The 57,671-nt window shown below is 53.5% G+C and carries 49 protein-coding genes and 7 tRNA genes (2 of these 56 only partly in view); 19 read left to right on the top strand and 37 right to left on the bottom strand.

Going from position 1 to position 57,671, the window contains the following annotated elements; translation table 11 throughout:
• From ABVS15_RS07585 to ABVS15_RS07575, 3 genes are all read right to left on the bottom strand, one after another.
• A protein-coding gene (locus tag ABVS15_RS07585; RefSeq protein ID WP_369283132.1) for a YfcC family protein crosses the window boundary here: on the bottom strand, positions 1 to 989 show its 5' portion. The gene continues 397 nt to the left of window position 1, outside the view; the window shows 989 of its 1,386 coding nt (coding positions 1-989); it begins with the start codon at positions 987 to 989; the stop codon falls past the left edge of the window.
• A gap of 29 nt (positions 990 to 1,018) precedes the next feature.
• Positions 1,019 to 2,209, bottom strand: a complete 1,191-nt coding sequence (locus ABVS15_RS07580) for an amidohydrolase (RefSeq protein WP_369283131.1) — start codon at positions 2,207 to 2,209, stop codon at positions 1,019 to 1,021.
• Between the two features lie 315 nt (positions 2,210 to 2,524).
• Positions 2,525 to 3,073 carry an ECF transporter S component gene (locus ABVS15_RS07575; protein ID WP_369283130.1) on the bottom strand — a complete coding sequence of 183 codons (549 nt, stop codon included), beginning with the start codon at positions 3,071 to 3,073 and terminating at the stop codon, positions 2,525 to 2,527.
• A gap of 108 nt (positions 3,074 to 3,181) precedes the next feature.
• On the opposite strand from ABVS15_RS07575, the gene ABVS15_RS07570 reads away from it, so the two are divergent.
• Entirely contained in the window at positions 3,182 to 4,594 is a 1,413-nt protein-coding gene (locus tag ABVS15_RS07570) for a PLP-dependent aminotransferase family protein (RefSeq protein ID WP_369283129.1), read from the top strand.
• A gap of 233 nt (positions 4,595 to 4,827) precedes the next feature.
• Here ABVS15_RS07570 and ABVS15_RS07565 read toward each other — a convergent pair whose 3' ends face one another.
• The 7 genes from ABVS15_RS07565 to ABVS15_RS07535 form a co-directional block, all read right to left on the bottom strand.
• On the bottom strand, positions 4,828 to 6,084 hold the full coding sequence (locus tag ABVS15_RS07565; protein ID WP_369283128.1) for an acetyl-CoA C-acetyltransferase: 1,257 nt from the start codon (positions 6,082 to 6,084) through the stop codon (positions 4,828 to 4,830).
• 316 nt (positions 6,085 to 6,400) lie between these two features.
• A complete protein-coding gene (locus ABVS15_RS07560; RefSeq protein ID WP_369283127.1) occupies positions 6,401 to 7,375 on the bottom strand; it encodes a peptidyl-prolyl cis-trans isomerase in 975 nt (324 codons plus the stop codon).
• A gap of 39 nt (positions 7,376 to 7,414) precedes the next feature.
• Positions 7,415 to 8,092 carry a signal peptidase I gene (gene lepB / locus ABVS15_RS07555; protein WP_369283126.1) on the bottom strand — a complete coding sequence of 226 codons (678 nt, stop codon included), beginning with the start codon at positions 8,090 to 8,092 and terminating at the stop codon, positions 7,415 to 7,417.
• Positions 8,085 to 11,615: a transcription-repair coupling factor gene (mfd, locus tag ABVS15_RS07550; protein WP_369283125.1), complete on the bottom strand. Its 3,531-nt coding sequence runs from the start codon at positions 11,613 to 11,615 to the stop codon at positions 8,085 to 8,087. The genes lepB and mfd overlap by 8 nt, the downstream gene beginning before the upstream one ends.
• A 54-nt stretch (positions 11,616 to 11,669) precedes the next feature.
• Complete coding sequence (pth, locus tag ABVS15_RS07545; RefSeq protein WP_369283124.1) at positions 11,670 to 12,269, bottom strand: aminoacyl-tRNA hydrolase; 600 nt, start codon at positions 12,267 to 12,269, stop codon at positions 11,670 to 11,672.
• A 164-nt stretch (positions 12,270 to 12,433) separates the two neighbouring features.
• Positions 12,434 to 13,393, bottom strand: coding sequence for a ribose-phosphate pyrophosphokinase (locus ABVS15_RS07540; protein ID WP_369283123.1), 960 nt, complete (start codon positions 13,391 to 13,393; stop codon positions 12,434 to 12,436).
• Between the two features lie 61 nt (positions 13,394 to 13,454).
• A complete protein-coding gene (locus ABVS15_RS07535; protein WP_369283122.1) occupies positions 13,455 to 14,570 on the bottom strand; it encodes a glucosamine-1-phosphate N-acetyltransferase in 1,116 nt (371 codons plus the stop codon).
• Between the two features lie 355 nt (positions 14,571 to 14,925).
• Here ABVS15_RS07535 and ABVS15_RS07530 point away from each other — a divergent pair, with 355 nt between their 5' ends.
• The 5 genes from ABVS15_RS07530 to ABVS15_RS07510 all read left to right on the top strand — a co-directional run bounded on the left by ABVS15_RS07530 (position 14,926) and on the right by ABVS15_RS07510 (position 20,082).
• Positions 14,926 to 15,411, top strand: a complete 486-nt coding sequence (locus ABVS15_RS07530) for a tRNA (cytidine(34)-2'-O)-methyltransferase (protein WP_369283121.1) — start codon at positions 14,926 to 14,928, stop codon at positions 15,409 to 15,411.
• 116 nt (positions 15,412 to 15,527) lie between these two features.
• On the top strand, positions 15,528 to 16,721 hold the full coding sequence (pgk, locus tag ABVS15_RS07525; protein ID WP_369283120.1) for a phosphoglycerate kinase: 1,194 nt from the start codon (positions 15,528 to 15,530) through the stop codon (positions 16,719 to 16,721).
• 126 nt (positions 16,722 to 16,847) lie between these two features.
• On the top strand, positions 16,848 to 17,621 hold the full coding sequence (gene tpiA, locus ABVS15_RS07520; protein ID WP_369283119.1) for a triose-phosphate isomerase: 774 nt from the start codon (positions 16,848 to 16,850) through the stop codon (positions 17,619 to 17,621).
• A 111-nt stretch (positions 17,622 to 17,732) separates the two neighbouring features.
• Positions 17,733 to 19,250 carry a 2,3-bisphosphoglycerate-independent phosphoglycerate mutase gene (gene gpmI, locus ABVS15_RS07515; protein ID WP_369283118.1) on the top strand — a complete coding sequence of 506 codons (1,518 nt, stop codon included), beginning with the start codon at positions 17,733 to 17,735 and terminating at the stop codon, positions 19,248 to 19,250.
• Positions 19,251 to 19,356: 106 nt separating this feature from the next.
• Complete coding sequence (locus ABVS15_RS07510; RefSeq protein ID WP_369283117.1) at positions 19,357 to 20,082, top strand: peptidoglycan DD-metalloendopeptidase family protein; 726 nt, start codon at positions 19,357 to 19,359, stop codon at positions 20,080 to 20,082.
• 38 nt (positions 20,083 to 20,120) lie between these two features.
• On the opposite strand, the gene ABVS15_RS07505 is transcribed toward ABVS15_RS07510, so the two are convergent.
• The 3 genes from ABVS15_RS07505 to ABVS15_RS07495 all read right to left on the bottom strand — a co-directional run bounded on the left by ABVS15_RS07505 (position 20,121) and on the right by ABVS15_RS07495 (position 23,170).
• Entirely contained in the window at positions 20,121 to 21,500 is a 1,380-nt protein-coding gene (locus ABVS15_RS07505) for an MATE family efflux transporter (RefSeq protein ID WP_369283116.1), read from the bottom strand.
• Between the two features lie 200 nt (positions 21,501 to 21,700).
• Positions 21,701 to 22,825, bottom strand: a complete 1,125-nt coding sequence (prfB, locus tag ABVS15_RS07500) for a peptide chain release factor 2 (RefSeq protein ID WP_369283115.1) — start codon at positions 22,823 to 22,825, stop codon at positions 21,701 to 21,703.
• 126 nt (positions 22,826 to 22,951) lie between these two features.
• Positions 22,952 to 23,170: a helix-turn-helix domain-containing protein gene (locus ABVS15_RS07495; protein ID WP_369283114.1), complete on the bottom strand. Its 219-nt coding sequence runs from the start codon at positions 23,168 to 23,170 to the stop codon at positions 22,952 to 22,954.
• Between the two features lie 94 nt (positions 23,171 to 23,264).
• On the opposite strand from ABVS15_RS07495, the gene ABVS15_RS07490 reads away from it, so the two are divergent.
• Positions 23,265 to 23,438 carry a hypothetical protein gene (locus tag ABVS15_RS07490; RefSeq protein WP_369283113.1) on the top strand — a complete coding sequence of 58 codons (174 nt, stop codon included), beginning with the start codon at positions 23,265 to 23,267 and terminating at the stop codon, positions 23,436 to 23,438.
• Between the two features lie 61 nt (positions 23,439 to 23,499).
• Here ABVS15_RS07490 and ABVS15_RS07485 read toward each other — a convergent pair whose 3' ends face one another.
• The 3 genes from ABVS15_RS07485 to ABVS15_RS07475 form a co-directional block, all read right to left on the bottom strand.
• Positions 23,500 to 24,708, bottom strand: coding sequence for an MFS transporter (locus tag ABVS15_RS07485; protein ID WP_369283112.1), 1,209 nt, complete (start codon positions 24,706 to 24,708; stop codon positions 23,500 to 23,502).
• Positions 24,709 to 24,921: 213 nt separating this feature from the next.
• Positions 24,922 to 25,012, bottom strand: a tRNA-Ser gene (locus tag ABVS15_RS07480).
• Between the two features lie 185 nt (positions 25,013 to 25,197).
• Entirely contained in the window at positions 25,198 to 25,377 is a 180-nt protein-coding gene (locus ABVS15_RS07475; RefSeq protein WP_294857139.1) for a hypothetical protein, read from the bottom strand.
• A gap of 136 nt (positions 25,378 to 25,513) precedes the next feature.
• On the opposite strand from ABVS15_RS07475, the gene ABVS15_RS07470 reads away from it, so the two are divergent.
• Positions 25,514 to 26,644, top strand: a complete 1,131-nt coding sequence (locus ABVS15_RS07470) for a GNAT family N-acetyltransferase (protein WP_369283111.1) — start codon at positions 25,514 to 25,516, stop codon at positions 26,642 to 26,644.
• 109 nt (positions 26,645 to 26,753) lie between these two features.
• A complete protein-coding gene (locus ABVS15_RS07465) occupies positions 26,754 to 27,707 on the top strand; it encodes a calcium/sodium antiporter (protein WP_369283110.1) in 954 nt (317 codons plus the stop codon).
• Between the two features lie 124 nt (positions 27,708 to 27,831).
• Here ABVS15_RS07465 and ABVS15_RS07460 read toward each other — a convergent pair whose 3' ends face one another.
• Positions 27,832 to 28,257 (bottom strand): hypothetical protein, encoded by a 426-nt coding sequence (locus ABVS15_RS07460; RefSeq protein WP_369283109.1) that lies wholly within the window; start codon positions 28,255 to 28,257, stop codon positions 27,832 to 27,834.
• 203 nt (positions 28,258 to 28,460) lie between these two features.
• Between ABVS15_RS07460 and ABVS15_RS07455 the strand changes: the two genes are divergently transcribed.
• The 4 genes from ABVS15_RS07455 to uvrC all read left to right on the top strand — a co-directional run bounded on the left by ABVS15_RS07455 (position 28,461) and on the right by uvrC (position 32,092).
• Positions 28,461 to 28,856 carry a Fur family transcriptional regulator gene (locus ABVS15_RS07455; RefSeq protein WP_369283108.1) on the top strand — a complete coding sequence of 132 codons (396 nt, stop codon included), beginning with the start codon at positions 28,461 to 28,463 and terminating at the stop codon, positions 28,854 to 28,856.
• Between the two features lie 163 nt (positions 28,857 to 29,019).
• Complete coding sequence (gene rbr / locus ABVS15_RS07450) at positions 29,020 to 29,553, top strand: rubrerythrin (protein ID WP_369283107.1); 534 nt, start codon at positions 29,020 to 29,022, stop codon at positions 29,551 to 29,553.
• Positions 29,554 to 29,856: 303 nt separating this feature from the next.
• Positions 29,857 to 30,120: an HPr family phosphocarrier protein gene (locus ABVS15_RS07445; protein ID WP_293009669.1), complete on the top strand. Its 264-nt coding sequence runs from the start codon at positions 29,857 to 29,859 to the stop codon at positions 30,118 to 30,120.
• A 121-nt stretch (positions 30,121 to 30,241) separates the two neighbouring features.
• Positions 30,242 to 32,092 (top strand): excinuclease ABC subunit UvrC, encoded by a 1,851-nt coding sequence (gene uvrC, locus ABVS15_RS07440; protein WP_369283106.1) that lies wholly within the window; start codon positions 30,242 to 30,244, stop codon positions 32,090 to 32,092.
• A gap of 124 nt (positions 32,093 to 32,216) precedes the next feature.
• On the opposite strand, the gene ABVS15_RS07435 is transcribed toward uvrC, so the two are convergent.
• From ABVS15_RS07435 to ABVS15_RS07395, 9 genes are all read right to left on the bottom strand, one after another.
• Complete coding sequence (locus ABVS15_RS07435; protein WP_369283105.1) at positions 32,217 to 32,747, bottom strand: hypothetical protein; 531 nt, start codon at positions 32,745 to 32,747, stop codon at positions 32,217 to 32,219.
• Entirely contained in the window at positions 32,747 to 34,654 is a 1,908-nt protein-coding gene (locus ABVS15_RS07430; protein ID WP_369283104.1) for an LTA synthase family protein, read from the bottom strand. The genes ABVS15_RS07435 and ABVS15_RS07430 overlap by 1 nt, the downstream gene beginning before the upstream one ends.
• Positions 34,655 to 34,792: 138 nt before the next feature.
• The gene (locus ABVS15_RS07425; RefSeq protein ID WP_369283103.1) at positions 34,793 to 35,506 is read right to left on the bottom strand and encodes a transcriptional regulator; all 714 of its coding nucleotides are present in this window, start codon (positions 35,504 to 35,506) and stop codon (positions 34,793 to 34,795) included.
• Entirely contained in the window at positions 35,496 to 37,052 is a 1,557-nt protein-coding gene (locus ABVS15_RS07420) for a DUF1538 domain-containing protein (RefSeq protein ID WP_369283102.1), read from the bottom strand. Before ABVS15_RS07420 ends, ABVS15_RS07425 begins: the two co-directional genes overlap by 11 nt.
• A gap of 519 nt (positions 37,053 to 37,571) precedes the next feature.
• A tRNA-Lys gene (locus ABVS15_RS07415) sits at positions 37,572 to 37,647 on the bottom strand.
• A gap of 11 nt (positions 37,648 to 37,658) precedes the next feature.
• A tRNA-Gln gene (locus ABVS15_RS07410) sits at positions 37,659 to 37,733 on the bottom strand.
• Positions 37,734 to 37,788: 55 nt separating this feature from the next.
• A tRNA-His gene (locus tag ABVS15_RS07405) sits at positions 37,789 to 37,864 on the bottom strand.
• A 51-nt stretch (positions 37,865 to 37,915) separates the two neighbouring features.
• Positions 37,916 to 37,992: transfer RNA gene (locus tag ABVS15_RS07400), tRNA-Arg, on the bottom strand.
• Between the two features lie 6 nt (positions 37,993 to 37,998).
• Positions 37,999 to 38,073, bottom strand: a tRNA-Gly gene (locus ABVS15_RS07395).
• Positions 38,074 to 38,493: 420 nt separating this feature from the next.
• Between ABVS15_RS07395 and ABVS15_RS07390 the strand changes: the two genes are divergently transcribed.
• Together ABVS15_RS07390 and ABVS15_RS07385 are read left to right on the top strand one after the other, a co-directional pair.
• Positions 38,494 to 38,584 (top strand) — tRNA-Ser (locus ABVS15_RS07390).
• 128 nt (positions 38,585 to 38,712) lie between these two features.
• Positions 38,713 to 39,075, top strand: a complete 363-nt coding sequence (locus ABVS15_RS07385) for a VOC family protein (protein WP_369283101.1) — start codon at positions 38,713 to 38,715, stop codon at positions 39,073 to 39,075.
• A 135-nt stretch (positions 39,076 to 39,210) separates the two neighbouring features.
• Here ABVS15_RS07385 and ABVS15_RS07380 read toward each other — a convergent pair whose 3' ends face one another.
• Complete coding sequence (locus tag ABVS15_RS07380; RefSeq protein ID WP_369283100.1) at positions 39,211 to 40,428, bottom strand: tyrosine-type recombinase/integrase; 1,218 nt, start codon at positions 40,426 to 40,428, stop codon at positions 39,211 to 39,213.
• Between the two features lie 53 nt (positions 40,429 to 40,481).
• Positions 40,482 to 40,643, bottom strand: coding sequence for a helix-turn-helix domain-containing protein (locus tag ABVS15_RS07375; protein ID WP_369283265.1), 162 nt, complete (start codon positions 40,641 to 40,643; stop codon positions 40,482 to 40,484).
• Between the two features lie 660 nt (positions 40,644 to 41,303).
• Between ABVS15_RS07375 and ABVS15_RS07370 the strand changes: the two genes are divergently transcribed.
• The 4 genes from ABVS15_RS07370 to ABVS15_RS07355 all read left to right on the top strand — a co-directional run bounded on the left by ABVS15_RS07370 (position 41,304) and on the right by ABVS15_RS07355 (position 43,986).
• Entirely contained in the window at positions 41,304 to 41,771 is a 468-nt protein-coding gene (locus tag ABVS15_RS07370; protein WP_369283099.1) for a GNAT family N-acetyltransferase, read from the top strand.
• A gap of 51 nt (positions 41,772 to 41,822) precedes the next feature.
• Entirely contained in the window at positions 41,823 to 42,428 is a 606-nt protein-coding gene (locus ABVS15_RS07365; RefSeq protein ID WP_369283098.1) for a class I SAM-dependent methyltransferase, read from the top strand.
• Positions 42,429 to 42,453: 25 nt separating this feature from the next.
• The gene (locus tag ABVS15_RS07360) at positions 42,454 to 43,014 is read left to right on the top strand and encodes a YdeI family protein (RefSeq protein ID WP_369283097.1); all 561 of its coding nucleotides are present in this window, start codon (positions 42,454 to 42,456) and stop codon (positions 43,012 to 43,014) included.
• 96 nt (positions 43,015 to 43,110) lie between these two features.
• Positions 43,111 to 43,986: an effector binding domain-containing protein gene (locus ABVS15_RS07355; RefSeq protein WP_369283096.1), complete on the top strand. Its 876-nt coding sequence runs from the start codon at positions 43,111 to 43,113 to the stop codon at positions 43,984 to 43,986.
• A 79-nt stretch (positions 43,987 to 44,065) separates the two neighbouring features.
• Here the strand turns inward: ABVS15_RS07355 and ABVS15_RS07350 are convergent, their stop codons facing one another.
• The 9 genes from ABVS15_RS07350 to ABVS15_RS07310 form a co-directional block, all read right to left on the bottom strand.
• Positions 44,066 to 44,194, bottom strand: a complete 129-nt coding sequence (locus ABVS15_RS07350) for a DNA-3-methyladenine glycosylase I (protein ID WP_369283095.1) — start codon at positions 44,192 to 44,194, stop codon at positions 44,066 to 44,068.
• A gap of 218 nt (positions 44,195 to 44,412) precedes the next feature.
• Complete coding sequence (locus tag ABVS15_RS07345) at positions 44,413 to 45,105, bottom strand: DNA/RNA nuclease SfsA (protein WP_369283094.1); 693 nt, start codon at positions 45,103 to 45,105, stop codon at positions 44,413 to 44,415.
• Positions 45,106 to 45,126: 21 nt separating this feature from the next.
• On the bottom strand, positions 45,127 to 49,845 hold the full coding sequence (locus tag ABVS15_RS07340; protein ID WP_369283093.1) for an FtsK/SpoIIIE domain-containing protein: 4,719 nt from the start codon (positions 49,843 to 49,845) through the stop codon (positions 45,127 to 45,129).
• Entirely contained in the window at positions 49,845 to 51,326 is a 1,482-nt protein-coding gene (locus ABVS15_RS07335) for a hypothetical protein (RefSeq protein ID WP_369283092.1), read from the bottom strand. The genes ABVS15_RS07340 and ABVS15_RS07335 overlap by 1 nt, the downstream gene beginning before the upstream one ends.
• 1 nt (position 51,327) lies before the next feature.
• Positions 51,328 to 54,918: a Druantia anti-phage system protein DruA gene (locus ABVS15_RS07330; protein WP_369283091.1), complete on the bottom strand. Its 3,591-nt coding sequence runs from the start codon at positions 54,916 to 54,918 to the stop codon at positions 51,328 to 51,330.
• Positions 54,919 to 55,082: 164 nt separating this feature from the next.
• Positions 55,083 to 55,283, bottom strand: coding sequence for a DNA-binding protein (locus ABVS15_RS07325; protein WP_369283090.1), 201 nt, complete (start codon positions 55,281 to 55,283; stop codon positions 55,083 to 55,085).
• 908 nt (positions 55,284 to 56,191) lie between these two features.
• The gene (locus ABVS15_RS07320) at positions 56,192 to 56,506 is read right to left on the bottom strand and encodes a hypothetical protein (protein ID WP_369283089.1); all 315 of its coding nucleotides are present in this window, start codon (positions 56,504 to 56,506) and stop codon (positions 56,192 to 56,194) included.
• Positions 56,507 to 56,657: 151 nt separating this feature from the next.
• A complete protein-coding gene (locus ABVS15_RS07315) occupies positions 56,658 to 57,482 on the bottom strand; it encodes a hypothetical protein (RefSeq protein WP_369283088.1) in 825 nt (274 codons plus the stop codon).
• A 170-nt stretch (positions 57,483 to 57,652) separates the two neighbouring features.
• Positions 57,653 to 57,671 carry the end of a tyrosine-type recombinase/integrase gene (locus tag ABVS15_RS07310; protein WP_369283087.1) on the bottom strand. It continues 320 nt past the right edge of the window, so 19 of the gene's 339 nt are visible here — the last part of the coding sequence; its start codon lies off the right edge, out of view — the gene reads right to left on this strand; the stop codon is at positions 57,653 to 57,655.

The following is a 57,671-nucleotide window of genomic DNA, read 5'->3' as shown; positions in this document are numbered from 1 at the left end:
ACTATCAGAATGCCCCGGGCAAGGCCGATCATCATGCAGGCCATGGCAATGTCCGTAAAGCTCTTGGCAATCAGGTCGGCAATTTTGTTGGGGGACCAGCCCATAATGGCGGCACTAATGAGGCCCATCAGCAAAAACACGGCGGCCAGCTCTTCAAAATACCAGCCGTAGTCCTTTGTGCCGATGACAATGACCACAATGCCCCCAAGCAGCACCAGCAGAACCAGCTTTTCCCGCAGGCCGAAGGCGTGGCTCTCTATGTTTTTATCTGCCTGAATGCCGCCGGATACGCCGTACATCAGGCTTTTGGTGGGATCCGCCTGAATCTTCATTGCATAGCGCACCGTGTAGACCGAGGCAACCACAATCATGGAAAGGTGGCAGAAAATGCGGAAGCCCCAGCCGGACATCACCTGCAAGCCCGCGATGCTTTGGGCCATGCCTACGGTAAAGGGATTCATAAACGCGCCGGAGTAGCCCAGCCCCGTACCCAACCCCACAATGGCAAGGCCCACGATGGCGTCGTATCCCATAGCCAAAGCAATGCCCACGAAGATGGGGATAAAGGGGAACATCTCCTCAAACACGCCGATGGTGGAGGAGGCAAAGCCGATCAGGGTGATAAAAATGGGAATGATCAGCGCCCGCAGCTTGCCTTTCAGAATCCGCAGCAGTCCCGCCACCAGTCCGTTGAACGTGCCGGTTGAAATAATCAGGCCGATGGAGGCATAGGCAATGAACACAAAAAACAGCACGCCGCCCGCGTCAATAAAGCCGTTGTACACGCAGCGCAGCATCTGAAACGGCCCCACCGGAGAGCTTTCCACCGCGTGATAGGTTCCGGCGAGGATTAGCCTGCCGTCCCGCTCAAATTCCCCCGCGGGAAGAATCCATGTAAGAATGGTGCAGATGGCAATAATGCTCATCAGCAGTACGTAGATGTGGGGCATTTCCAGCCGCCGCTTCTTTTTTACCAGTGTTTCTCCCATAAGTTAATTCTCCTTCTCCCAAATCATGTTCAGCCCTTTTCCTTCAGCGCCCGCTGAAAGTCGCTGCGCACGGCGGCGCGAAATGCTTCGTCGTTTAAGACCCGCAGGGCAAGCCCAGCCAGCGTACAGGCGCCCCGCTCCATGGCCCGGTGGGCGGCGGGCAGGAGCGTTGCGTCCCGCAGCTTCTCCGTATGGAGGGCGAGAGCCTCGTCGGTAATGGAAATCAGGGGCTGGATAGAGGGACAGCGATAGCTGACGTTGCCAAGGTCCGATGACCCGGAGGCGGGGAGAATCTCTCCCACGGTTTCCCCGTTCTCCGCAAGCAAACGGGCCGTTTCTTTTTCAAGGGCGTCCACCCGCACCATGTCGTCAAAGTCCAGCAGGCCGGGGTTAAAGGTGACGGTGCAGTCCATCGCCATGGCCGCGCCCTCGGCGCAGCGGCGGACAATGCGGTCCATCTCGGCCAGCTTGCCGCGGGAGTCCGTGCGGAACTCCAGTCGAATCTTTGCGTAGCCGGGGATGGTGTTGGGAAAGCTGCCGCCCTCCAGCAAAACGGCGTTAAACCGCACGTCCCGGGTGAAGCTCTCCCGCCGGGCGTCCACCAAGTCCAGAAATTTCCGTGCCGCCGCCAGAGCGCTGGCTCCCGCCCAGGGGCCTGCCACCGCATGGGCCTCCCGCCCGTAAAACTCCGCCACATAGCACCGCAGGCTTAAAACGTCCATGTCGGCACAGGATGCGCCGCCGCTGAAGCTGTGCATCATCACCGCCAGGTCCAGATCGTCGAACACTCCGTCCGACGCCATGGGAATTTTCGCCCCGTTTTCCTCCTCCGCCGGGGTGCCAATGACCTGCACCGTGCCGGAAAAACGGTCCTTCAGCCGCATCATGGCAAGTCCCGCCAGCACGGAAAGGGGACCATGGAGATTATGACCGCAGCCGTGGCCGATGACTGGAAGAGCGTCATACTCCGCCAAAAAAGCTACTTTCGGGCCCTCGCCGTTTTTCAGCGTGGCGCGATAGGCTGTGCCATATCCCAACTTTTCCTGGAAAAAGGGATACTCCACCTCAAAGCCCGCCTGCTCCAGCAACTTCGCCATGGCTGCGCTGGACTGCTCCTCATGGTAGGGGAGCTCCGCGTAGTCAAAAAGCTGCCGGACAAGCTGCCGCGCGTCTTCTGCGTCTGCCCGGACTGCCGCCTGAATTTCCGATGGCTGCACCATGGTCAATTTCCTCCCCGTAAAATAATGTGTGTGATATTGTGAATGCATCTAAGTAATAATGCGATAACACTTTAACTAGATAATAAGATAACACATAAAATTAAAGGCTGCAAGAGCATCCTCCAAATAATATGAACAAAAAATTAATATATTAAGAGAATCGCACTGTACACTGCTCCGAAAGTAAAGACGCGGGACGGATTTATCCGTCCCGCGTTCCGATTTCAATTAGCCGCCGTCTGTGCCGCTGATATAAATACTGTTCGCCCCGCCGTACCTGTGGCCTTGCCTAAGCGACGGTTTGACGGGGCATGCTCAAAGATTTGAAAATCTGCTTCGCACAAAGCCGCTTTTCCGCAGCGCCGCCGCCAGAAAAACGGAGACAGCCACGCCAAAGCCCGCCTGCACCAGATTGCCGGGAATTCCCGCCACGGCGCCAGCCCAACTATGCAGCAGCAGCGCGTCAAACAGCCAGTAGCCCACCACCATAGGGGCTTCCCCCAAAAAAGCGGCGAAAACCATGCCGCCGGGGCGGTCCTTCAAAAAGCGATACAAAAATCCGGCGGTCAGGGCCACCACGGCCTTAATCACCAGCGTGGCAGGGACATAGACCATGTAGCCGGACAGCGCGTCCGCCATGGCGGAGCCGATGCCCCCCGCCAGTGCGCCCGCCCATGGTCCCAGCAAAAAAGCTCCCAGCAGAACCACTGTGTCTCCCAGATTCAGATAGCCCCCTGTGGGGGAGGGGATGCGGATGACCATGGTGGCGGCGCAGGTCAGCGCCGCCAGCAGTGCGGCAATGACAATGCTCCGGACCCGTCTGTCCGCTGCGGAAAAATGCTCTGTTCCAAACCCATTTTCCATGTTCTATGACTCCCTCCGGCATCAATTGAGCTGATTATAGCTGGTATATGGTATGATTAAAATACCCAAATTTTAAAATTTCGATAAGTTCAGATGGAGGGCAAATCAATGCTGACCTATCCTATGGAGGACCGGGGTGGGCTGACGCTGTATGAATATCTCTACCGCCGCATCCGGGAGGATATCCTTTCGGGCGCGCTGATCGTTGGGGAAAAGCTTCCCTCCAAGCGGGCGCTGGCGGAGCATCTGGGCGTGTCGGTCATCACGGTGGAGGGGGCGTACCAGCAACTTGAAGCGGAGGGCTATGTCCGCGCGCAGCCACGCAGCGGTTTTTTTGTGGAGCAGGTGGAGCGGAGTACCGTGCGGGATACGCTTCCAACGCAGCCGTTCCCAAAGGAAGTGCCGAGGCCGGACACGCCGCCAGAGCCGGAATGGAAGCTGGACCTGAAGACGAACCGGGTGGACGCGGCCCGATTTCCGCTGGCGGCGTGGGCACGACTGACGCGTCAGGTGCTGGCGGAGGAGGGGCCAGCCCTTCTCTCGCCTCTGCCCAATCAGGGGCTATTGGCTTTGCGGCAAGCAATCTGCGCCGACCTGCGGGACTATCGGGGCCTGCATGCCGCGCCGGAGCAAATTGTAGTGGGCGCCGGAGCGGAATATCTTTACATGCTGCTGGCCCAGCTCCTGGGGCGGGACGCGGTGCTGGCGGTGGAGGACCCGGGCTATCCGAAAATCCGGCAGGTATATGAAAACAGCGGCGTGCGCTGTGTCCCGCTGGCGCTGGACAGCGAGGGGATGGACCCCGCCGCCCTGTGGGCCTCCGGGGCGCGGGCGGCACACCTGTCCCCGGCGCACCAGTATCCCACCGGGCTGGTGACACCCATCCGGCGGCGGCAGGAACTGCTGCGCTGGGCGGAGGAGCGGGACGGCGTGATGATTGAGGACGACTATGACAGCGAGCTGCGCTTTACCGGGCGGCCCATTCCGCCGCTGCAAAGCATTGACGGCGGGGGCCGGGTGGCGTACCTCAACACCTTTTCCCAGACCATTGCCCCGTCCATGAGGATGGGCTTCGTGGTGCTTCCGCCAAGACTTTTGGAGCAGTACCGCAAAAAGCTAGGATTTTACGCCTGCACCGTTCCCGCCACAGAGCAATTTGTTCTGGCCCGGTTTCTGGAGCAGGGGTACTACGAACGGCATCTGGCCCGGATGCGGACGGAGTACCGCTCCCGCCGCGCCGCGGTGCTGGAAGCGTTTCGCCGCAGCCCCTTTGCCAGTCGGGTCCATATTGCGGAGCAGGGGGCGGGGCTTCATTTTCTTCTGCGGCTGGATACGGACCGAAGCGACCAAGAGCTGGACGCAAGGGCGCGGGCCATGGGTGTGCGGCTGGGCTTTTTGTCGGAATATACCCGCCGGAGAACGGCGGAGTTTGACCACACACTGGTGGTGAATTACGCGGGGCTGGAACGGGCGCATCTGCCGCAGGCCATGGCGCTTCTGGCGGAGATTTTTGCTGAATGACGCTGCGGGCGCCGCTGCGGGGGAGGGCTGGGCCAGTCCCGGCCCGCATACAAAGGGAGTATCCACGATGCGGTTCCTGCGCTTGCTCCCGGAAGACCCGCTAAAGCAAAGCGAGGGCTTGCCCTGTAAAAATAGTTGTGCAGGCGAAAACTTGAGGGGCGGGATAAAAACAAAAATCAGGGCTGCGGCGATTCGCCGCAGCCCTGATTGATGTAAAGCCTTAGGTTAGAAAATCAGCACTTCTCGAAGATGGTGGCAACGCCCATGCCGCCGCCGATGCACAGGGTGGCAAGACCCTTCTTCGCATCGTCCCGCTTCTTCATCTCGTGGAGCAGGGTGACGATGATCCGCGCGCCGGAGGCGCCCACGGGGTGGCCCAGAGAGATGGCGCCGCCGTTGACGTTGACCTTGCTCATGTCAAACTTCAGCTCGCGGGCCACAGCGATGGACTGGGCGGCGAAAGCCTCGTTGGCCTCGACCAGATCGATGTCCTCGATGGAAACACCGGCCTTTTCCATGGCCTGACGGGAGGCGGGAACAGGGCCCACGCCCATGATCTTGGGATCCACGCCGCCCTGGCCCCAGCCGATGAGCTTGGCCATGGGCTTCAGGCCGTATTTCTTCACGGCCTCGCCGGAGGCCAGCACGATGGCGGCTGCGCCGTCGTTGATGCCGGAGGCGGAAGCGGCGGTGACGCGGGGCGTGCCCTTGTCGTCGGTTTCCTGCGCGCCGGTGAGCTCAAAGGTATGTACTACCTGAGGATTGGGGGACTCAGGACCCACGGGGAATGCGCCCTTCATCTTGGCCACGCTCTCCATGGTGGTGCCGGCGCGGGGGAATTCGTCCTTCTTGAAGTCAACAAAGTCCTTCTTGACCTTCACGGGGACGGCGACAATCTCGTCGTCAAACTTGCCGGCGGTTTGAGCGGCCTCGCACTTCTGCTGAGAGGAGACGGCGAACTCGTCCTGCTCCTTGCGGGTGATGCCCCACACGTCGCAGATGTTCTCGGCGGTGGTGCCCATGTGGTAGTTATTGTATGCGTCCCACAGGCCGTCCTTAATCATGGAGTCCACCAGCTTCTTGTCGCCCATGCGGGCGCCCCAGCGGGCGTCGGGAGCAACGTAGGGAGCGGCGGACATGTTCTCCGTGCCGCCGCAGACGACGACGTCGGAGTCGCCGGCCAAAATGGAGCGCGCACCCTCGATGACGGACTTCATGCCGGAGCCGCAGACCATGCCCACGGTGTAGGCGGGAACGGCATAGGGAATGCCGGACTTGACAGCCACCTGACGGGCAACGTTCTGGCCGAGGCCGGAGGTCAGGATGCAGCCGAACATAACCTCGTCCACCTGCTCGGGCTTCACGCCCGCGCGGGTCAGGGCTTCCTTAACCACGATGGCTCCAAGGTCGGCGGCGGGAATGCCCTTCAGGGCTCCGCCAAAAGAACCGATGGCTGTACGGCAGCAATTCACGACATAAAGTTCTTTCATGATGTTCCTCCATTTTTCAAATAAATTCTTGCGCGGCAAAAGCCGCTTTGGACATTGGGAAATTCCCCGGAAACGCGGCGGCGGAGGGGCGTGACGGATGGCCCTGACATCTCCGTCAGAACCCTTCCGAAAGGCCCGCTCCTAACTGCTGTTAACTTTATTATAGAGAAGTTTTGCCTGTCCGTCAATGGGAAAAGCGGTACTTTGAAAATATTTGTTAAACTTTTGACAAAATCTCTTCCATTTTCGTCACCTTGACGAAAATGGAAGAGATTTCAAAAAAATATTCTGTTTTATTCGCCTGGAAATCCGGTGTTCAGCCCTTAGCGGTCCTTGCTGCGCTGAGATTCTTATAAAACGAAGCGGCAGTAAAGTCCCCATATTCTTTTGCCGGGACTACCTGTGCGCCTGACGCCAGAGACTGGATATGCGCGTCGAACCAAAGACCCGCCGCCGCATCCATATCCGTGGGCAAGAGCCGCAGCAGATATACACCGCCCTCCGTCTCCACCGGGTTGCTCCAGCGGCCCTGCTCCAGCCCCGCCAGCGCCTGTTCGGCGGCCGCAGGCAGCGTTCCGTCGCCCGTGGCGGCGGTGACGGTGGTGTAAACTCCGTCTTTCAGCGCAGCCGGGTCCTTCTCGGGGTCCTGCTCCAGATCGGACAGGGCGGCGGCGGCCAAATCCGCGTTGGGGAATACCAACACATCGGCAGTGTAGACCCCGGCGGACGCGGCGAAGTCGCTGGCGGCTCCGTCGGCGGGGGACAGCTCGCTTCCTCCCGCCAAAGACAGGGCCCGGAGCTGCTCGTATAGGTAATAGTCGGCGGTCAGAAGCTGCGCGCCCGCGCGGTCAAGGCCCATTTGCGTCAGAATGTCCAGATATGCGTCCTCTCCGCCGTATTCGGCGGCCTGTGCCGCCCAGTCCGAATCCATCGCGGACAGATTTTCCGCCGTCAGCACACAGCCGTTGGCTTCCGCCAGGGCCTCCACCGTGTCGTAAAACACCGTGGCGTCCAGCGCCTGCCGCTTTACATAGTCATCCAAAGTCTGCCCGCCCGCGTCGGCGGACCAGTCCGGCTCGCCGCCCGCCTGCTCCGCCAGATAATCGCAGTCGGCGGTCAGCCAGTAGAAATACCGCGCAGCCGGGACCTCCCGGCCGTCCACGGTCAAAAGCACCGCCTCCGGCGCAATGCCGGAGGCCTCGTAATAAAGGCCCGCCGGTTCCTCCGTCTTTTTGCCGCAGCCGCTCAGCAGTGTCATCACCGCAAGCAGGGCCGCAAACGCCCGTTTCATATGCCTGCTCCTTCCTCCCGGCGGAGCAGGCGGGCGCACTTAGCCCACCCGGCGCACGCCGAGCCACGTATTGCCCGGCCACAGGGAGACGACGGCCAGCGCCCGGGCGCGAATATTGGATGCGGGAACAAAGGGGTCCTGCCAGAAGCGGCTGTCCAGAGAGTCGTCCCGGTGGTCGCCCAGCAGGAAAACGCAGCCCTCCGGCACGGTGAAGCGTTCGGCTTCCCCGTGGGAATAGGTAATCCCCTGCACGGGAAGATAGCGCTCCTCCAGCTCTGTGCCGTTAATCAGGACATTGCCGTCATAAAAGGAGACGGTTTCCCCCGGCAGGCCCACCACCCGCTTTACCAGCGTCTGGCCCAGCTCGTCGCTGTCAAAAAGAACAATGTCCCCCCGCTCCGGCACTGGGTCCCCCACGGCGTAGCTCAAATGCCAGCTCAGAAACACGGAGTGAGTGGGCAGGGTGGTTTCCATGGACCCGCTGGTGACAAAGCCCAAAAGAAAAATTCCCCGGAACAGCGCCAGCATCACAAATACGGTGATGAACAAGTATCCATAGTTGCGCAGAAATCTGCCAAAGGGAGTCCTGCCGCGCTCGTTGACGGGCTTCGTCCGCTTTTTCGCCTTTTCGGGCTTTTCCGTCATAGCGGGCTTTTCTGCCGCTTCGGGCTTTTTCGCCTTTTCAGGCAGCTCCTTCCGGTCCTTTTCCTCAGACATGGCCGTTCTCCTTTTCTTTCGTATCCTCCGCCGCAAGGCGCAGGTCTTCCACCAGTGCGGACGCTGTTTCCAGCACGTCCGCGCCGGGGCGTAATTGCAGGGTCAGCATGGGGATGTCCCCGGCACTAAGGGTCAGCAGCCGCCGGTATTTCGGCAGGGCGCACACCGCAGCCAGTGCCTCCGGATGGAATACCCCCAGCTCCAGCCGCAGCCGTTCGCCCTTCTGGCTCAAATCGGTGACTCCGGCAGTTTGCGCCGCCGCCCGCAGAAGTGCCACGTCCAGCAGTGCCAGCACGGGCTTTGGCGGGTCGCCGTAGCGGTCCATCAGTTCGTCTAAAAGCTCGCCGGAATCCTCCGGCGTGCGGATGGCGGCGATGCGGCGGTACAAATCCATCCGCTGCTCCGCCGAGGGGACATACCGCTCCGGCAGGTGGGCGTTCACCGTCAAATCGGCGGAGCACTCCGCCGCACGGACGGGCTGCACGCCCTGTTCCTCCAGCACCGCCTCCTCCAAAAGCTTGAGATACATGTCGTAACCAACGCTCATCATGTACCCGGACTGCTCCGGCCCCAACAGGTTGCCCGCGCCCCGGATTTCCAAATCCCGCATGGCGATTTTAAAACCGGAGCCGAACTCCACGTATTCCCGGATGGCGCCAAGGCGCTTTTCCGCCGTCTCCTGCAAAATTTTGCCCTGGCGGTAGGTGAGGTATGCATAGGCCCGCCGGGTACTGCGGCCAATGCGTCCGCGAAGCTGGTGGAGCTGGGCAAGTCCCATCCGGTCCGCGTCCTCAATCACCAGTGTATTCACGTTTGAGATATCAATGCCTGTTTCGATGATGGTGGTGCACACCAGCACGTCCGCCTCGCCGTCCACCATCTGGCGCATCACGTCGGACAGCTCCCGCTCGGACATTTTTCCGTGTCCCACGACAATGCGCGCCTCCGGCCCCAAAAGCTTTTGCAGCCGCCCGGCGGTGGTGGAAATGGAGTCCACCCGGTTGTGGAGGTAATAGACCTGCCCGCCCCGGCTCAGCTCCCGGCGAATAGCGTCCGCCACGATTTGCCAGTCGTGCTCCAGCACGTAGGTCTGCACCGGCTGGCGGTCAGCCGGCGGCTCTTCAATGGTGCTCATGTCTCTCAGGCCCGACAGGGCCATGTTCAGTGTCCGTGGAATGGGCGTGGCGGAGAGGGTGAGAGTGTCCACCTGCTGGGCAAGCTCCCGCAGCCGCTCTTTATGGGTCACGCCAAAGCGCTGCTCCTCGTCGATGACCAGAAGACCGAGATTCTTAAACTGCATGGACTTTTGTAGGAGCTTATGAGTGCCGATCAAAACGTCCACGCCGCCGGTGCGGGCGGCCTCCAAAATCCGTTTTTGCTCCTTGGGCGAGGTAAACCGGGACAATACCTCCACGCTGACGGGAAAGCCTGCAAAGCGGCTCATGGCAGTGGCATAGTGCTGCTGGGCCAAAATGGTGGTGGGCACCAGAATCGCTGCCTGCTTTCCGTCCAGCACGCATTTCATCACGCCCCGCAAGGCTACCTCCGTCTTGCCATAGCCCACGTCGCCGCACAGCAGCCGCTCCATGGGCCGGGGCCGCTCCATGTCCACCTTGATTTCCTCGATGGCCCGAAGCTGGTCGTCCGTCTCCGGGTAGGGGAATGCGTCCTCAAATTCCTGCTGCCACGGGGAATCGGGCGAAAAGGCAAAGCCGGGCTGCTTTTGCCGCGCGGCGTACAGGGCGATGAGGCCCTTGGCAAGATCCTTTGCCGCCGCTTTGGCTTTGGATTTGGACCGGGCCCACTCTGTTCCGCCCAACTTGTTCAGCCGGGCGTGTCCGTCGTCCTCGCCGCCGCCGATGTACTTGCTGACCTGATCCAGCGCCGTCACCGGCACGTACAGGCAGTCTCCGGCCGCATAATCGATTTTAATATAGTCTTTTTCCACACCGTCCACCGGCATCCTCCGGATGCCGGAGAACCGGCCTACGCCGTGCTGGGCGTGGACGACCAGATCACCGGGGGAGAGGTCGGTGAAGGACTGAAGCTTCTGCCGTCCGGAGTCCTGCTTCAGCTTCCGCCGCTTTTGGGCGGCGGGGGACAGTTGGCCCTCCGTCAGCACCGCAAGGCGGAGCTGGGGCCACTCGCTGCCCGCGCTCAAAGTTCCGGCGGCCAGCCGCACCTCGCCGGGGGCGGGCATGGCGGCATTGCGCAGGTCCAGCGTGGCGGGAATGTCTCGGTCCTCCAGCAGCCGCAGCAAATTTTTCGCCCGGGCCTCGCCGCCGCAGAGAATCAGAACGCCGTACTCCGCAGCACGATAGTGATTCAAGTCCTCGGCGGCGGTTTCAAGGCTTCCGCCGTAAGAGGGAAGCTGCTTGGTGGTGAGGTTGATCAGTGCTTTGGGCGGAATAGGATAGCGGGAAGTGGGCAGCGCCGTTTCCATCACACAGGGAAACTCCGAAAGGCGGGAAAACAGCTCCTCGGCGGTCATGGTAAGGCGGGAAAACGTCCCTGCCAGAACCCCCGCCTCCATCAGGGCCTCCGTGTCCTGCTTCGCCTGCAAAACAAAGCCCTTCACCCGTTCCTCCACCCGGGCCGTCTCGCTCAGAAAAATCACCGAGTCCGGGGGGAGGTAGTCCAGCCCCCAGGCGGGTTCGGGGTATACGGCGGCAAGATACCGGTCGGCGCCGCTTAAAGAGACCCCGTCCCGCAGCCGGGCCGCGTCTGCCCGCAAAGACGACGCGGCGGGGGAGGATGGGTCCTTTTTTTCCAGCTTTTCCGCCTCCTTTTCAAGAGAGACGGCAAGACCGGGGATTCCGCCGCTTGCCTGATGGGGAAGTACCTCGGCGGCGGGAAGCAGCAGGGCAGACTTTACATTTTTCACCCGCCTCTGACTTGCGGGGTCGAACAGACCCATGGAGTCAATCTCATCGTCAAACAGCTCACAGCGCACCGGCTGGTCCATCAGAGGGGAGAACACATCCAGAATCCCGCCCCGGACGGCAAATTGCCCCACGCCCTCCACCTGCTCGCAGCGGACGTAGCCGGCGGCGGTCAGCTCTTCGGAAAGCTTGTTTAAATCCACGCGTCCGCCGACTTTCAAGGTCCGCGTGGCGGAGGACAGCAGTTTTTTGGGCTGGGTCCGGGCCATCAGCGCGTCCACCGTGGCAATGCAGACGGAAACGTGCCCGCGGGTCAGGGCGTACAGCGCGGCCAGACGGTTCTGCTCCCACGCGCGGGAAGCCACCGCCCCCGCCCGGAACTGCCACTCCCGCCCAAGCAGAATCACCGGCTCCGCCCCCGTTATGGCGCGCAAATCCCCCGCCAGCCGACGGACCTCCTGCTCATCCCCGCACAAAAAGACGGCGGGGCGGTCCATGGGCGCGGCAATCGCCGCGCCCACAAGGGCGCGGTGCGCGTTTTGGAGGCCGGAGACGGCCACGGGGCTTCTGCCGCCTTCAAGGCTGGCCAAAGCCTCCCGCAGTTCCGGAAGCTCATTCAGTTTTTTCAGGAGATGTTCCATACACGTTCCTTTTTCACGCGCCTGCGGCGCAAATCCGGGCTTGCACCCGGAGTCTCAGTTATAGAGATTCATGGCCTTCTGGCAGTCCCCCTGCCCGATGATGCACTCCGCCGCGCCGATGGCCCGGTCGAATACCTCCACCAGAGCTTTCCGCTCGCCCTGGGAGGGAACGCCGATCACCCAGTCGATCATGTCCCGCTCGCCCGGCGCCCCGCCGGGGTCGCCCACGCCGATTTTTACCCGGGGAAACTGCTCGGTGCCCAGATGGGCAATGATGCTTTTGATGCCGTTATGGCCTCCCGCGGAGCCGGAGGGACGCACCCGCAGTTTTCCCACGGGCAAAGACACGTCGTCGTAAATCACCAGCACCCGCTCGGGGGGGATTTTATAAAACCGGGCGGCCTCGCCCACGGCCTCTCCGGAGAGGTTCATAAAGGTCTGGGGCTTCATCACCAGAACCCGCGCCCCGCCGAAGTGCAGGATATTGTATGCGGACTTAAACTTCACCTTGTTCAGCTTGACGCCCTGCTTTTCCGCCAGCAGGTCCACGGTGAGAAAGCCCATATTGTGCCGGGTCTTGGCGTATTTTTCGCCGGGATTTCCAAGACCGGCCAAAATCCACTCCGCCCCGGAGGACTTGTTTCCAAACAACATGGCTTCATTTCCCTTTGTATTAGAATTTATCCCGCTCGGGGTCGTCCATCCATCTTTTGCTGCCCCGAAAAGGAAAGCCAAGAGTGTTTTACGGCGGCTTCAATACACACAAGGCGGGAAGAACCTCTCCCCGCCCTGTGGATTCAGTTTCGCCGCGGCTCTTCTCAGCGGAACAGCTTGGAGATGGAGACTTCCTGATAGATGCGCTCGATGGCCTCTGCAAACAGGGGCGCCACGGGGAGATACTTGATCCGCTCGGACTTTCCTGCGTCGATGGGTGCGATGGTGTCCAGCAGGGCCACCTCGGAAATGACGCTGTGATTGATGCGCTCGATGGCGGGGCCGGAGAGAACACCGTGGGTGGCGCAGGCGCACACGCTCTTCGCGCCGCCCACATCCATCAGTGCCTGTGCGGCGTTGCACAAAGACCCGCCGGTATCCACCATATCGTCGTAAATGATGCAGTCCATGCCCCGCACGTCGCCGATGACGTTCATCACTTCGCAGCTGTTGGCCTTCTGGCGGCGCTTATCCACAATCGCCAGATTCATATGCAGCTTCTGGGCAAAGGCCCGGGCACGGGCCACGCTGCCAACGTCGGGAGACACCACCATCATGTTCTCGCAGTTTGCGCCGAACTTCTTGGCGTAGTAATCCACGAAAATGGGGTTGCCTGCCAGATTGTCCACGGGGATGTCGAAAAAGCCCTGAATCTGAGAGGCGTGCAGGTCCATGGTCAGCACGCGGTCCGCGCCCGCGGCGGTGAGCATGTTGGCCACCAGCTTTGCGGTGATGGGGTCCCGAGCCTTGGCCTTGCGGTCCTGCCGGGCATAGCCGTAATAGGGCATCACGGCGGTGATGCGTCCGGCGGAGGCGCGCTTGAGCGCGTCGATCATAATGAGCAGCTCCATGAGATTGCTGTTGACAGGGGAAGAGGTGGACTGGACCACGAACACGTCGCTGCCCCGGACCGTCTCATACAGGGAGACAAAAATCTCGCCGTCGGAGAAGGTGCCCACCTCCGACTCGCCCAGTTTGGTCCCCATGAATTTGCAAATATCCGCCGCAAGCTGAGGATTGGAGTTGCCGCAGAATACCTTGACGTCCTTGCCGTGAGAAATCATAACAACGCCCTCTTTCTTATGTAGTAAGTATATTGTAAAAAAATTATACCCGATTATACGCTTATTTACCGTTCATTTTCCGCCGCCGGGCAGCCCAGCCGTTTTTGTTCTCCTGCTGCACCCGGGCAACGGCCAGCGCGTCGTCCGGCACGTCCTTGGTGATGGTGGCGCCCGCCGCGATGTAGCTGCCCTTTCCGACCCGCACCGGAGCCACCAGATTGGTGTTGCAGCCGATAAAGGAATCGTCTTCGATGGCGCAGCGGTATTTGTGGAACCCGTCGTAATTGGTGGTGACGGTGCCGCAGCCGAAGTTGACCCGCTGGCCCACGTCGCTGTCGCCCACGTAGGTGAGATGGGAGATTTTCGTCCCGTTCCCGATGACGGAATTTTTGACCTCCACAAAGTCGCCCACCTTTACGCCGTCTCCGATGGCGGAGCCGGGGCGGACGTAGGCAAAGGGGCCCACATGGGTTCCGCTGCCAACGGAGGATTCAAAAATCTGAGAGGCGTTGATCTCCGTTCCGTCCCCCACGGCGCAGTCACGCACCACGGAGTTGGGCCCGATGATGCAGTCCCGGCCGATGACGGTGTTCCCCCCCAGAATGGTTCCGGGCAGGAGGAAACTCCCCCGGCCGATCTCCACCCGGGGGTCGATATACACGGCGGTGGGATCCAGCATCCTCACACCGCCTGCAAGGTGCCGCCCCACGACTTCGTTCCGCAGGTGCGGCTCCACGTTTTGAATGTCCTCGTCAGAGTTGAGGGCAATCCAGCCCTTCTCGCTGTCCACATTTTGCAGGAAAATGGTGGCGGCGGATTTCCAGCCCTCCGCCAGAGCGGAGCCTTCGGCGGAATAGACGTATCCCTCGCCCACCCGGAGTGCCGGAATTACCGGCCGGGGGACCACGATCACCCGCTCTGCGCCGGACACAAAGTCCAGCAGGGGCGGGTGTGCGTCCGACAGCTCCACGTCCGCCTCCGGCGGAAAGCAGGCCCGGGCCTTTTCGGCATTCTCCGCCCCGCAGACAACAAAAAACCGCTCTACGCCGTCTTCTTTCAGCTTGCGGGCCACCCACGTCAGGATGGGGCAAAACAGAATGTCTTTCAGCATCAGCGGTTCTCTCTGCGCCGGGTCCGGGGAAGCCGTCAGGAAAATAACTGCGCGTTTTTGATCCATCGGTATCCTCTCCCTGAGAAAAATCCGGCGGCGCAGGCGCCCCGCCGGTCACCGCGGCCTCCGCCGCAGGATTGGTTGCAAAGACATTATAGCAAAGATTTAAGGAAAATCCAGTGTTTGTAGGTAAATTGTTTCAGAAAATTCTGGTTCTCTTTCGGCAAAACAACCATTTTGCAAAAAATATGTTGAAATTTCACAGTTTTTCAAAGCGCCGGACTATGACTTCGGCATTTCGCAGAATTTCTCATGGGATTGCAGTGGTTTTCTCTAAAAAATCGGTTTTTTCCCATAAAGAGGTTGAATTTGCGCGGGTTATGGATTACAATTGACCCGTTCATGCAAATGGAGGGATTCGATGCTCAATGTGGTTCTGGTAGAACCTGAGATTCCGCAGAATTGCGGAAATGTGGCCCGCACCTGCGCCGCAACCGGCGCACGGCTCCACCTGATTCGACCGCTGGGATTTGACATCTCGGACAAGGCCGTGAAGCGGGCGGGGCTGGATTACTGGCATCTGGTGGAGGTTTTTGACTACGAAAATCTGGACGATTTTTTTCTCCGCAATCCTGACGCGAGGGATATTTGGCTCACCACCACAAAAGCGCCCCGCTCCTATGTCGAGGCGGAGTTTCACGACGGCTGCTGGCTGTTTTTCGGGAAAGAGACAGCGGGCCTGCCGGAGGCGTTTCGCAGGAAGTATTACGAGCGCTGTATCCGTCTTCCCATGCGGGAGGAGGCCCGAAGCCTGAATTTGAGCAATACCGTGGCGGTATGCGTGTATGAGGCGCTGCGCCAAACCGGCTTTTCCGGCCTTGCCGGAGAGGGGGAGATGGCGCGGTGACGCTGTTTTGGCTCGTTTGCCCGTGTAAGGGCGGCAGACCTGCGCTGCCTGCGGGCACTGGTGCGGCCTTGCGCCCCGCCGGTTGGACGGGCCGACATTGAGAGGGAGGATGCTTTATGAACTACAATAAGAAAACCGTCAGAGACGTGGATGTGGGAGGCAAGAGGATTTTGCTCCGGTGCGATTTCAACGTGCCGCTGGACAAGGCCACCGGCGCCATCACCAGCGACAAGCGTATCACGGCGGCGCTGCCCACCATTCAATATCTCCTTGAAAACGGCGCGGCGGTTATCGCCTGCTCTCACATGGGAAAGCCCAAGGGAGAGCGGAAAATGGAACTGAGCCTGGCCCCCGTTGCAAAGCGGCTGGGAGAGCTTTTGGGTAGGGAAGTGATGTTTGCCGCAGACACCGTGGGCCCCGACGCGAAGGCGAAAGCCGAAGCGCTGAAGCCCGGCGAGGTGCTGTTGCTGGAAAACACCCGGTTTGAGCCGGGAGAGACGAAAAACGACCCTGAGCTTGCAAAGGAACTGGCCTCCATGGCGGAGCTGTATGTGTCCGACGCGTTTGGCTCTGTCCATCGGGCTCACGCATCCACCGTGGGCGTGGCCGAGTTTCTCCCCGCCGTGTCCGGCTTTTTGGTGGCCCGGGAGCTTGAGGTGATGGGCAAGGCGCTGGACGACCCCAAGCGGCCCTTTGTGGCGGTTTTGGGCGGAGCCAAGGTTTCGGATAAAATTAACGTCATCGGAAATCTTTTGACCAAGGCCGACACTGTGATTATCGGCGGCGGGATGGCCTATACCTTTATTAAAGCGCAGGGAGGCTCGATCGGAACATCCCTTCTGGAAGAAGATAAGCAGGCGCTGGCGCTTGAGACACTGGCCGCCGCTCAGGAAAAGGGCGTGAAGCTTCTTCTGCCTGTGGATACGCTGGCAGCGAAGGGATTTTCCGCCGACGCGCAGCCCGTCGCTATGGATGTCGCCGCCATTCCCGAGGATATGATGGGCCTTGATATCGGCCCAAAGACCGTGGAGCTGTTCTGCGGTGCACTGAAGGGTGCGGGCACCGTCGTGTGGAACGGCCCCATGGGCGTGTTTGAGTTTGACGCGTTTGCCGGCGGCACCCGGGCCATGGCGCGGGCAATCGCGGAGAGCGGCGCGGTAAGCATCGTGGGCGGCGGAGACAGCGCCGCAGCGGTGGAGCAGATGGGCTATGCCGACAGAATTACACATATCTCCACGGGAGGCGGGGCCTCTCTGGAATTTTTAGAGGGCAGAGAGCTGCCCGGCGTGGCCTGCCTGCAAGACAGATAAATGTCTGGCCCGCCTTGCCCGGCTTGGGTTCCTCCGGTCCCCCGTCAGCGTTGAAGCTGCCTTTCCCCGCCGGGCGTTTCCCATGCATGTGGAATTACCGAAACATACAGAAAAGGAAGTATCGCTATGAATCGTCGCTACCGTAAAACCGTAATCGCCGGCAACTGGAAAATGAATATGACCGCCACTGAGACGAAGAAGTTTGCCGAGGAAATGAAGAAAATTATGCCCAGAGCCAAGTGGTGCGACACGCTGATTTGCGTCCCCGCCTGCAACATTTCGGCGGCTTTGCGGGCTTTTAAGGACCTGCGGATTTCCGTGGGTTCGGAAAATGTCTACTTTGAGGAAAAAGGTGCCTATACCGGGGAAATTTCCGCCGGTATGCTGCGGGATCTGGGTGTGAAATACGTAATTGTGGGCCACAGTGAGCGGCGGGAGCGGTTCGGCGAGACGGATGCGGGCGTGAATAAAAAGGTCCACGCCGTGCTTGCCGAGGGCATGAGCCCCATTATCTGCGTGGGCGAAAGTCTGGAGCAGCGGGAGATGGGCGTGACGGGCGAGTGGGTGACGCTTCAGGTGAAAAGCGCACTGCACGGCGTTCCCGCCGACAAGCTGCGCCGGTGCATCGTGGCCTACGAGCCCATCTGGGCCATCGGCACCGGAAAGACCGCCACGGCGGAGCAGGCGGGCGAGGTGTGCGGCAATATCCGCGCCACCATCCGCGCGATGTACGGGGCGCGGGTTGCCCGGTCTGTCACCATTCAGTACGGCGGGTCCATGACGCCCCAGAACGCGGCGGAGCTGCTGGCCCAGCCGGACATCGACGGCGGGCTGATCGGCGGAGCCTCCCTGAAGCCGGAGCAGTTTGTGGAGATTGTCAACGCAGCCAATCAGGATTGAGCCGCGCTGCGCATTTCTCTACCGGAATTTTTCGGCGGGGAAGCGGAACGCGTCCCCCTGTGGCCGGGCCGGGGTCCGGAACGATCGGCTGAATCAGAAAGAGGTACTTTTATGAATAAAACTCCCACAACGCTGATTATTATGGATGGCTACGGCCTGTCCGACAGTCAGCGGGGAAACGCGGTGCGGGCGGCAAAAACGCCCTGCCTCGATCAGTTTTTTAAGGAATTTCCCCATACCACCCTCTCCGCCTCCGGGCTGGACGTGGGCCTGCCTGCCGGGCAGATGGGCAACAGCGAGGTGGGCCACACCAATATCGGCGGCGGCCGGGTGGTGTTTCAGGACCTGCCCCGGCTGAACAACGCCGTGGCCGACGGCTCGTTTTTTGAAAATTCCGTCTATCTTCATGCCATGAATGCCTGCGTCGAAAAGGGCACGGCACTGCACCTGATGGGCCTTTTGTCCGACGGCGGCGTGCATTCCCACATCGACCATCTCTTTGCCCTTATGAAACTGGCGAAGGATCAGGGCCTTACAAAAGTCTATATCCACGCGTTTTTGGACGGACGGGATACCTCCCCCCAGTCGGGCGCGGAGTTCGTGGCCCGGACCGTGGAAAAGTGCCGCCAGCTTGGCGTTGGAAAAATTGCCACCGTTATGGGCCGCTACTATGCGATGGACCGGGACAAACGCTGGGACCGGGTGGAGCAGGCGTATGACGCCATGGTATACGGCGAGGGTGTGGAAACCAATCCCGACGCCGTGGCCGCGGTGCGGGAGTCCTATGAAAAGGGCGTGACCGACGAATTTGTGGAGCCGGTGGTCTGCGACGAGGCGGGCACCGTGGGCGACAACGATAGTGTGATTTTCTTCAATTACCGACCCGACCGGGCGCGGGAGCTGACCCGTGCGCTGGTGGACCCCGCGTTTGACGGCTTCACCCATCAGTATTTCCCCGTCACCTTTGTGTGCACCACGGAGTATGACGCCTCCATGCCCAACGTAGAGGTGGCGTTTCCCCGACTGAGCGTGCGAAACGGGCTGGGGGAGTATCTCAGCACACTGGGGATGACCCAGCTTCGCATTGCCGAGACGGAGAAATACGCCCATGTGACCTTCTTTTTCAACGGCGGAACCGAAACAGTGTTTCCCGGCGAGGATCGGGTGCTGGTGGCCTCTCCCAAGGTGGCAACCTATGATCTCCAGCCGGAGATGAGCGCCGCGGAGGTCTGTGAGAAGTGCGTGGAGCGCATCGAGTCCGGGGCGTACGACGTGATTGTTCTGAACTTTGCCAACTGCGACATGGTGGGCCACACCGGCATGCTCGATGCGGCGGTGAAGGCCGTGGAGGTCGTGGACGAATGCGTGGGCAAGGTGGTGAACGCCACGCTGAAAATGGGCGGCATCGCCATGATTACCGCCGACCACGGCAACGCCGAGGAGCTGGAGCAGCCGGACGGCAGCCCCTTCACGGCCCACACTACCAACCCCGTGCCCTTTATCCTCTGCGGCGCAGGCAGCGAGCTGCGCCGGGGCGGGAAACTGGCGGACATTGCCCCCACGATTCTGGATGTGATGGGCCTTGCCTGTCCCCAAGAGATGACAGGCGAGACGCTGATCATAAAATAAAGCAAAAAACACCGGGGTGCAAAAATTTTTGCGTCCCGGTGTTTGTGTATAGTTTTTCCTTTCCTTGGACATACTGCGGGTAAACCAATGGAAAGGACGGTTTTCTATGAACAAATCCAATATGCCGAAAACGGTGCTGGGCGGAGCAGGCTTCTACATAGTCCTGCTCTTGAGCCTGGCGATTGTGGGAGCTTCGGGCTATGCCATTTTGTTCCACGGCGGCAACACAGCGAGGACGGACCCCGACGCGTCCACTGCCGCGCCGGACGCAGACCTCTTTGACGATCTGGACCCCAACGGGCCGTCGTTGGAGATTCTGGAGCCGGAGACGCTGAAAGTGCCGGACCAGGGCGTTCCGGTACAGGCGCCTGTGCAGATGCCCTCGGTGGAGGTGGACGACACCCCGGTGAAGCCCACGGCCCCCAGTCTCATCGTCTGGCCTCTGCGGGGTGCGGTGGTGTCGGTCTTCAGTATGGACGCGCTGCGCTATGACGAAACCATGGGCGACTGGCGGACCCACGCGGGCGTGGATCTGGCTGCCGAGGTGGGGACGCAGGTGATGGCTGCCAGTGCTGGAAAGGTAACCTCCGTAGAGGACAATCCCCTGATGGGGACCACCGTGGTGATCGAGCACGACGGAGGCTACGTGACCACCTACGCCAATTTGCAGGCTGTTCCCACTGTCAAGGCCGGAGATTCGGTTTCCGCCGGGCAGATTATCGGCGCGGTGGGTTCCACCGCCATTGCCGAAGCCGCACTGCCCTCCCATTTGCACTTTGCGGTGGAGAAGAACGGAGACGCGGTGGACCCACAGGTGTTTTTAAAGGACTGAAAAAAAGGCGCGCCGATCAGGCGCGCCTTTTTCATGCGTTATATCGGCTTGTCCGGAAGAGAAGTAATGTGCTTGTGATAGGTCCAGCGGAAAAATGTGAGGGACAGAATAAAAGCGGCGATCTCTGCGATGGGGAAGGCCCACCAGATCAGACCCAGCTCTCCCTGAAGGCTCAGCAGCCACGCTGCCGGCAGCAGCAGGATGAGCTGGCGGGTGAGGGAAACGAGCATGCTGAGAAAGCTGTTGCCCAGAGCCTGGAACATTCCGCTGCAAGCAATACCCACGGCAGCCATGGGAAAGGTAAGGCTGATAATCCGCAGTGCGGGCGCGCCGATTGTCAGCATTTCCTCCGACGCGTCGAACAGGCCCAGCAGCTGCCCCGGAAACAGCCAGAACAGCAGCGTTCCCACCGCCATGATGCATGCCGCCGTGGTAAGGCTTATCTTAAACGTCCGCAGGATGCGGTGCTTGTTCTGCGCGCCGTAGTTATAGGCCACAATGGGAATCATGCCGTTGTTCAGGCCAAACACCGGCATAAAGATAAAGCTCTGGAGTTTGAAATACGCGCCGAACACCGAGGCGGCGGTGGTGGTAAAGGGAATCAGGATCCGATTCATTCCGTAGACCATAACGGAGCCGATGGCCTGCATAATGATGGAGGGCACGCCGATGAGATAAATGTCCCGAATCAAATCCCCGCTGGGGCGAAAGCCCTTAAACCGCAGAGGAACCTCCGGGTTTTTCGTCAGGCAGAAAAAGAGGGACAGCGCCATGCCGCACAATTGGCCGAACACCGTGGCCACGGCGGCACCTGTCACGCCCATTCGGGGCGCGCCCAGCAGGCCAAAAATCAGAATGGGGTCCAGAATGATGTTGATGATGGCTCCCAGCCCCTGGGTGAACATGGTGTAAAGCGTCCGGCCTGTGGATTGGAGCAAGCGCTCAAAGGTAATGCCGAAAAACAGGCCGAAAGAGCCGCAGGCGCAGATGGTAAGATAGGAAATTCCGCCGGTGACAATTTCCTCCACATTGGTCTGGGACCGGAAAAAGGGTGCGGAACCGAAAGCCCCGATAAAAATGAACAGAAGGGAACTGACAGCCGCGAGGAAAACGCCGTTCAGCGCCACCTTTTGCACCCGTTTTAAATCTCCCGCGCCCAGCGCCCGGCTCAACAGCGCGTTGATACCCACGGCGGTGCCGGTGGACACGGCGATCATCAAAATCTGAATGGGGAAGGCCAGAGACACGGCGGTAAAAGCGTTCTCCGACACACGGGCCACGAAAAAGGCGTCCACCACGTTATACAGCGCCTGTACCAGCATGGATACCATCATAGGCAGGGACATATTGAATACCAGTTTGCCGACGGGCATAACGCCCATTTTGTTTTCGGCGGGTTTGTGCATATTTTCTTCCATTGAGTACTCTCTTTCTCCATATTGACAAAGCCGCCCCCAAGGGCGGGGGATGGCGGCGCATCGGTGCGGCGGATCGCCGCCCTACGAAAAACGGCGCGGCCATCAGCCGCGCCGCAAATTGCGCAAATGCATTTAATTTAAGCGTTGGCGGAATCCGGTGAGTGCACGGGAGGCAATGCCCCCGGCGCAGATTCGCGCTCTTATTTTTTCAGCTCACCGGTGGCGGATGCGGTCAGATAGGCGTTGATAAACCCATCGATGTCGCCGTCCATCACCGCGTTGATGTTGCTGGTTTCATAGGCCGTGCGGGTATCCTTGGCCATGGTGTATGGCATAAAGACATAGGAGCGGATCTGGCTGCCCCACTCAATTTTCATCTGCACGCCCTTGATGTCCGAAATCTTCTCCGCATGCTGCTGAGCTTTCAGTTCCAAAAGCTTTGCCCGCATCATTTTCATGCAGTTTTCTTTGTTTTGGAACTGGCTGCGCTCCGTCTGGCAGGAGACGACAACGCCGGTGGGCAGGTGAATCAGGCGCACGGCGGAGGAGGTTTTGTTGATGTGCTGTCCGCCGGCGCCGGAGGCGCGGTAGACCTGCATCTCAATGTCCTCGGGCCGGATTTCCACCTCCGCGTCGTCCGGAAGGTCGGGCATGACCTCCAGTGCGGCGAAAGAGGTCTGCCGACGGGCGTTTGCATCAAAGGGAGAAACCCGCACCAAACGATGCACCCCGTGCTCACTCTTCAAAAAGCCGTAGGCATTTTCGCCCTCGATGGAAATGGTGGCGGATTTAATGCCCGCCTCCTCGCCGTCCTCAAAGTCCAGAATCTGATATTTAAAGTCGTGGCGCTCCGCCCAGCGGGTATACATCCGGTAGAGCATCTCGGTCCAGTCCTGTGCCTCGGTGCCGCCAGCCCCGGCATGGAAGGACAAAATGGCGCTGCAACTGTCATATTCGCCGGAGAGGAGGGTGGAGAGCCGCTGCTCGGAAATTTCCTCCTCCAGTTTGGCAAAGCCTGTCTTCAGCTCCTCCAGAAGGGAGGCGTCGTCCTCCTCCTGTCCCATTTCGCACAGGGTTTTCAAATCCTCCAGCTCACCGACCATTTTCTCATACCGGCCCAGCTTGCTCTGCAAGCGCTTGAGCTGCTGCTGCACCTTCTGCGAGCGCTCCAAATCGTTCCAAAACTCTGGTTCGCCGGTCTGGGCCTCCAGACTGTCGGCTTCCCGTCTGGCGGAATCGATATCCAGCGCAGCGCCCAGCTTTTCAAGCTCAGGACCAAGAGCACTCAGCCGCTGCTTATATTCGTCATATTCGATCAAAGCCATGATTGATTCTCCATTTCGCGTATTTCATCAGCCAAAACATTATATAGGAGTTTTCCCCGTTTGTAAAGGAAAACAGCGGCAGAACCGTCACAATTCCGCCGCCGCTGCCCTTATGTTACTGTGTTGCTATCGTGTGTCTTTTTTGTTGGAGGTCCGCCCCAGAATGTAATCAACGCTTACATCGTAAAAATCCGCCAGAGAGCACAGGACATGAGGGGGTACCATTCTCTGTCCGCTCTCATAATAGGCATAAGTACGCTGGGGAATATTAATAGCCTTGCCCACGCTTTCCTGTGTCAGGTCTGCGTCCTCGCGCAGACTTCGTATTCGTTCGTATCGCTCCATGTTAATCACCATGTCCAGTATAGCTAAGAACAATTTGTTCTATTGATTTTTTGAATATTTTGTTCTAAACTATATAAAGCTGGGAGGTGTGTTTATGGCGGATTACAAAGAAATGTATCTAAAGCTGTTCCGGGCCTCGGAAGAGGCCGTCAATCGTCTGATTGCCGCGCAGCAGGAATGTGAAGAGCTGTACCTCAGCCAAGACGAACGGGAAGGGACGATGGAGCCCCTGACACCGGGAAAAGCGATAAGCGCGGAGGCGGAGTAATCCGCATCCGCGCCCTGCCGCTTGCGCAAAATCGGCGAGCCGGTATAAAAATCGGCCGTGCTTATTTCCCCACCTCAATCAAGGACCGCGCTCCCAGAAGCGCAAGCCCGCTGATAAAAATTGCCGCGCCGGAGAATATCAACAGCCATTCGATTTTCACCATGTCGCCCAAAGGGCCGAACACGGCCATGCCCAGCGGCATCGCAACCCCGCTGAACATCGTCATCACGCTGAACACCCGGCCCATTTTGTCCGGGTCGATGCTGCTTTGCAGCAGGGTCATGCTGGGCGAGCTGTACAGGGGTACTGCCGCGCCGCACAAAAGCATGACGCCGAGGTACACCCAAAAATTCGGAATTAAGCCCAAAAGAACGCTGGTAAGCCCAAACAGCACGCAGGCGAGAATCATCGTATGGGCCTTGTTTTTAAAGCCGCCCCACGCGGAAATTACCACGCCGCCCAAAATTGCGCCCGCCGAAAACACAAGCTCGATGGCGGTGAGCCGCCACACGTCGTCTCCAAAGGTGCGGGCCGCCTGAAGGGGCGTAAGCAGGGCAGAGGGAGACACAAAAAAAGAAAAAAACGCGCCGTAGGCAATGATCAGCTTCAGCCAGACCTGGGAGTTGATATACCGCAGGCCCTCCTGCAATTCATGCAGATAGGCCTTGATGCCGCGCTGAATCTCTCCCGTACGGGGAACGCCGGACACGTTGACAAACAGAAACACGATGGCGATGCCGGCGGCCGCGGTGATTACATCGATAAAGAAAATATACCCGATGGGCATCAGCGACAGCAGCGCGCCCGCCGCCATGGGCGAGACAAACATGTTCAGCGACTGAATAGAGCTTTGGATTCCGTTGAACCGCTGCAAGCTTTCCAAGGGTACCATTTGGGGAATCATGGCGGAGACGGCGGGCTGCTGAATCCCCTGCCCGAGGGACCGGGCGGCTACCACGATAAGCATAAGCCAGATGCTTCTGTGGCCGGAAAGGTATGCCAGCGCCAGCCCCAGCGTAATCAGGGCGATGCATCCATCGGAAATGACAATCAGATATTTGCGGTTGTACCTGTCCGCCCAAACACCCGCAAAGGGAGAAATCAGCGTCATCGGCAGCAGCGCCGCGCAGGTGAACAGCGTCATGATTACGCCGGATTTCGTCTCCAGCGTAATCTGCCAGGTGATGGCGTGCTGCACCAGCATGGAGCCGAACATGGACACGAACTGTCCTGCCATATAGAGTGTTACATTGCGCTTCCAGCCGGTCATGCAGAGACCTCCTCTTTGTTAATGGGGGAATTTTGGCCGGTCATTGTTCATGGTACAGGATTTTTCGGCTGACAACGCACTGAAAGTATGTTTTTGCAATTTCTGTGTTTTGGAAATGCCCGTCTGTAAGCGGACGGGGCCGGGCTTCATCCGAAGAAGCTGCAATGAATACAGCAAACCCCCTGAAAGTATTGGCTTTCAGGGGGTTTTTTGTGGCGGAGAAGGAGGGATTCGAACCCTCGAAACCCGTTAAGGTTTACATGATTTCCAATCATGCGCCCTCGACCAACTAGGCGACTTCTCCATAGCTGCTCGGAAAAACTGAGCGATATGCAGTTACTGTCGTGGGACAGCTTTATCATTATACCAAAACATGTCGGAATGTCAAGAAAAAAGTTTTGCGTATTTAGCGCGGCCTGAAACGGGAAACCCCTCTCTCCCAATTCGGACGCGGGGGAAGGGCGGGAGCCTTGGCTCCCGCCCCTTTTGTCAGCGCATGGTGGAAACCAGATGATCCACAGTGTGGTCCACGGCGACGCCCAGCTTTTGAATGCCTTTACCCACCTGAGTTTTCATGGTCCGCTTTCCGTGGGGCATCATCATTCCAACCAAGGCGCCCGCAGCCATTCCGGCGCCCATGCCGAACCAAAACCCGGCATTGTTCCTCATATTTCGTCACTCCTTTTGCGGTCTGAACCTAGTATGGCGCGTGGAGCGCGTCTTATGCCGGAAATTGATTTGCCAAATAGCACCGGTTTCGATATAATGAAAAAGAAATAATAATTGAAAAAAGAGAGGACTTGAAATGACTGTTTTATATTTGATCCGCCATGCCGAGGCGGAGGGAAATCTTTATCGCATCGCGCAGGGCCAGTGCGACAGCATCATTACCGACCGGGGCTATCAGCAGATTGCCGCGCTGGCGGAACGGTTTCGTGATGAAAAAATTGACGCCGTGTATTCCAGCGACCTGACCCGCACCCGCATCACCGCCGGGGCTATCGCCAATACGAAAGGCCTGCCGATTCAAACGCGGCGGGACCTGCGGGAAATCTGCGTGGGTGAGTGGGAGGAGAAGACCTGGGGTGAAATCGGCATTGAGGCCGCGGAGCAGCTGGCGCTGTTTACCTCCCGGCCTGACTTGTGGCAGGTGGAGGGCGGCGAGAGTATGGCCGCCGTCCGGGATCGGATGCTGGCCGCGCTCCGGGACATCGGCGAGAAGAATCCCGGCAAAACCGTGGCGGTTTTTTCCCACGGCTGCGCCATTCGCCTGACGTTGGGAGAGATAGAGGGCTGCGGACTGGATGAGATTGGGAAAACATCTCACGGCGATAACACCGCCGTTTCAAAAATTGAATATGAAAACGGGAAATTCCGCCTGCTTTACCGGGATGACAACAGCCACGTAAAGGCGCTGTCCACCTTTGCAAAGCAGCACTGGTGGAAGCACCCCAACGGCGTGGAGCCGGGGCTGTATTTCCGCGCGGTGGAGCTGCCCGGGCAGGCTGCGCTGCTGACAGACTGCGTGGAAAAGGGCTGGACAACGGCGGGAGAAACCCGGGAATTCAGCCCGGACGTGCTTTTGCGGGAGGCGGCAGAGCGGCCCACCATCGGCGCCTATATGCAAGGCGCGCCCGCCGGGATTCTGCAATTGAATCCTGAAAAGGAGGCGGAGGAGAAGGCTGGTTGGATTTCCCTTTACTGCATGGCGGAAGGCTGCCGGTCCAGAGGGCTTGGGATTCAGCTTTTGGGGCAGGCCGTTTTGCGTTACCGGGCCATGGGGCGCGAAAAGCTGCGGCTTTCCCTGCGCCGGGGAAACGAGGCCGCTTTGCGCTTTTTCACGCAGTATGGATTTTCTCCCGTGGACCCGGCGGCGGAGCCGCTGGTGCTGGAAAAAGACATCCGCTCCCGGGAGTGGACGCCGGAGCGAGTTTGACAGCGGAGTGTATCCTTCGCAAAATTAAGGATGGTATTTCGGAAGGAAACCGCATATCCTGATAGACAAGACTCCGCGCCGACGCGGGGCGGGAAGGGACGGGCGCGCCGTGAATCTATTTGTCATTGTATTGCTGTTCTCAGTGGGACTTTTACTGATTGTCAAGGGCGGAGACTGGTTTTTGGATGGGGCTGTGTGGATTGCGGAAACTTCGGGTATTCCTCACTTTATTGTGGGCGCCACCGTGGTATCCGTCGCCACCACGCTGCCGGAGCTGACGGTGTCCGTCACCGGCGTGCTGCGGGGGGAAATTGATCTGGCGGTGGGCAATGCCGTGGGCTCTGTCACGGCCAATCTGGGGTTGATTTTGGGCATCTCCGTACTGTGCATCCCCTCGGCCGTGGGCCGGCAATTCGCACCCAAGGCAATTTTGATGATCTGCGGGGCAGCATTGCTGACCATTTTGTGCCGAAACGGGAGCCTGACGCTGCTTTCCGCACTGCTGCTGTGTATAGTTTTTGCCCTGTACCTTTGGAGCAATCTCCGCGACGCAGGACGGGGAATGGCGGCGGAGCGGAAAAGTCGGGCACACCGGGGCCGCGTCTCCCGGCGAAAAATGCTTTCAAAGCTTGGAATGTTTTTTCTGGGCCTTGCAGGGATTATCGGCGGCTCCCGCCTGCTGATTGATTACGGCAGCGAGCTGGCCCTCCGGCTGGGCGTGCCCGCCGGAGTGATCGGCGTGACGCTGGTGGCGGTGGGCACATCTTTGCCCGAGCTTGTGACTGCCCTTACCGCCATTGCGAAAAAAGAGACGGCGATGTCCATTGGAAACATTGTGGGAGCCAACGTAATTGATTTGACGCTGGTGCTACCGGTGTGCACCGCGGTATCCGGTGGAAGTCTTGCCATCGGGTCCCAGACCACTGCGCTGGATTTGCCCGTGTGTCTTGGGGTGTGCGCGCTTGCCATGCTGCCGCCCCTTGCCGTCGGGCGGTTTTACCGATGGCAGGGCTTTTTGCTGCTGGGGATGTACGCCGCATATCTTGCGGTTTTGATGACGTGAGGACGCGCCGGGAAATTTTAACAAAATTTCCCGGCGCACTTTCAATTCTGTGTGTTCCAGCGCTGCCGCGCACTCTGTCCCACCGGGGGCGAAGTATTTGCCGCGGAGCGATGCGCCGGGAGTGTTAGCGGAACGCCGCGCCGGGGGTTACGGAGTTTTCGCCGTCCAGCAGAAAGCCGTCCCGGTCATGCACGCGGGCGTTGCGAAGCATCTGCCCGTAGGTGGTGCTGCGAATCACGCCGCTGTCGGTTCTGTTTCCGTTGTTTACAACCGCGGATTCAGGCGCGCCTACGCCGTCGTTTTCAAGGCCCAGCATCTTGTCATCCGCAGCGCCGGCGGCGGTGCCGCTGGCGCCGTTTTCAATGCGCCGCTGGTCTTTATTTTTTACCACGGCGGTTCCGGAGGCGGAGCCCGCGCCGGAGCCGGCGTTGTTGTCAGTGACGGATTGGTTGGGAGTGCTGTTGGCGGGCGTGTTGTTTTTGTCAGTGCCGCAGGCCGTCAAACTCATGGCCATCAGAGCAGTGAGCAAAAGCGCAAATGTCCTTTTCAAGTCGTTTCCTCCTTTGTGTGGACTTTTTTACATTGCGATACCCTGTGTTAGTATGGCAGGTTCACAGCGAAACAACCATGGCAGTTTTTTGCAAAATAAGGTGAAGAAAGTAACAATTTTTTAAAAACCGCTTGCATTCTTCCAAGACGCATATTATCATATAACTAGAAATCATTACTGAATAGATTTTGAAAGGAGGCCCCATGCAGCCGCAGCGATATTCGCTCCAAAGGGAGAAAATTTACGCGGTCGTGCGGGAGAGCGTGGAGCATCCCACGGCAGAGATGGTGTTTGCCTGGCTGAAACCGGAGATTCCCAGACTGAGCCTGGGCACCGTTTATCGCAATCTTCACCGGATGGCGGAGGAAGGACGGCTGCAGGAGCTGCCCGGCCCCATCGTCCGATTTGACGGGGACACGACGCCTCACGCGCATTTTACCTGCCTTACCTGCGGGAGGGTGAGCGACGCGATCGGGTCCTACGACCCCGGACTGGACGCAGCAGCGTGCAAAAAGGGCTTTCGGGCCATACGCCACACGCTCATGTTTTACGGGACCTGTCCCCAATGTGCAAAAGTTGGTAAAAAAGATGATTGCTGATCGCCGCCGGAGAAATCCGGCATGACCTTTGCCCGCAGGCGCCCCGGGCGCACCCATTCGCCCGGCGGAATGTTTGCAGAGACGTAAAAATCCAAGTCAGCCACGGTGTCGGCGCAGAGCGCGCCGCCGCCTGAGATAGAATGTTTGAAAGGGGAATGTTATCATGGAACTGAAGGGAAGCAAGACGGAAGCCAATCTGTGGACTGCGTTTGCGGGGGAGAGCCAGGCCCGCAACAAGTACGACTACTATGCGGGCAAAGCGCGCAAGGAGGGCTTTGAGCAGATCGCGGCCATCTTCGAGGAGACAGCCCTGAACGAGAAGGAGCACGCCAAGCTGTGGTTCAAGGCGCTGGACGGCATCGGCTCCACCGATGAAAATCTGGTGGCCGCCGCCGCGGGCGAGAACTACGAGTGGACGAACATGTATGCCGAGATGGCCCGCACCGCCGAGGAAGAGGGATTTTTGGCGCTGGCCGCCCAGTTTGAGGGCGTGGCCAAAATCGAAAAGACCCACGAGGAGCGCTATCTGAAGCTGCTGGACAACCTGAAAAACGGAGAGGTTTTCAAAAAGGGCGAGAAGGTCATGTGGTTCTGCCGCAACTGCGGCCACGTGGAGATCGCGGAGAACGCGCCCCAGGTGTGCCCCGTGTGCAACCATCCCCGGAGCTATTTCCAGGTCAAGGCTCTTAACTATTGATTTTACATTTGCCTGCCGGGGTCACCGCGAAAGCGGCGGCCCCGGTTTCCCTGTCCGGCGGACAGAAAAAGCCATGAAAATCCGCCGTTTTTTGGAAAAAGCAAATTGCGCACAAGGGAAGCCGGGGAGTATCCTGATAAGTTTGTGTAAAGAGACAAAAACTGCGTCAATTCACCCCCTCTATTTTTGAAATGTTTGTATAAAACCCTGTTGACGTTTTTGTAAAAAACGGATATGATATAAGGACAAAATGACATGGTATGCGGAGTTTTAATACGGCGATTGGGAAAAGGAGTGCTGCATATGTATACACAGGAGATCACGGTCAACAACGAGGTGGGTCTTCACGCGCGGCCCGCGACGTTCTTTATCCAAAAGGCAAATGAGTTCAAAAGCGGAATCTGGGTGGAGAAGGAAGACCGCCGGGTAAACGCAAAGAGCCTTCTGGGCGTGCTGTCCCTGGGCATCGTCATGGGGACCAAAATTACGCTGATTGCCGACGGAAGCGACGAGAAGGAAGCCGTCGCCGCTCTGGCGGAGCTGATCGAAAACAACTTTGGCGAATAACTCTTTCACCCGCGCTTAAAATCTCCCCGGAGAGAAAAGAGAAAAAGAGGCGGCCGCGCCTCTTTCACCCCGCGGTAACGCGGGGTTTTCTTTTTTATGCGGGAATGAGAGGAGGGAGTACATGACAAAAGATGAGCTGAGAGAAAAGGCCGGGAACCTGCCTCTGAAGCCCGGCGTCTATCTGATGATGGACAAAACCGGTAAGGTTATTTACGTGGGCAAGGCGAAAAAACTGAAAAACCGCGTCAGCCAATATTTTCAGGACAGCGCGTCCCACACGGCGAAGACCCGCAAAATGGTGTCTGAGGTGGACCGGTTTGACACCATCTTTGTCTCCAGCGAGTGGGAAGCACTGGTGCTGGAAAACTCCCTCATCAAGCGGCACATGCCGCAGTACAACATTTTACTGAAGGACGACAAGGGCTATCCCTTTGTGCGGCTGTCCAAGGAGACGTATCCCCGGTTTTCCATGGTCCACCGCTACGCAGCCGACGCGGCGCGGTATTTCGGCCCCTTCGGCGGCAGATTTGAGACGCGCCAGGCGCTGGACGCGGTGTGTGCCGCGCTGAAGCTGCCCACCTGCCGCCGAAAATTTCCACAGGATATCGGCGTGGGGCGGCCGTGTTTGAACTATCACATGGGCCGGTGCGACGGGTGGTGCCGCCCGGGTTTGTCGGAGAAGGACTATCAAAGCCGCATGGCCCAGGCGGCGGCGCTGCTGGAGGGAAAGTCCAAACAGCTTTTGCGGGAGATGACCGAGGAAATGGAAGCGGAAGCGGAAGCCCTCCGCTTCGAGCGGGCCGCCGTCCTCCGGGACCGGATCAATGCCATCGGCGCGCTGGCAAAAAAGCAGACGGTCATCGCGGGCCTTTGCGCCGACACGGATATATGGGGCATTTACAAGGGAGCCAAGTGCTGCTACGCCATCCTCCACATGGAGGATGGAAACCTGGCGGGCCGGGAGACGGAGCTGTTTACCGCCCCGGTGGACGAGGACGAGGGGGAGATGCTCTCCGCCCTTGCCGCCCAGTATTACCTGCCCCGGTCGCTGCTTCCCCACGAAATTCTGCTCCCTGCGGACGCTGGGAACTGTGAAGAGCTGTCCGAAGCGCTGTCCCGCCGGGCGGGCCGTAAGGTCTGGGTCCATGTTCCTCAACGGGGGGAAAAGGCGGGCCTTTTGGAAATGGCCCGGCGAAATGCAGCCGAGGAGGCCGAGCGCGCCACCACCCGGGAAGAGCGCAGCAGTCAGGTGCTGGCCTTGTTTACGAAAATGACAGGCCTGCCCCGTCCGCCGCAGCGAATGGAGTCCTACGACATCTCCAACACCAGCTCCAGCGAAATTGTGGCCTCCATGGTGGTTTATGGCGGGGACAGGCCGCTGAAAAGTGCCTACCGCCGATTCCAGATCAAGGACGTGTCCGGACATCCGGATGATTATGCCTCCATGCGGGAGGTGCTGCGCCGCAGGCTTCAGCGGGCTGCCGACGGGGACGAAAAGTTCCTGCCCCTCCCGGATGTGTTTTTGATTGACGGCGGCGAGGTACACGCCAAAACCGCGCTGGAGGTGACCCGGACCTTTGGTCTGGATATCCCCATCTTCGGCATGGTGAAGGACGATCGCCACCGTACCCGGGCGCTGGTGACGCCCGAGGGACTGGAGATCGGCATTCAGGCAAATCAGGCGGTGTTTTCCCTTATTGGACAGATTCAGGAGGAGACGCACCGCTTTGCCATCACTTATAACCGGGAGAGCCACCGGAAAAATGCGCTGCGCTCCGCGCTGGACGAGATTCCCGGCGTGGGTCCCAAGCGGCGGGAAACCCTGAGAAAGCATTTCGGAACTGTCAAGGCCATTCGAGCCGCCACGGAAGAAGAGCTTGCCACCGTGGTAGGGCCTGCCGCGGCGGCAGGGGCGTACCGTCATCTTCATGAAAAGGATACTTCTGCTGACAAAGAAGAACCGGCAAAATAGGGAGACTGACACGGGATAATTGTTGAAAAGGGGAGCTGCCCCGCCATACGGGATATGAAAGGACCTCCAAGCGCCCAAAGGGTGCTTGGAGGTCCTTCAAGTACTATGGGGAAAAGCAGACGATTCAATGCCTGAAAAACAACCTGCGCAGGCGGTATTGCCACAGCAGTGTCATTTGCCCCAGTACCCGGTCCCAAAGGAGAAACGTCAGGTTTGCGCCCAGCAAAAACACCGCAGAAAGGGGCTTTATGCAGCCCGCAAGCTCCTCATTCAGCACATCCAGCCCCACTGCCCGCAGCAGAAAATACAACACAGCCACGGCGGCGTTGAACACCGCCAGCTTGCACAGCAACCGCACAAGGCGGAGCCGCAGCCGGTCCAGCACGGGCCGCAAAACCGGATAGTATCCCAGAAGGAGATAGACCAGAGAGGGCTCCTTGCTTGGCGTCAGCAGCAGGGCCAGCACCGCCGTCACGGCGTAGACGCTCAGCGCCGGCCGGGGCCCGCGCTCGGAAAGCACCGGCAGCAGGGCCAGCATTCCCAGAAGCGGCGCGCAGTACGTGGCGCCGGGAATGATTCCGCCCAGAAGCAGCAGCACGGTCCCAAGGGCCGCGGTTACACCGCACAGGGCGATTTCGTGAATTTGCCGCCCCATCAGCTTATGTCCTTGTATTTGAGCTTGTAATAGCTCCAGCAGCGCCACTTGGAGAGCAGCTCCTGCCCGTTTTGATCCAGCGTGTCCAGAGTGGTTACGCTTCCGTCAGGCAGAACTGCGGTCCCCTTCTGAATCACGGGATATTCCCGGCGCAGCTCGCTCATAAACCGGAACCAGGGAGTTTCTGCGGCATGACCCGTCAGCTCCAGCACCGTCGCGCCCAGAAAGGAGGCGCTGATGGTCCCATCCGTCGGAAGGTCCAGAGCGGCGACGGTCGCGTCCCAATCTAAAGCTTGCGCGGCCGCGTCGTTGGCCCAGATGACATAGGGCGTCTCATAGGACTTTAAAAAGCCCGCCGACCCGTTCTCCTCCGGAGTGAGATTCATGCCAAGCTCCTTATAGGCAAGCTGGTTGTCTCCCAGATAGGGCAGGTGGTCGCCCCAGAAGACCAGCACCACCGGTTCTTCACTGGCGGTAAAATACTCCGTCAGGCGGCCCAGCATGGCATCTGCGTCCCGGGCACCCTCGATATAGACGGAAAGAAGCATCCGGGCCTCGGCAGAGAGGTCAGCCGTGGTCTGTACCTGTGGAAAGGCGTGCCCAGGGCCGTATTTGCCGGAGGTGTAGGACATGTGGTTTTGGATGGTGGTGGTGTAATTAAACAGGGGCTTCCCGGCAGACATGGCAGTTTCAAATTTTTCTTCGATCAAACCTGCCGTATAATCATCCGTGACCCAGCGGCCCTTGTACTGAATCTCCGGCATATCCTCCGCAAACTCAATTTCTTCCGCACCGAAAAAGTCGTAGACATTTTCCCGGTTATAGAACCACGCATCCCCGGGGTGGATGAAGGAAGTGGCGTAGCCGTCCGCGCCAAAGACACGGTACAGGCTGTCCAGCTTGCGGTTCACCGCCCGGAAGGCGGAGGTGGTGGTGGCAGAGAGGGCGTTGGTCTGCATGCCTGTCAGCACGTCAAACTCGGTGTTGGCCGTGCCGCCTGCGAAGCCGGGGACTACCACATGACCGGAGATAGCGTGGGCGCTCTCTCGAATGGCATGGAGATTTTTCAGGGGGTTTTCCTCATCCGAGTAGGTAAACATGGGCTGGTCCGTCACGTCGGAAAATGCCTCGTTCATCACCATGATGACGTTTACCGGCGCGCCCTGTCCGGGAGCCTGATTGTCGCTATCCCACGCCTCCGCGGCCGTGCGGCTGAAGCCCTCCGGCTTATCCACGGTGTAGGTGGTGAAATGGTGGGTGAAGCAGTAGGGGAATCCCAGATCGTTAAACACGGAGGGAACGTAATAGGGGTTGGAGGCGGGAAAAGCGTTGTAAAGGGGAGTAGAAGCATACACCGTAAAAATCAGGTACACCAGCAGGCTTATAGTGGCCACCGCACCCGAAAGACGCAATAAAAAACGAGTCCAGATGGGCCTTCCGGGAGACAGCGGCCTGCCCCGAAAAAAAACGCCCAGAGCCACCAGCAATGCGCAGCTTATAACCACAGCGGCAATCGCGGGCCATGGAAAGTGGATGTCATAGGACCCGGCGGCGCTGGTTGCCTCCTTCAAAAGGCCCAGATCCCGGGGAAACAGCGGCTCGTTGCGGACCTCAATTTTGATGCGGTTGGCAATGGAGAGAATGCCGCAGAAGGTCCCCACCAGAGCGGCGGAAAAAAATACGTTTGCAAACAAAACGGCAAAGGCCACAATCAAAAGCCCGATGGGCAGGGCATTGAGCACGATGAGTAGTGGCTCTGCCAGAAAAAGAGAAAGGGCGGAGCGCAGGCTGTTCGGCTGAATCCACAGGCAAAGCAATGTGTAAAACCCCGTCAGCAGCACCGCCAGCAAAAATGTCAGCGGCAGGTCCATGCCACGGGTGGGAAGGGGCTTTGTATGTTTTCTCATATATAGTATGATAATCCTTTCCGCACAGATTTAAATTCTTTTTCATTATAATGCTTTTTTAAAAAAAAGCAAGAAAAGGGGCACTATCCTGCCCGCAGGACAGAAAAGCGCCCCGCCAAAAGGCGGGGCGCTTGAAAGTTACTGTGCTTGGTCCTCGTGCTCGACGTGCAGGCCCAGCATATCGTCCACAGGGATGGAGAGGAGAATTCCTCTCGCCTCGGATTTAATACCGGCCTCGGTGTTGATGGCCTGCATAATGGTGTGCTTTTCCTTGCGGCTGCAAAGAATGCACACGATGCTCTTTTCTGCCTTGATGGAAACGCCCAGAAGCTTTTCCGCCTCTTCGTAGCCCACGCCGCGCCCGTCGATAATCGTACCGCCCATGGCCCCCACGGAACGGGCGGCGCTCATGATTTTATCGGTGTAGCCGCGGTTTACTATGGCGACCACCAGCTCGTATTTCGAGCCGCCGCAGCTCTCCTGCTTTCCGGTGTTCTGATCCAATTCTTTATCCTCCTCCCGCAGCAGCATCTGAGAAAACAGGCTGCTGATCGAAGACAGTGGAATCGTAAAGACAATTCCGCGTCCCGGCTTGTGTAGCTGCATTTGCTGTGCGATTTCCTTGACCGCGGAGGGAAGCCGTTCCCTTGGGCCCATGGTAATCACAAAGTCCTTTTCCGTTTTTCCAAGCCCCAGATAATCCAGCATCTCGGAATTTGCCGTTCCCATACCGAAGCAGAGAATATGGTAATACAAATGATGCCCACGGCAGATTTCGGCGACCTTTTCACCCTTGCCTCGATCCACGATGGTGACCATGAGCTTGATAATCCGGTTGTACTCAGTGTTCAATTGTCTCGCCCTCCTCTCCGTATTCTCCGGGCTCGTATTCTATAATCGTATCCTCCTGAGAGAACACAGAGTCGGCCTCCGTGCGCAGCGCCGACGAACGCATCCGCATCTGATACACAAAGCCCAAAACCTGAATCGTGATCAGCGGAGTCATGGCAACCATTGCCACGATACCGAACGCGTCGGTCATAATGTTTCCGCCAAAGGCCTCCGCTGCTCCAATGGCAAAGGGAAGCACAAATGTGGCAGTCATAGGTCCGCTGGCCACGCCGCCGCTGTCAAAGGCTATGCCGGTAAAAATCTTCGGCACAAAAAACGACAGGACAATTGAAATGACGTAGCCCGGAATCAAGAACCACATAATTGAGATACCCGTCAGCACGCGGATCATGCCAAACGCCAGAGACATGGCCACGCCGATGGAAAGGCTCAGCTGCATGGCGCTCTGGGAAATCGAGCCCTGCGTGACCTCCTCCACCTGCTTGTTCAGCACGTGAATGGCGGGTTCCGCCGCCACAATGAAATAGCCGATAACCATGCCCAGAGGAATCAGCGCCCAGTTAAAGGAGGCCTTTGCCATCTCTGAACCGATATAATATCCCACGGGCATAAAGCCCACGTTTGCTCCCGTCAGGAACAAAACAAGGCCGATAAACGTATAGAGAAGGCCCACCAGAATCTTTACCATCTGGCGCTTGTTGTATCTGCGGGAAATAGCCTGAAACGCCAGGAAAAACAGCAGGATGGGACCAAAGGCCTTGCCCACCTCTTCCACATAAATGGGGAGGCTGTGTACGAACTGTGCCGCAACATCCTTGGTGGTGATTACATCCGTAATGGTGATGGTGGTGTAATCCGCGGAGGAGGGCTTATATAAAAGCCCCAGAACCAGCACTGAGAGAATGGGCCCGATGCTGCAAAGGGCAACAAGTCCAAAGCTGTTGTCCTGAGAGTCGTCCTCCCGCATGGCGGCAAGGCCCGCGCCAAAGGCCATGATAAACGGCACGGTGATTGGTCCGGTGGTGACGCCGCCGCTGTCAAAAGCCATGGGGATAAAATCTTTCGAAACATAAAACGCCAGCACAAAAATAATCGCATAGAAAATAAGCAGAAGGTGGGCAAGATTCAGGTGAAAAACGGTCCGCAGGACCGCAATGGCCAGAAAAAGCCCCACACCCAGAGCAATTGTCCAGATGAGAACGCTGTCAGGAATGGCGGGGACCTGATGGGCCAGCACCTGAAGGTCCGGTTCCGCCACGGTGATAATTACGCCCATGATAAAGCCCACCGCGAGTGCGGCTGAGATAGGCCTTCCGGGTTTTCCAAAGTGGCTGCCGATGCCCTGTCCTATGGGCATCATCGCCACGTCTGCGCCCAGCGCAAAAAATCCCATTCCCACAATCAGCATCACGGCTCCGGCAAGAAACAGCGTGATCGTTCCCACCGGAACAGGAATAATTGTGATTCCCAGCAGGAATACAATCACCGTGATTGGCAGAACAGACGACATGGATTCCTTAATTTTCGCTTTCAGATTTTCTTTCAATGATATCCTCCTTACTATGTATTTCAAGGACTCCTGAAAGCCCTAAAATAAATCCGCCCCTGCCTGCCGAAAATCAGCCCGCGCCTGAAAACGGGCGACGCCAAAAGTGTCACTGCACCCCATCTGTGCAGCCTGCGGCGCGCCTCACGGAAGCAAAAAAGCGAAATCATTTGTCAAAAGCCGTTCGCCAAAAGACGGCGAGCGGCTGACCCTATATACTTAGTTTACGGATTATATCGGATTTGTCAATACTGAACACCGGACCGCGCGCTTTTCGCGCTTTAGTGAGTGTGCCCAATTCTTCATAGCAATATCATGAAGCAAAACCGTGCACAAAACAGGAACACGCTTAAAAAAACCCCGGAAACCACTGCGGTTTCCGGGAGTTTTTTATAATTCCTGGGGTTTGCGTGCCTGCGAGCCCGCAAACCTTTGACCATTGTTGGGTGCAGAAAACAAGCAATAAAATTTTAACGAGATAAAAACATTGCCGCGAACAGAATTCTGTCCGCGGCGATGTGGTGACCCGGCGGGGATTCGAACCCCGGACCCACTGCTTAAAAGGCAGTTGCTCTGCCGACTGAGCTACCGGATCATGCGAAAAAATGGCTGGGACGGCTGGACTCGAACCAGCGGATGAGGGAGTCAAAGTCCCTTGCCTTACCACTTGGCTACGCCCCAAGATGGAAGCGAAAACGAAGAGAATCGGGGCAAGCCCGATCCCCTTCGCTCATTCTGGGGTGGGTGACGGGACTCGAACCCGCGACAGCCGGAACCACAATCCGGTGCTCTACCAATTGAACTACACCCACCACATATTGATAAATCCGCGCGGTCTTACTGATGATGAAACCATAGGGAACTGGTACGCCAGAAGGGATTCGAACCCCTGGCCTACTGCTTAGAAGGCAGTTGCTCTATCCACCTGAGCTACTGGCGCATGTTTTGGAGCAGGTGACGAGAATCGAACTCGCATCCCCAGCTTGGAAGGCTGGTGCCCTGACCATTGTGCTACACCTGCGCGAGCCCGCCATGGAAACGTCAGCTTAGGTATGATAGCATGAAATACAACTACTGTCAAGAAGAAAGACGGCAATTTTAAGTTTTTTTGCCGCTGGAGGAAAAAAGCTTTTTGTCTGGGGCAGGGGCTTGCAACTTTTCAAAAAGTGTGTCATAATAATCATTCAGAAAAACCCAAGACTGGTCGGTTGCGTTTGAAGTTTTTGGACGTGTCTGCACTTTCAAGCGGAATGAAATTTGGGATGCCATCGATACGATGATAGTAAGCCGCTCGAAACCGACGAGAGCAAATCCACGACCGAAATCCGGAAAAGCCCGTGTTTCCAAGGTTTCCGAGCCGCAGAACTCAGGAATCCACGGCTCTATTCTAACATGTTTCTAACGCCTGTGCCACCCTGAAAAACGGGGTAAAATTGAATATGGAGAGGTACCCAAGTGGTCGAAGGGTCCGCACTCGAAATGCGGTAGCCGGTTTGCGCCGGGCAAGAGTTCGAATCTCTTCCTCTCCGCCAAATAAAAGTCATGTATGAGGATTTGAACTTATACATGACTTTTTCTCTTATCTGTGCTAAAATCAAGAAAAATTCACATTATTTAGATTTTGTCATAGGAATAAAAATGATTGTTGGGTGGGGAGAAGATGATAACAGGATACTACTGTACAAATATTTTTTCTGAGCAAGCAAAAGAACTTATTGAGTTTTATAGCCAAATATTAGAAATACCTTTTATTAAAACCGATGATGACGACTCAAATGGGGTTTATCTTGGCTTTATAGAAAACGCACCTACTCTTTGTATATGGGATTGCAAAAAATGTAACGTACAGCCGACTGGACATCAATCCTTTGTATTTCAAACAAAAACTCTTGATTTAATAATGGAATGTTTGAAGAAAAAAGGGCTTTTACTGTCTGAAGCCATTCGATATGATTGGGGAACTTACGAGGTTCGCTTAAGCGATATTGACGGAAACGAGATAGTGATAGTTGAGTTTGCGTGATAAAAGGTTTCTGTTTATTGTTATAGTTCAAATCCTTATCCATAAATGCGACGATATCCGAAATTAACACGGCTCACAACGTCAGTCATGGAAGAACACACTTCCATGACTGATTTTTTATGTCTGGCGTTCCTGTTAAGGCATATCGCACTGTTTTTCCTCTGGTTTTACCTTGTCCAGCAGGTTTCCTATCACCGCTCCGGTGTCACGCTTGCTGGCAAAGTCCAGATGCGCGTAAATATCGGCAGTGGTGGAAAAGTTGCTATGTCCTAGCCAAAGCTGGATGCGCTTCATATCCACCCCCTCGGCTACCAGCAGGCTGGCACAGGTATGGCGCAAATCATGGAAACGGATGTGTGGTAAGCCATGCTTCTTGAGCAGATAGGAAAAGTGGGCACTCAGAAAAGCGGGACTTAGCAAATTCCCAAGACTATCCACGCAGACATACTCGAGATACTTTGCATTGTATCCCTTGCGGCACACTCTGCGGTGTTCCTCTTGGCGAGCCTTTGCCTCCAACAGAATGCGTTCTGGTGTCGGAAGCAGCGGAAGTGTCCGGCGGCTGGATTTGGTTTTCATCTCATCCATCAGCAGCAAGCCCTCCTGTCCTGCGGCGCTTCCATCAATGACCTTGTGTTCAATGGCAATGGTTTTTTTCTCGAAGTCGATGGAGGTCCAACGAACACCCAGAACCTCGCTACGCCGCAATCCATAGTAGGCAGCCAGAAGAATCGGAATATACAGAACATCATCGGTCACGGTCTGGAGCATCCGGTTCAACTCGTCCCTGGAGTAATAGCTGGGCTTGTACCTGTTTTTTCGGGAGGGCTTCTCTACCGCACGGTCTGCCGCATTGATCTGGATGTACTCCTTTCGGATGGCATAGTCAAGTGCCATCTTGAGCATAGCATGATACTTAACCACTGAATTTTCACAGCAACCGTCTTTGCGAATGGAGTTGTAGAAGTCGTCCAACTGATGATAATTAAGCTCTATCAGCAGTGTTTTTTGCGGGCCGAAACAGTCAGCGACCCTCCCTTCAATCATTTTCGAGTAATTATGATAAGTAGTTGGCTGGATGTGAGGCTTCCGGGTGGATAGCCACTCCTGGAGAAAATCGAGCAGGGTCATATCCACCGTTCTGGTGCAGGCTGGCTGGCCGCGCTTTGACGGAGGCAGTTGCGCGCTGTACCGCCGTATAAGCTCGTTCAATACCTCCTGCGCTTTCTTTTTGTTTCCTTTCACTGTGTACCCTGTGCTGACCCACTTGGGCCGTCGCTTGCCCGTGTGATCGTACAGGTTGAGAACAGCGTAGTATTTGCCGTTTTTCGGCTGTATGCTGCCGGTTATCATGGTGACGCCTCCTTGGTAAGGTGATGCTCTTTGCTGCCGACAATTACAGCTTATCAGGAGTTTTCCTTTTGTGCCAATGTGTCAGCTTCATTGTTTTGCAGTAGGAAATCAATCACGTAAACCTTGGGAATTTTATATGATTTTCCGACCTTCCGGCCTTTGATCTGCCCGGAAGTGATAAGGGTATAGGCGTGATGACGACTGATACTCAGCATCTTTTGAAGAGTATGTACGTCAATTACATCCGGGTACTGCCGGAACAGGTGCTTATAGGCATTTCGTTTGCAATTAATACGAATCCCCCTTTCGATCAAAACGATTTGTTAAGCCTTCTGGTTAAATAATCGCTCAGCTTCCGGGCCATTTCCTGTGCCGCTTTCGTTGCGCCACGTATACTCGTTTCCTCGGGCCACACGCTATGCATGGTTTAATTGAGAGGCACGCTCATCCAAGTGGATATCTTGGCGCACTTTCTCTCAAACCCGTATAACTCCTGGAGCTGGCTATGAATTTGTCAAGGTGCAGTTCAACCACTTTATTGTGGTCTTACATAGTAAACATGGGCAAACGATGCCGATTTCCCCAAAAATTCAAAATATTTTTACTTTTAGATGTGGTATAATAAAAAGCCTTTGTTTTATACCTACGCTTAATGAAACGAAGTATCAGGATGTATCGCCTGGTTTGGAATGAAAAACATCTTAGGGCGGCGGGAAAATCCCGCCGCCCTAAGTGCAAAGCCCTAATCTATCCCTAACTGGATTAAAAATTGCGGCATTGCCGCAAAGCCGTAGAAATGTTATGATGAAATAATAAAAACACAAAATAAACATCCAATTTCGCAACCATATATTTCGTAAAGGCAGGTGCAATAGATGATTACCACCAGACCAATGGCAGCGGGAGACCTTGCGCTATTCAAAAAATGGCTGTACGTACCTCATGTTGCAAAATGGTATCATGACCCGCTTGATTGGATTGCAGAGATTGAGCAGCAGGATGATACATTCCATTGGATACACCATTACATAGTGGAACACGATAACCGGCCAATCGGATTCTGCCAATATTACGCCTGTGCCGATAGCGATGAGCTGTGGGCAGGCTATACGGCTATGGGTGGCTCCTACAGCATCGATTATATGATTGGCGAGACTGATTGTGTGGGCAAAGGCTTCGGAAAGAAAATTGTGCTTACGCTGATTGAGAAAGTAAAAACACACAGCGACGCAAAGCGAATTGTTGTGCAGCCCGAGATGGAGAACAAGGCCTCCTGTGGTGTGCTTCGCTCCTGCGGCTTTGTCTATGACACCGAAAATGACATCTATCTGCTCACGTTGTAAGTAGAAACGTCTCTTTCCCAGTGGGAAATTTAGTTTACAGGAGCGATTGTCATGGGAAAACGAACCGAACGTTCTAAAAAGACATATAACCAGATGGCGGCGGGGTACGATACCTCCCTTGAGGGCTATTATACTAAACCCCATAAAGCAGAGCTAATCAAGCAAGTCTCCATCCGTGACGGTGACAGCGTTCTGGATGTGGCCTGCGGCAACGGAACGCTCTTGGGGACGCTTTCTAAGAAAGCAAGCATTCATGGATTCGGCGTGGATTTGTCTGAAAAGATGATTGCGGCCGCCAGAGAGCGTTATCCCGACTGCACCTTTACGGTAAGCGCGTGTGTCCCCCTTCCCTTTGAAAACGAAAGCATGGATGTCATCACGGTATCCTGCGCCTTCCATCATTTTGAAGACCCACATGCCTTTGCGAGTGAATGTATGCGGGTGTTGAAGAAGAACGGGATGATCTACATGGCTGAACCGTTTTTTACCCCTGTAATACGGTGGCTCGCCAACACGGTGGTGTTTCCTTTTTCCAAGTCCGGCGATGTCAAGGTTTACAGCGAGAGGGAACTTCGCGGGATATTTGAGACGGCGGGGTTTCGTGATATAAGGACATACACAAAAGGAACCGTGCTATTCTTCTCGGCAAAAAAATAATGCAAATTGCACTGGAGGGCTGTTGATGAACGAACTATTGAAATTCTCTAACCGGGCGGAATTTCGGACATGGCTGACAGAACATTGTCTCACCAGTGGCGGCGTGTGGCTGCTCTTTGGCAAGGCAGGCGGCCCCAAAACGATTACGGCTAACGACGCCCTTGAGGAGGCCCTTTGCTTCGGCTGGATTGACGGACAGATGCAGAGCCTTGATGATACGACTTATAGAAAATATTTCTCCCAGCGGCGGGAGAACAGCAAGTGGTCGGAGAAAAACAAGGCGCTGGCCGAAAAGCTGGAGCAGCAGGGTATCATGACCGACCATGGCAGAGAGAAAATAGCCGAAGCCAAGCGAAACGGCCAGTGGAATGCCGCCAAGACACCGGCTGTAACAGACGAGCAGATCGACGCCGTAGCCGAGCTGCTGCGGGCATATGAGACCGCTTACACCCATTTTCAAGCCATGCCGCCGTCAGTGAAGAAAACCTATACGCGGGCCTATCTGGATGCGAAAACAGAAGCTGGACGGGAAAAACGGCTGGCGTGGATGGTGGACCGGCTCAATCACAACTTAAAGCCTATGTAAGCGGTGGATACATATCCTGTCATCACGTCGCACGGAAAATCAAGAACGCTGGTCACCGGACTGGTATAATCATCACATACGGAAGGAGGTTTGAAAATGGATTGGATTACGGGAATACAGCGTTCCCTTGATTACACAGAGGCGCATTTGACCGAGAAAATCGACTATGAGGCGGTGGCGAAGCAGGCCTATTCGTCAGCTTTTCACTTTCAGCGAATGTTCAGTATGCTCTGCGGATTTTCTCTTGGCGATTATATCCGCATGCGCCGCTTGACTCTGGCTGCTGAAGATTTACTCAGCACCGGCGATAAGATCATAGATATCGCGCTCAAGTACGGTTACGATACCCCCGAGAGCTTCTCCCGCGCTTTCCAGCGATTTCACGGCATTACCCCGACCGAGGCGCGCCGCGGCGGAACGATCAAATCTTTTTTCAGGCTGTCCGTAAAATTGATTTTATCGGGAGGCAGTACCATGGATTACAGGATTGAAAAGAAAGACGCATTCCAAATCATTTGCAAGAAACAGCAGGTCACCAAGCCCCAAGGCGACACCGCCACAGAGGAAATTTCGGCATTCTGGAACGAGTGCACCAAGGACGGCACCATCGAGAACATTTGCAAGTATGGTCGCTTTGACAATCTGGGCGGCGTGCTGGGCATCTGCTTCTCAAAGGAACTGGCGGACTCCGGCTTTCCCTACGGCATCGGTGCGGAGTACAATGGTGCGCCCCTTCATGGAGAAGCGCTGGAGATTATGGAAATCCCCGCATACACCTATGCGGTATTCCAGTGCAAAGGTCCGATGCCCGAGGCATTCAAGACCACCTATCAGCGCATTGTCACCGAGTTCTTTCCCCAGAGCAACTACGAATACGGCAATGGCGTGGAGCTGGAGGTCTACCCCTCTGCCGAGGTGTCCAACCCGGATTACACTTGCGAAATCTGGATTGCGGTGAACGAGAAAAAGTAAGAAAGCATAAGCGTATGGGCTGGGCAGTTAACAACTGCCCAGCCCATATCCGTTTCTAACCGATGCCCCGACTGCTGTTCTATTTTCTCTTTGGCGTTTTGTTTTCCATCTCCTGATAAACAGCGCAATCGGAAAGATGGTCATTCACCATGCCGGTAGCTTGCATAAACGCATATAGAATGGTTGAGCCGACAAACTTAAATCCCATTTTCTTTAGATCCTTACTGATTTGAACCGATAGGGGGGTGCCGGCACATCCTCAATGCGTTCCCACCGTGTCCTATGCCTCGCCTACTTATAGCAGACACATAACCACAGGTTTTAGAAGGTAGCTATTGAAAAAAGTGAATAGCAATGGTTTGTTATTGGTTGCTCTGCGTCTTGTTAATACATTTCCCCAACTGATGGCGATGCGGAATACCGCACTTATTTTATTGTGAACTTTATCCTGGAGTATATTTCCGGTTTCTGATCTACTAATCGGACGGAGAGCGCGCAGTAGGTCATGCCCTTATTTACACAATCTAAAAACGCCTGATAGAAGTCTCCAATCTGTTTATTAATAGAGATTTCCTTAACCGTCGGATTTAATGAAACCAATATGTAGCAAGCCTTATAGCCTTCATCGAGCAGTTGGGATATTTCCTTGAGCTGTTTCAAGGCTCTTTCTGAATATATTGTTGGAAAGCATGCGCTTCGGCTAAAAGCTAAGGTGCTTTTTATCTCTATTAGCGTATTAGTATCATGAATGAAGAGGTCTGCCTTATACTGCCCAATTTTGTATTCATGGGAAATATACTTGCGCTTTCCCAGAAAAGAAAAATAGCGGCGGTGTAATTGAGATTCAATAACCTTATTTGCCTGCCCCAGATTCAAAAGAATATAGCCTTGCCTACATTTCACTGCATAAACAGCATACGGTGTTCTTGCATTGGGCGTTGTGATGGGTTTCAGCCAGACTGTTTGACCTGTCAAATCAATAAAATTGCTCAGGCGGCATGAGGACGGAATATAGCATATAATTTCGGTACCGTCTATCTGCACACTGCATAAAAAACGATTTTTAATTTCAGTTTGGAAAGTTCCGTATACAAAATCCGATTCTTTCTCTTTGGTCACAAGCGTATTCACTACCTTTACTTAAATCCTACCGTGGATAATACCATCAACTATCTTATCCAATTCCTCAATTTCAATCAAATAACCCTGCGCACGTTCAACAACATCGCCGTTCCGATATATCATATCACCATGCTTCTGAAGATACTGTGCATCTGGCTCCTCGATAATCATCCTGGAGGAGATGCCATCGTTCACGCGCAATGCCACACGACCATTTAACTGAGCTTTTGTGGTTGACGGTACAAGTTTCGCCTCCGGCCTCTGCGTACAAATGACCAGATGTATACCACGACTTCTTCCAGCCTGTGCAATACGTTGAACCGGCTTATAAAATGCATTCTTTTCCTTTGTTGTTTCCAACTGGTCAGCCAAGTCAGCAAACTCATCTATTACTACAACGATTGGCGCAAGCTGTTCTGTTGCTTTTTTATTGTACTCAACGATGTTTGCAACTCTTTCCTGAGCCAGCAAACGGCCGCGTCGCTCTGACTCTTCAAAAATCACTTCCTTTATCACCTTGGTTGCTTCTGCAGCATCGGAAATAATTTTACCTGAGTATAAATGGGGGAGTCCCTCAAAATGTATAAAGTCCTCAAGTTTTGAAGATGACAGTATCAATTGCATATCATTCTTCTTGGGATGTGTCATGAGCATAGATGCCAGCATCGTAAACAGGAATACTGACTTACCGGAGCCTGTACTTCCGCCGACAAGCATGTGGGGCATTTGGCTTAAATCCTCAATAAGGTCTCGTCCATTCGGAGTTCGTCCAAGTGGAAAGTAGAGTTGTTCAGGTGAAGTAACTGCTGGGATTGCTGGAATGACATCTTTAAATAAAACCTTTTCTCGCTGGAGTCTCGGAACATCAAGAAGAAGATCATCAGAATTAGGAACCTGTTGAATAATCACACCAGTTCTTTTCATTTCACGGCCTATATCTTCAAGATGGCCAGACAAGCCCTGAAGAGCCTGCCCACGGCCTAACTTGAATTTGAGCCTTATTACACTTGGACCAACAACGGCATCTTTGGCGTCACACTCTCGCAGGTTTACATGGTAATCGCCACAAGAACGTTTGAAGTCTTTAACTAACTGACCGATTTCTTCTGCTGGTACTCCTCTTGGCTGCTGCTTATCGGCAGTGAGCAGGCTTGAATCAGAGGAGCCATCTATCACCGGTTTGGTAGAAGTTTCTGCCCCACTTGAATTGTCGCCATTTGATGGTGATGAGGCAATCTCGGTATCAATTGGCGAATCCGTATCAATAATAGCCTCTTCGCCGTCAATAGGAGAACCGCCATCCTCGTCAAAATCGGGAATCCATGTTTCCTTAAGCACAGTACCATCGCCGAGAATCTCTTGCTGTATCTCTTTTGCACTCAGTAATCTGTATTCAATTGGGCAGTCATCAAACTCAGGGTTCACGCACTGAATAACCTTGCCTCCAGTCACTTCACCCAATTTAATGTGCATCAGCAAACCTGATATTTGGATATTAATATTACCACTACTGCCATTTCCAAAGGCCTTCTTCAGTATTACGCACCATTTTTTCTGCCATTTTGAATCATGCATATTTCTAAAACACTCAGATACGATCTGATACTTAAGAACCTCTCTTCGTGCAGATATAAACATATCTGTACAATTTTCCTCAACGGCAAATATTTCCCTTAGCATCCCAACAATAGCCGCTATTTGTCCAGCAGCATGACCCGTAATCAGTTGACGGCCATCATCACCCTTTGTTATGCTTGCATCCGGAGAATCATCCCTAGTCTTCACCTCTATCGGCTGGATCAAAAGCGTATTTGTGCTCTCGATATATTTAAGGCCAACGAGGTCTGCTCTTTCATTACCAAAACGACTATCCTGTAGCCACAGACGGGCTTTATCGTCATCTAATGATGCGACAAGAGAATCTTGATTATTTCTGGTATACCATGCTGCCGCAAAAAGGGTGCCAATTAAGCCCTTCTTTTTGTTGTCGATAGCCTGAGCATCAGCACCAAACTTAGGGATACTAATCAATCCATTTGATGCAATATGTCCAAAGCTCTTAAGTATGTTGATGAGAGTTTCGGACTTCGGATATAGGTTATATGCCCTTAGCATTGTTAAGTATTGGGTAATGATTCTCGAATCACAGGAAGCCCAAACATTAACCATTCGACGGTCATATTGCATTTCGCCTATTGGGATGGCTCCAGTAGGGTCATAGTTGTTAGTATCTCTATCAGCAGCAACAAGCCATTGTACCAGTCTCTCCTGAACGGTTGATACGACCGCTGTCATATCCGCGCTACCATTATATGTTGTTCGAGGATTCATATTGTTGCTGATTACATCTGCTGATTTCATTAATTTATGATAATCGCCAATTAGGCCAGAGTCCATCTCTGATGACGGGAAAATGCTTCCTCTGTGCTGAATCTCATCGAAGTCATAGTCATAGGTTACAACAAGAGGATTAATATACAAATTTTTATTATTCGGACCAAATTCAATGGCATATGCAGATTGGTCAAAGTAGAAAGCAACATGAACCGGCTTCTCAGCAAGTGCGACTTTAACCTCATTAGCAGATTCAACATTTTGAATGCTTATTGCGATCTTATTCTTACGTATGAACTCTCCAATTTCATAATCCTTGCCGGAATAATCGAGCTTAGAAAGTTCTGTGTTTCCATTTTGCTTCCGAGTTAGGTAAACATCGTATACAACTCTTTCGCACCCATTTTTGTCCATGAAGGATTTAATAGCACGGATATTTGCAATAAGATTTGGTGCATCCACGGAGCAAATTCGAATTTCATTCTTTGTGTAAGGCGCAAACCCAATCCATCGTGTAAGAATTTCTCCGATTGACTGTGTACCGTCATCGCCAAGATACCGATTGGTTTTATTTTCAAAGGTTGGCAGCATTTCGATGTTGCCAGAACATGGCAAGACCTTGTCATCCGATGTCTCCGTGACGATGCTATTGGCTATAACAAAACTCAAAATTTGGGGCAGTTGATTTAAGACTGTGGTTAGCGCAGATGCATCATCCTCACTCAATTGAGATTTTTTCGAGGGTAGGGTCTTAAAAATCTCATAATACCTCCATAGATAGATTGGGTGCAAAGGCAATAGAATTGCTTTCCATTCTTTTGGCGTTTTTACATACAATACATCAAGCAATAACAAGGCTTTTGCTATAAAGCTTGTGCTGCTCGGACTCATGTCCCGCATGGTAGGCTCATTGACACGGAAAGCATGATATAGCTTTGCCCATGCCTCAATATATCCGATTAGTGTTTGACGTGCCATTTCGTCAACGCCAAAACTCAAAACCGGATAATACATAATCATATCAAGGTTTTCAAGTAACTTGCTACGATAAGATAACAATTCTTCGATTATCGGAATAAAGAGTTCTACCGTTTCGATACCCTTGGTCTTAAATTTGACATCAAATTGGGTAATGAAGTCAAACAGAGATTGACTCCCGTCAATACCGCCGTGAAACGAAACCATGGAATCAGCGTTCTCTGGATTGAAGGGAAGATAGTTCTTAATATCAGCTGAGATTGCATCCTTGAGAACAGTTTCCTCGGTTTCTATAAGCCCACCCCAGGAGGTTCCATTGCAAACTGTGCCAACGAGCTTTCGCAAGTCTGATTGATGACTTTCAAGAACAATTGCCCTATCATCAAATACACCGCCGATCGTAGGAATACTATCATTGTTTTCCTCAGTTTCCGAGTCGAAGTGCTTTTTCAATTCTGTGAGTAGTTCCTTAATTGCTGCTATATCCTCGTCGTCGCCATTTACAATTGCCCCAGAGATTAGTTGCCCCAGTTCCTTTGAACGAATAGGTGCGGCCTCAGTTGTTACATCAGCAGTATCATCCTCGTTTTCATTTGCGTTCTTTGGTGGGCTCTTCTTTTTCTTGGTTTCGTTAGCCTTAGAGGCAGAAAAAAGTTCCTGTATTGTAGAAAGATCCAACTTTTGTAGCGTTTCTCGTTTTCCGTATTTATACAGGTTTTGCAATGTGTTATATGCGGACTGCAACCGCTCTCTGTCTATTCCCTTTGTCCTGGATAAAGAACGGCTCAGCTTTTTTCGAGAATCCTCGCTTAACTGCCCGATCGCAAAAATAAGCTCACGATTTCGCGTTAATCTTTCGTCTGGTTTATGCTTTGTACTAAGGATGTTTGCATCACACAGTAGGTTCAATCTCCACATGTTATTTGGAATCGCTTCTGCTGCATTATCTGCTGACCGTACGGCCTGAACAAATTCCAGAATTGCATCAAAGGAATAATAATCAGAGGTTTGCTGTAACGCCCTCCAAAAATTTTGCGTGGGGGCATTACTTTCATTGACAATCTGAAGTTCAAGCAGGTATTTGGAAACATCTCTTAAGGATAAATTCTCAAATTCAGCTAATGAGTGAAGTTTGTCTGTATCTGTCTTAACAAACACGATGATATTTCCAGAATACTCAGGAAAACTTCTCCAAAGGACAGCCTTCTCGACATGGGGAGTCAAGGTAAATGTAGCTTCATTTACCTCATCCGCAACGCCATATCCCACGGCTGCTATATAAATATGGGCATTTCTTTTACTTGCAAGTTCCGTGGCGATTGTTTCAGGCCTGATTCCACTAATACCTTTGATAAGAATACCAACCTTCGTCTCAGTAAGCTTCTGCGATAATAGGCCTATGACAAGTTCTTGCTTATCAACCATTACTCCGTACCCCCTAACCGAATCTGCAAAATACCGTCAGCCATAACCTCGGCAAAGTCCATGGCTTCTAACCGTGCCGCAAAGGAAGTAAAGTTATGTTCGAGTGAATCCTCATCAATCTGCAGAAGTATGCCGCTATTTTGAAGATGATCAAGTTCGAAGGAACTACCCCCAACAATGATACCAAAGCGCTCCCACAGATAATTTCTTATTTCGTTTCCGCTAAGAATTTCCTTCGGGCTAACTGTGCTGCGAAGTATCATTTCCAATATGTCCTGCGATAAAACAAAACGTTTATTGGGATGCATTTTATCAGGTGGATACAACACACCTGCAGATGTACCAAGAATCTTCAAGCAGTTGACCGGGTGAGAGGAGGCCTCAAGAGCAAGCATATCATACATGGTTTCACCAAACACAAGTCTTGCATCATCATCGCTCTTACACGCACTCGCCCGCTCTTTTGCCATTGACCAGAGAGTATCAAGTTCGGCAGATGCTTCTTTCACACCTTCCTTTTCGTGATAGATAGGCGTATTGGAAGCTATCAGATCGGCTTTGCTATAATCCTTTTCCTTTAGCTTTTGAGCATATCCCCATGCATAAAAGCGGTTGATGGATTTGTGCATCTGAGTATAGGCCATCTCTGATGCCCGTGCAATGCTACTCTGGCCTGGCGCCATTCCGGAGAAGTCCAGCAATATTGGCCTGATGCGCTCTCCACAATAGAATGCCTCAAGCATGGCCATATACCGAATTAGCTGAAAAATACAATAGAAATTGAACAATCTTAATTGTGTAAGTGGATTTGGATGATTTTTTAGGTTATCCATTAAGCATTGTCCACTTTCCTTTAGCCCGTCCACATACCAGAGGACGGATTTATTCATGCTATGAAAAGCAGGCAAATCCTCGTGCCTGCTTTTTTCAAACATTTGCATAGAATCTTCAAAAACAGGCTCAAATAAAAGAGAAATTGAGTCGTCGGCTTTATCAAGCAGAGCCTTTATATAGTCTGCCAACTTCGGACAATAGGAACGGATCAGGCCACCTATAAACTCCCCCGTATCCTCATAGATTGATGTCCTTGTCAAAAAATACTTAGAGCCTGCCGTAAAGGAAATCATGTCATCCTTTAGGCCCTTGACGACATAAACTCCCTTATCCGCAGAGAGCAGTCTCTGCATTACATTTCTCATGGACTCAATGGAGCCTTCGCTAATTCCATCCTCAATGATCTCATTTTCAGAAAGCATGGAATAAATGGCCTCGAGTTCACTACCAACAGGGACAATTCCTTTAGCGTCAGATACCAACGCAAGACGCTTAATATTCATGGTTGTATTGAAGCCGCCATAAATACATCTTTGAGCTCCGCTTGCAACATGGACTGGCTTAATTGAACCTCCGTTGGGTGTGAATCCAACATAGGTGCTATCAACTTCTTTTCTGAATGAATGAAGATAAATTCGCTCGGCCATGTTATACCTCCTTTGTTCGCTCGCCATCAATAAAGGAGTATTTATTTTCCTCCCTGTCAATAGCAACAGAAATTTTCTTTTTGTTTTGTACATCCAGTAGAGAAACTGTTACCATATCATTATCATCCACATCATCAACGGATTGCATCTGCTCAACAAATCTCCAAACCTTTTTTACAAGGTCGGACTCCATAAACAAGACAGGTACTCCCCTCTCGGCTTCTGTCAAAAGCATGTACATAGCAAAATCAATTTTCAGAAATATATGTGCTGCATCCTTTTTTTCTAAGCGGACATAGCTTGATGTCATATCAATACCGTTCTGCATACTCTTTAGGAGTGCTGGTCTACCAATCTTCAAGCCGCTTTTCTTAATTGTACCCGTAGAAATCAAGACTTTTCTTGGCTCGTTATCATAACGGTGTCCAGTCCAAACTTGCAGTTCTGAATTGGAAGCTTTTACAGCCCCAAAGAAGGTATTTAATTTGCGAATCAATTCCTTGATGGTCTTTCCACTATCCTGGTTCAAGAACTCTTGGAAGTGAGTGACATCATCATCCATGATTTTAAGCAGTCCATCACCGTGCTTGTTGAAAAAAAAGAATTGTCTCTTCCTAAGTTTGAAGAGCTCATAGTTGTCATAAGCAATTGCCTCAGCGGGAACCTCATATCCAGCTATCCAACTATCTGCCGGAACATCATTTAGAAGTATTTTTTCATCCCATATTGGGTGTGAAATTCCTACGGGATCAATCGCATTTCTGATAACATCAAAGATATCACCCTTACCAGAAAAAACGAGGTTGACCAAATCATATTGATTGCTTCCTGTTGTGCGACTGATGCTCGCACAGCTTCGATTTCCAAAAATCAAATAAGAAATGAAGCTCTGAAGTTCTCGAACCGTAGCATGGTAGCCCTGCATTGATACTCTTTGCAAGATCACATAAAGACGCTCTTGGAACAGTGCATTCTTTAGCAGCATACAGTTCTTATGCACATCACAGCTTTCATTAAGCGGACATGTGACGCATTCCTTGTAATGCTTATCATCAGTCAGTCTATTGATAGCCTGCTGCAGAATCTCGGCAGTAAGTACCTCGCGCTTGCTCAAGTCATAAACGACAACATCATTGCAACCAGAATTTTCATCGTGGAAGACCACAGAATGGCTCATCTGATAATAAGCATCCTTGATAGGTTGAAACTGAGGATATTCTTGGTGTGCGGAATACAAAATGGCCGCATTAATGGCAATCAAAAATGGTGTATTGCGTTCTCTTGCTCCACTCCATTTCATATATATTTCTTTATTTGAAAGTGTGCTGGCATCAAGTTCTATCACAATAGGTGTTTTTAAGTCTTCCAGTTTGTCCTTAAGCAAGCGAATAATATGCGTTTTTCCATCGCCTGGATTACCAGTAAGAACGATGTCCTTGCCTGATAACGCCGCCTGCATAATGGCATGGTCCAATTTCGTTTCCAGATGAATCACAGACAGAAGCTCAGGCGAAATATGATCTGCATATGCACTAGAACCTCTATAAAAGTCTCGCACAAATTGAAGACCAGTTTTTGTTTCGTCATTAGTCGGCATATGTGGCACCTCCTTGAGTTTAGAAAAGCTCCATTCTTTATCAGAATCTATTTGATTACTTACAAGAAAGCTTTGCTTATCAAATTCACGGATTCTTTGATATATTGGCTCAAAATGCAGTCTACTTGTCAACCAGCGAGTTCTCCAATAATCAACTATTTTCTGAGTTCCAGTGACATAATCAGCCATATCCATATAATAATTTGGAGTTGCATCCTTGCCCAAAAGATAGTCAAAGGTATTCTTCGCTAAGCATACACCATAAACGATTCTCGACATAGCATGTTTTGAGAAGTCCTTAGAATCCTCATTTGTTGATTCCAAAAGCTCACGAATCGACATTGTCAACAAGCGCATTTTAGGGCTCGCACCCTCTCCGAAAACATGATTAATGCGGTTAAAGCCATCACTTGTTGCTTCTGTAAGGCTCATCGTAGTAGCCTTGCTTATATGCATAGTGCCAAAGCCAATAGTCATTCCTAGTTTATTCCATACTATATCAAAATCGGAATCCAATACTTTACCTGGTATTTTCAAACGGTTGTATTGGCTGGAGCCAACATAATATAGTGAGGTTGTACCAACATATACAAGGTCTGCCGGTCTGGAAACTGGCGCGCCTTTTAAGCGGCTTGCGATTTCACTCGCTTTGTCAGCATATCGCTCCTTATAATCGTGGACAACCTGTGGAGATGTCGCTAAAAGTGCTACAAGCTTTCCGCCAAGGATTTCATTATATGGAGGTATTGCTCCACATACGTTTAATTCCATCAAACTTGATCCAATGTGCTTCGTTTTCTGAGCTACCAAAGCACTCCTGATCGCAGAGTTACCTGCCTCACTCTTACAAAAATCAATCCAGATTTCATTAAAATTCTCAGCAACACATATGTACCGAATTGCTTTTTTTGCACTGAGCAAGCGAGCAAGCTGCTCAGCGCGTTTCCTGCGATATAACGCTTTTTCGGCGTCCATGGAAATGCTTCCGAGTTCACTTTTTTCGATATCCTCGACATCATTATCCACTTCGTTTCGCAGGAGTTGCTGACGGCTTTGTTCTGCGCTTGAAGCCTCATCAAAGAGGAATTGGATATCTTCATCAGTTGGATTTTCTACTACTGCATCTGTGCAGAGCTCAGTGTAATCGATTCCTGAGATTCCATTTTCTAAATATACAAGTAGTCGGTTTAACTCATGCAAAGCGGCTGCATTATCTAAACCAATGATTTTATCTATAAACGCCCTTTGATTCCATCCGATGTAGTCATCCCTGCAGGTGATCTGGACGGCGCAGTTTTCTAACGAAGCAATCCCCATAACTGCGTGCATTGGATGTGCAGCATCACGAATTAAATACTGCATCGTCCTTCCTGGTGTTGTTTCAGCCGGTGTAGACCATGTTAGACGAAAGTAGCGCCAAATCTCTGATATTTTTAAGCCTGTAAATTCATCTCTGTCATTTTCTTTAACAAGTTGCAAGTATGGCTGCACTGCATCATTTATGTTAATCTCACCTTGATGAGCCCTCTCCATACGAACGGACAATTCGTCACCATCTGCAATTAACGCAGAAATGCTTGTCTTGCTACTTCCTGGGCTTTCCATTCTAACTATAAAATCAGTATAACTAATGAGTCTTTCGTGTCTACTTTCGCTCATCCAGCTACGAAGAAGGGCCTTGACCTCCGGTGATGTAGTGTCATGTATATCAGCACCTCCTAAACTGGGTAAGCTCATATAAAGAACTCCGTCTCTGTAGCATGCCTTCCACGATGCACGAATAAGATCTCTAAATAGGAACCATACTGCTCGGTATATTTTCCTTTGTTCAAGATTATATGGGCATTCATTTTCAACCCAGTTTATCTCCCTCTCGGATATAGCCGCGATGGCCAGGGTTGGTGTGACTTCAGTAATTTCGGACGCAGCACTGTAAAATCTAATTCTAAATTCTCCTTCTAGCTTCGGCCTAAAAGGAATTTCTCTGTTAATCATTTTACCGCCGCCTCCTTGTCACTGCTTTTTCTTGATAAGAAATGCACGATTTCTTGAAAGCGGCGCTCATTTGCTTCTCTCCCGCTAATAAATATCTCATTCTATCATTAATTCTCTCGTTCTTATTCATTTTGGTAGTGGTATCGTATTCCTCGCTTGAGTGATTATTTTTGTTGGTCTCCCTCGTTCGATGCAGATTTTTTTATTTTTCGCATATCCTCCGGTTTCTCTGCATCCTTTGGAATTGCCCAGGCCTTGCCGAACTTAGTTAGGCCCGGAATCCGTTTCTGACTGCACAGCACCTGCACGCGGCGGGGAGTGATACTCCATTTTTTTGCGGCTTCGGCGATTGAGATATAATCCATAACTTCACACCTCATGTCGGATTAAAAAAATGGCCCTACTTTCGTAGGGCATATACAATGGGGCGTAGTAGCTGGCTGTCACCCGATTTGGAAGGTCCTCGTAGCTTTGCGTCGCCCTCTTTCGAAAGCTTTAACAATTATTCGACACTTTTATATTATATGCTGATTGGCGAATAAACGCAAGGCATATTTACACGGCACACATCGCTCAGGAAATCAATAATATACTGATTTTCCCCAGACACGGGAACTATGGTGCTGAGCGCCGCATTCAACGATCAATCTCAGTTACGCCATAAAGCTGAATCGCACTGCATAATTTCCCGTTCCTCACGTTCATCGATATATCAAATGATTTGAGCAGGTTTGATGCCGTCCTTATAAAGATACCACCTAGGTTGTCGTAATGGATTGCACTGTTATAAAACCAGCGGGAAACTTTCTAGTCTGTGTCCATGATATTCGATATTGTGCAAGATCAACCGGCTCATCGCCGGTACGATAGATTTCAACCATGGCTTGTTTTACACTTCCATGGGAATTCGTTTTTCGATTAGGGTATATTTTCTTGCTGGCTGGCGTACTTCCTCATTACCCGCATTCGATTCCATTTCTTATATAACTTTTGACTGGAAGCGTGACTTAAAAATCATCAGGAAGATGCTCATAATTATACTTCGACTCGTCAAACTTGATTCCCAGCGTTAATTTGATCAAATCACAGACCATCTCCCAATTACAACGCATATCTGCCTCGATGGGCTCAGGTATAACCAGCAGTACTTTTCAATATTATTCTTGTGCTAAAGACTTTCCCAGTTCTTCCAGTTGCTTTCTGCCCGTTGTCAGCTTTTTTTGCATTCAGTTCTCATCCCTGTACCCACGGAGAGTCTCCGCAGTTTGCTGTTTCAGCGCTCTGCCGGACAAATATTTCGGCTTCGCAATATCAGGGTCAGATCAGCCAGTACCCGCTTTTTGTCGGTACTCCATAAGGGTGCAATGAGGTCTCGCTTTGCGCCATCGCCGGTGAGCCGGTGGATGATAACGTTTTCCGGTAGAAGTTCCAGCACGTCGGCCACTAGTTTGTAGTATTCTTCCGGCTTCAGTGTCGGAAACTCGCCGCAGCGATAGTTGTCCGCCAACGCTGTGCCTTCCAATACGTGAAGCAGTTGCAATTTGATCCCGTCCGTGCGCTCTGCCACGTAGCGGACAGTTTGCAGCATATCTTTTCGGCGCTCTCCCGGCAGGCCAAAAATGACGTGGGTATCATCAGACCGCAGGTTCAGACTCTGTCACTCCTTCCAGTTTTTCTTTGTTTTAAGTCTGCTTTTTAATGAGCAATCTCAAATCGATTAGCTTGTTGTCCTGTTATCTTCAAAAAGTAGTTTCAATCAAATTTTGCATGTAGTCAATTAAAAGTAGTCGGTCTTCTTCCTGTATTGATGTATACGGGTCATATTGAGAAAAATCCGAATTATGCAAAGCAGCAATGGCAAAGCTGTCTGCAAATAGCTCCGCTTTTATAGTATCAGATTCATGGACTGCCTTAGGAAATATTCGCTCTAAAACGTTTAAAAATGAATCCGGTGGTGTCATAATTTGTTTGGTTGCTCTTGTATGGAGAGCATGCCCCAACTCATGGAGAAAAATGAATTCCTGCGAAAAATCAATATTATGCCTTAGATATGGTATAAAAATTCTATCCGAGAGGTTAATGCTTTCTGGCGAATTCCCCGCTAAAATAGCAACATAATATGCACCAAATTCAGTATGAGAATGATCAATGAGCAGTATTTCTAATGGAGTTTCTTCCAATACCTTTTGCTGAAAATGAAATTTATCATTGACATAGGCTATCAGGGATTGAATCATTTCTATTGAGATTCTCGACTTTTGTGGAGACAACATGCTCGCATGGATTATATGGATAATATCTTGAAGGCATTTTTTATTATCCTTATAGGTTTTTTGAAATATCCAATAAGTCATTAAATAAGGAATGGAGGCATCCTTACCTTCAAGAATAGAAAACGGCTGAGGTTGCCTCGTACAGCCAAAGTATAGATTACCATAGATTTCTCTCAGCACCTTGTTTTTGTTGCGAACACTATCTATAGCCGATAAAAGCTGTTCTATACTACCGGCCAATTCAAATAAATCGTTGCTGTTATATAATTTATCAATAGCCTTTTGCAGCATGGCAATTCACCTCCTTTAGTTTATATTGCGTGCTAAGATAATTGGGAAGATAAAGTTAATCGGATAGAACATACTCCTCCTAAGAGTATGTTTTTACGTTCGATTCCTCTTTGAAAACGCCAATCAAAAACTTAGCTGCTAACGCCTTGCTAAAGGTGTTAGCAGCATTTTTATGCATAAAATGCTTTT

The organism is Oscillibacter sp. GMB15532 (assembly GCF_041020825.1).
Lineage (GTDB): Bacteria > Bacillota > Clostridia > Oscillospirales > Oscillospiraceae > Oscillibacter.
Note: the sequence above shows the minus strand (reverse complement) of the source record. Positions and strands in the feature narration are given on the sequence as shown.

Bases quoted from the DNA above. Each gene is read 5' to 3' on its own strand.
- ABVS15_RS07580 (WP_369283131.1), bottom strand. From the start codon at position 2,209: ATGGTGCAGCCATCGGAAATTCAGGCGGCAGTCCGGGCAGACGCAGAA.
- ABVS15_RS07575 (WP_369283130.1), bottom strand. From the start codon at position 3,073: ATGGAAAATGGGTTTGGAACAGAGCATTTTTCCGCAGCGGACAGACGG.
- ABVS15_RS07570 (WP_369283129.1), top strand. From the start codon at position 3,182: ATGCTGACCTATCCTATGGAGGACCGGGGTGGGCTGACGCTGTATGAA.
- ABVS15_RS07565 (WP_369283128.1), bottom strand. From the start codon at position 6,084: ATGAAAGAACTTTATGTCGTGAATTGCTGCCGTACAGCCATCGGTTCT.
- ABVS15_RS07560 (WP_369283127.1), bottom strand. From the start codon at position 7,375: ATGAAACGGGCGTTTGCGGCCCTGCTTGCGGTGATGACACTGCTGAGC.
- lepB (WP_369283126.1), bottom strand. From the start codon at position 8,092: ATGTCTGAGGAAAAGGACCGGAAGGAGCTGCCTGAAAAGGCGAAAAAG.
- mfd (WP_369283125.1), bottom strand. From the start codon at position 11,615: ATGGAACATCTCCTGAAAAAACTGAATGAGCTTCCGGAACTGCGGGAG.
- pth (WP_369283124.1), bottom strand. From the start codon at position 12,269: ATGTTGTTTGGAAACAAGTCCTCCGGGGCGGAGTGGATTTTGGCCGGT.
- ABVS15_RS07540 (WP_369283123.1), bottom strand. From the start codon at position 13,393: ATGATTTCTCACGGCAAGGACGTCAAGGTATTCTGCGGCAACTCCAAT.
- ABVS15_RS07535 (WP_369283122.1), bottom strand. From the start codon at position 14,570: ATGGATCAAAAACGCGCAGTTATTTTCCTGACGGCTTCCCCGGACCCG.
- ABVS15_RS07530 (WP_369283121.1), top strand. From the start codon at position 14,926: ATGCTCAATGTGGTTCTGGTAGAACCTGAGATTCCGCAGAATTGCGGA.
- pgk (WP_369283120.1), top strand. From the start codon at position 15,528: ATGAACTACAATAAGAAAACCGTCAGAGACGTGGATGTGGGAGGCAAG.
- tpiA (WP_369283119.1), top strand. From the start codon at position 16,848: ATGAATCGTCGCTACCGTAAAACCGTAATCGCCGGCAACTGGAAAATG.
- gpmI (WP_369283118.1), top strand. From the start codon at position 17,733: ATGAATAAAACTCCCACAACGCTGATTATTATGGATGGCTACGGCCTG.
- ABVS15_RS07510 (WP_369283117.1), top strand. From the start codon at position 19,357: ATGAACAAATCCAATATGCCGAAAACGGTGCTGGGCGGAGCAGGCTTC.
- ABVS15_RS07505 (WP_369283116.1), bottom strand. From the start codon at position 21,500: ATGGAAGAAAATATGCACAAACCCGCCGAAAACAAAATGGGCGTTATG.
- prfB (WP_369283115.1), bottom strand. From the start codon at position 22,825: ATGGCTTTGATCGAATATGACGAATATAAGCAGCGGCTGAGTGCTCTT.
- ABVS15_RS07495 (WP_369283114.1), bottom strand. From the start codon at position 23,170: ATGGAGCGATACGAACGAATACGAAGTCTGCGCGAGGACGCAGACCTG.
- ABVS15_RS07490 (WP_369283113.1), top strand. From the start codon at position 23,265: ATGGCGGATTACAAAGAAATGTATCTAAAGCTGTTCCGGGCCTCGGAA.
- ABVS15_RS07485 (WP_369283112.1), bottom strand. From the start codon at position 24,708: ATGACCGGCTGGAAGCGCAATGTAACACTCTATATGGCAGGACAGTTC.
- ABVS15_RS07475 (WP_294857139.1), bottom strand. From the start codon at position 25,377: ATGAGGAACAATGCCGGGTTTTGGTTCGGCATGGGCGCCGGAATGGCT.
- ABVS15_RS07470 (WP_369283111.1), top strand. From the start codon at position 25,514: ATGACTGTTTTATATTTGATCCGCCATGCCGAGGCGGAGGGAAATCTT.
- ABVS15_RS07455 (WP_369283108.1), top strand. From the start codon at position 28,461: ATGCAGCCGCAGCGATATTCGCTCCAAAGGGAGAAAATTTACGCGGTC.
- rbr (WP_369283107.1), top strand. From the start codon at position 29,020: ATGGAACTGAAGGGAAGCAAGACGGAAGCCAATCTGTGGACTGCGTTT.
- ABVS15_RS07445 (WP_293009669.1), top strand. From the start codon at position 29,857: ATGTATACACAGGAGATCACGGTCAACAACGAGGTGGGTCTTCACGCG.
- uvrC (WP_369283106.1), top strand. From the start codon at position 30,242: ATGACAAAAGATGAGCTGAGAGAAAAGGCCGGGAACCTGCCTCTGAAG.
- ABVS15_RS07435 (WP_369283105.1), bottom strand. From the start codon at position 32,747: ATGGGGCGGCAAATTCACGAAATCGCCCTGTGCGGTGTAACCGCGGCC.
- ABVS15_RS07430 (WP_369283104.1), bottom strand. From the start codon at position 34,654: ATGAGAAAACATACAAAGCCCCTTCCCACCCGTGGCATGGACCTGCCG.
- ABVS15_RS07385 (WP_369283101.1), top strand. From the start codon at position 38,713: ATGATAACAGGATACTACTGTACAAATATTTTTTCTGAGCAAGCAAAA.
- ABVS15_RS07380 (WP_369283100.1), bottom strand. From the start codon at position 40,428: ATGATAACCGGCAGCATACAGCCGAAAAACGGCAAATACTACGCTGTT.
- ABVS15_RS07375 (WP_369283265.1), bottom strand. From the start codon at position 40,643: ATGCTGAGTATCAGTCGTCATCACGCCTATACCCTTATCACTTCCGGG.
- ABVS15_RS07370 (WP_369283099.1), top strand. From the start codon at position 41,304: ATGATTACCACCAGACCAATGGCAGCGGGAGACCTTGCGCTATTCAAA.
- ABVS15_RS07365 (WP_369283098.1), top strand. From the start codon at position 41,823: ATGGGAAAACGAACCGAACGTTCTAAAAAGACATATAACCAGATGGCG.
- ABVS15_RS07360 (WP_369283097.1), top strand. From the start codon at position 42,454: ATGAACGAACTATTGAAATTCTCTAACCGGGCGGAATTTCGGACATGG.
- ABVS15_RS07355 (WP_369283096.1), top strand. From the start codon at position 43,111: ATGGATTGGATTACGGGAATACAGCGTTCCCTTGATTACACAGAGGCG.
- ABVS15_RS07350 (WP_369283095.1), bottom strand. From the start codon at position 44,194: ATGGGATTTAAGTTTGTCGGCTCAACCATTCTATATGCGTTTATGCAA.
- ABVS15_RS07340 (WP_369283093.1), bottom strand. From the start codon at position 49,845: ATGGTTGATAAGCAAGAACTTGTCATAGGCCTATTATCGCAGAAGCTT.
- ABVS15_RS07335 (WP_369283092.1), bottom strand. From the start codon at position 51,326: ATGGCCGAGCGAATTTATCTTCATTCATTCAGAAAAGAAGTTGATAGC.
- ABVS15_RS07330 (WP_369283091.1), bottom strand. From the start codon at position 54,918: ATGATTAACAGAGAAATTCCTTTTAGGCCGAAGCTAGAAGGAGAATTT.
- ABVS15_RS07325 (WP_369283090.1), bottom strand. From the start codon at position 55,283: ATGGATTATATCTCAATCGCCGAAGCCGCAAAAAAATGGAGTATCACT.
- ABVS15_RS07320 (WP_369283089.1), bottom strand. From the start codon at position 56,506: ATGCTGCAAACTGTCCGCTACGTGGCAGAGCGCACGGACGGGATCAAA.
- ABVS15_RS07315 (WP_369283088.1), bottom strand. From the start codon at position 57,482: ATGCTGCAAAAGGCTATTGATAAATTATATAACAGCAACGATTTATTT.